This window comes from Salmonella sp. 741265050_HSA, assembly GCF_046569445.1.
In the GTDB taxonomy this organism is placed as follows: Bacteria; Pseudomonadota; Gammaproteobacteria; order Enterobacterales; family Enterobacteriaceae; genus Salmonella; species Salmonella enterica.
In genome coordinates this window covers 115,210-163,575 of sequence record NZ_JBKFSV010000007.1, presented here as the reverse complement: position 1 = coordinate 163,575, position 48,366 = coordinate 115,210, and the positions used below count along the sequence as shown (strand labels likewise).

Genomic DNA, 48,366 nt, shown 5'->3' with positions numbered 1-48,366 from the left:
TCTGGCCCCGAAGGGGCGAGGCCCAGGGATGGGCTGAGTAGCGGCGCAGCCAGTTGGACAGACCGGGCGCGCAGCGAACGGGCTGCCCCGAAGGGGCGAGCAAAGCGAGCCCCCCTCACCGCCATATTTGATACAAAATCAATCGCTTACAACGTAAAATTGGTTTTTTCCTGCATAAAGAAGCTCGTGTAAACGGCTTTTTTTGCATCTAAATTCCGCGATTTTTCGGTGTTTTTCTCGGCTTAACTTTTTAAAATCACCAGAAGGCAGTTTCGCCGTTCAGACATGATCTGGACCAGCACCAAAAAAGTGTGTCATCTGTGTCATCGTTCCATATCTTCACGTACCCTGCTCCATGATTATCTGGGAGCAATGTACCTTTTTCGCTGTACAAGACTGATTTACCTTTTTCATATTCTTTCCCTTCTTGCACGTTCCATGTACTTACCGCCCGTTTTTTTCATCTGAGGATAATGATTTTCCCGTTTCTTACTATACCGCCATCATTCAACATCAATGAGTAACTGTAATGGAGGCCTCTTTTATGTCAGACAAATTTATCCGCTTTGCTGAAGTTGAACGTCGAACAGGATTCTGCCGTGCCTGGATTTACCATCTGATTGCGCAAGGAGAATTCCCTCGCCCTATAAAAACGGGCAACGTGCCGTATCTTTTATTGAAAGAAAGGTTGATGCCTGGATTGAGGGTAAAATCAATAACACAAACTCGCACAAGTAATACTATCACTGAAATCGCATTGTTATTGAATTACAAAAACATCACGGATATCTCTTGATATCATCTTTCACAACGTGACGTGCAGAAGAAGGGGGATGAATTAATTTATGCCCTGTACGACTACAAATTAAGAAGCAAATAGGCTATTGAGTAAGGGGGACGTATTCCCCCTTCCCCAACTAACCGCTACGCAACGATGGAGAAATTGAACTTCCCAGAATCATATGCGGTTAGCTCGAATGAGAACCAATGTGAAAAACAGATGTAGTAAAAAGGGAGCGATATCCACCCCCTTTTTATTTTTTCATGCGTAGTCAGTTAGTTGGTTCATTAATTTACGAGTTTGTAGATTAATTAACACAAACGAAACTGCTGCAATCAAGCCAGTACCGGCAAAAACCATGAACCATCCCATTACGGAAAATTGATTTGCCATTAAGAGTCCGCCTAAAGCTGGGCCAAGTAAACCACCAATTCGTCCTAGTGAATTTGGCAGACCGATTGCAACCGTTCTTAAATCATGGGGATAATGTTGAGCAATAAATGCATTAACGAGTGAATGAGCAGCAAACAAGAAAAAACCGACAAGAGTAATCAATATATACAGTACTACAATGGTAGATTTAACACCCATCAGTATCAGACAACTAGAGCCAATAAAATAAATGCTCGGCATTAAAACAATAAATCCCTTTTTATCTGCTACGGAGCCCCAAAAAATAGCGCCAACAACTGTTCCTGTACATAAAAATATGGTAAAAGCGATGCTAGAACCAATAGCATACCCTGCATTTGTCATTACACCTGGCAGCCATACAATTACACCATTAATAAACAGCAACCCCATGATAGCAATAACACATGCTAATATTGAAACAAGTGCATATTTTTTACTAAATAGATCTTTGTAGTAGACTTTATTTGATTCTTTCTTCACAGTAAAGTCATTAACAGATTCTTCAATATTTATGCTGGAAGCGTAGTTTGCGTCTATTCTAGACAACACTCTCTTTAAGCCTTCTACATCTTTATTTTTTAACATAAAAAGAGCACTTTCAGGCATGGTTTTTATTATATATGGCAATAATAAAACGGGTATAAACCCTAACCAAAATACTGGTCTCCACTGCCCAAATTGAGTTGTAACATATATAGCAACAAAAGAAGCAATAATCGCACCAAATTGATTGCCACATAGTGCTGTAGCAACTGATTTGCTTTTACTTGTTTTTGGTGAATATTCAGATAACAGAGAAAGTACTAATGGGATCACACCTCCGAATCCAAATCCTGCAATAAATCTTAATATGGCAAATATATTTATCGTTGGAGCAAAAGCCTGACTAAATGTGCCGATACAGAAAATCATAACTGTTGTAATCAATACACGTTTAATGCCAAACCTTCTTGAAATGACACTACAAACTAGAGCACCAAACAACGAACCAAATTCTGACAAGCTGCCTACATATCCAAGTTGATCCCAGTTTAAATCAGCCCATTCTTTAAAAAGCATAGGAATTATTGAACCATATGCAGGTGCAGCATATCCAGTAAAAGTTATTAGAAACACGCCCAAAATAACCAGGTTCGTATCAAATCTACTGAATTTTCTTGAATCTATAAACTTAACAATATCATTATTCATATGATGCCTCGTGGTAAGATATTAACACCTTACTCTTTGTAAGAGTTATTTTTATCCATCCCTAGGTATGGAGATTATTATGAGTACAGTAATTTTGAGTGATTATAATATTTCTCAATACTTAACAAACACTCCTGTCAATTCAAAAATAATTCAAATAAACTACAGTAATGATAATTCCCATTACGCGAAAGAAAATATTCTTGGTCATTTTCAACATTAATAACTCGCTGGAGCATGATTTTTTTTAATATGTTCTCAGCTGCCATCAAATAGTATTTTAAATAATGGAGTGATGTGAAATCGATTTTACGGATACTACGTATCGCTCCGATAAATAGAATGAACAGTGGGATTTTTACTGTACTCAGCTTACTTTTTATATCACGATAATGCGTGGCCTGTCACATTTTTAACACCCCAAAATTGACATTTGCCTATAAACACAAGAGTAATTTAAACTATCGTCAACCATATTTTTAACGTAACGCTGTACAGAACCTTGCATTACGGCTGTAAATAGTTGGAGATTATTTGGCGCAGAGGTGCGCCAACGCTAAATAATCTAACGCTGTCTGGCGTAACAACTGACCATAAGATCATTAACCTCCATTTTAATAAACATGATTTCAGGAAAATTGATTGAGGGAATCATATCTATTGATGAAATATCACTAACCCCTAATCTCGACATCTTGAGCAATAGTATTCCTTGGATTTTATGTGGTGAAAAAAGTGAACACGAGCACTTTTCAAGTGTATGCATTGATGATGAAAAAGCTACTTATTTTATCGTAAAAAAACTAATCGAAACGGGAAAAAAATAGCATTAATAAATCATGACACGAAACTTAGTTATGCAAAAAAACGCCAACTAGGATTCGAGCGCGCATTAAGTGAAGACAATATAAATTCCAATAATATTGTATACGTTAAAGCACATTCATTTCATGATGGTGCAGAGGCTCTAGCTGAAATTTGTTCGAAACCCAGTATGCCCGACGCTATTATTGCAGCATCAGATATCTTAGCGGTTGGCGCTATGCATCAGGCAAAAAAAATGGGCATTAATATACCTGAGGAACTTTCAATTATCGGATTTGATAATATACCAATTGCAAAAATGTTGTCGCCCCAACTTAGCACCATACATCAACCTACAGAAAAAATAGGTGAGATCGCTTTAAAAATCTTAGATGATAAAATTAACTTTCCAGAAAAACCAAGTCAGGCGGTCATATTAGAATGGCAATTTATGGAAAGAGGAACAAACTAGAACACGACAAAAATCACTTATCACTATATTTCCGCATATATTTATGAAATATACAAATCGTAATATAGTCCTCTAACATCAATACATAAACCACTTGTTAATAATTAATACTCGCACATCCCTCCTAAAGGTAATCATTTAGAAGGGATGTGCCAGTCATGTTTAAATCAATGAAATTTTATTGAAGAGTAAATTGTCAATTAAAATCTAACTGCAGTTTTAATACCGATAACAACAGCATCTTTTGTTTCATTTATCGCACCTGGATTTATCCAGTATTGAATGTCTGGTTGAATATCAAGCCAAGAAACTGGTCTAAATCTATAGTACAAGTCAAAATTTACAGAATGTCCCTGAACTGGCTGATATAGTGGGTTATCATAATCATGAATACCATTAATCTGATTAATCTGGCGTTCAGTTTTGGCAAGGCGATTGCTCATATCAATCCAACTCCCGCCAAATCCAATATAGTCATTAGGCAGGGCATCAAATATTCCACGATAGCGAATGCCAAGTGAAGCGACAATATGGTTTACATCTGACCGTTGATCAGCAATACTCATATTTCCAAAAACACTCATTCCTCTGGTCTTATCTTCATCATGGCTGGTTATTTGCTGATTAAATCCCCCCCAAGCAAACCATGTACGATTATATGATTCAGTATCTTTACCTACTGGAGTGTAAAGAGAATACTGTTTTGCGTTTGTAAAGAGAACTCCAAAGTTATAAGCACCTGGCAAATCATTGATATATGTTTTCAATTCAGCTTCAAAAGGTAACAGAACACCTTTGCTGCCATGAGTTGTAAATGACCATGCTCGGGACGTATCTGCTGCCCGAGGGTTTTGTTCAATAACACCAGTTTTAAGCGTAAGCTCTGGTGTTATTGCATATGCAAAGGTCGTTCCCCAAGTATGAATATTCCATGTATTCCAGGTCAAGGAGTTAGATGACTTGCCTCCGCACAGTGTCAATAACTGGAAATCACAAGGAGTAATCTGGTCGAAGGTTTGTTGATAATTCATTAAGCCTGCGCGCCAAGTCAATTTCTTATCCATAAAAGTTCGACTAAATGTCAAATAACCAAGGCGAGTTATGGATCCAGTCCCCCATCCCTCTTGGGCTAAGTCGTTAAAATGGACCCTTTGGTCCTGAAGTCTCTCTGTAGTGAGATTATCATCATGATTTCGGTTAGTAATTAGTCCCTCAATTTTTGCATCGCTCATCCCTGTAAACTGCTCAAGATCTTGATTGAATATTAAAGCAGTCTGATCAACAAAGGCATAATGTCCGTTTTGATCATAACCTCCGCTCACATTATAGGCACTTTCGGTTTGATAAATAAGTGCATAATTGAATCCGCTATTTGCGAGGGTCGTTCTCATACCGCCCCAATCACCAAATAATCCGGGACTTGGAGGTTCATATCCTAATACAATCGGACTCCATGCTGCTTTATCCGCTGCAGCATTAAATCCAAAGGCCAGAAGTAAAGGCGATAACATAGCCAAACTATATTTCCGTTTATAGGTAACAGTCATTTTTATTACTCTCATTATTTAAGAAGAATTTCAATAAAATAGCAACAAAGCTGAAATACATTCACCTAAATATAAGCACGCCCATAAAGTGAATAACCAGACAAACCCAATAAAATACAAATACAAATACAAATACAAATACAAATACATGTCTATATTATTATATAAAAAGCTAATGGTTAATTATTCCCCATTAGCTTAATTAGCATTAGTTTTCGGCAAATACTATGAATGCAGGTTGTGGCAACGTGAAATCAGAGACAAAATCTAAAACACCAGTGTCAACATTAACATTATAAACTTTAACTTTATTATCTGGGCGATCTGCAGAAACTAAATACTGCCCTGTAGAATCAAAAGCAAAACTACGGGATGCCAATCCTGGATGGATTGACTTAGCCAATTTGACTGCCCCAATACGGGTTAGTTTTGCTTTTTCATCAATGCTATACCACGCAATAGTATCTTCGCCACGATTATTTACATATATAAAACGACCATTTGGATGAAGCCTGATTTCAGCAGGCTCATTATGACCACGATAGCTATTGTCTAAGGTTGAAATTTTATCCAATAATGTCAACCCCCCAGTTTTAGTATCAAATTCCATTGACGCTAATTCAGATGATATTTCAAGATTTAGATATAAATGCTTATTATCAGCAAAAACCAAATGTCGAGGTGCCGATTCATCTGGAAATTTATAACTATTAACCAGATTAAGTTTTTCGGTAACAGAATAAACTAAGACCGTATCCGTGCCTTTATCACAAACAAGGAGATATTTGCCGTTAGGTGAAATAACTGCGCTATGAGCATGGGGGCTAGCCTGAGCATGGCCTCCAGCTTGTTTCGAATGATTAGGGTCTTTACCCTGCCCCTGAAGAATCACTAAATCATTGATTCCAGATATAGACCCATCTTTGTTTAGCCCATACATAATCACAGTGGAATCATCATAAACATACTCTGATCCCCACTTTCCATCTTTAAAAACTACTTTTTCTACATGCTCGAAATCACCATGGTTTGCACTAAATAATCGACCATTATGACTATCAAGACTCAAAAAAGTTGGACGTGGGCCTGGAGCAATTTGCTCATTTAAAAGACTTAAATGACCACTTTCTAAGTTTACAGAAAACGCCATAACACTTGCAGCGGGTTCCACGGGTCCACGCCCATCATTTTTACGCTCGTCTACCGAATATAAAATTGTAGTCTTAGGATCGTACATTAGGTATCCAGCAAGTTTTGGATTTGCCAAATGATTCAGCTGCTCAATTTTTTTTCCATCAGAGCTAAGACGTAAAGAATAGATCCCTCCGGGTTGATGTTCATCACCATACGTTCCCACAAAAAGAGTACGTGGCATCTTATTGGCATTAATTGTCTCTGGCATAGTATTCATCTTCATATCAACCTGTTGCGTACTAGATTCTGCAGCCAGGGTTAGCGCAGACTGCCCTCCGGCCATACAGCACATTAGTAATATCACATTTGCAATGAATGGCTTCTGCGCATAACCCATAATAAACCCTTTTGAGGCCAGTTATGATCAGCCCCAGAATGAAGGTGGATTGTAAAATCAAGCTGTAATCAAACGACGCAACATTTCCTGATGACGGCGAACTTGCTCAAATTCATTCATCATGTACTCACGTCCACGATCCTGGAAGTAGCGTTGTCCTTCATATTCCGAATTGAGATATCCTTCGAACCCCCCCCGGCGTAGTGCATCGATTGCAGACACATAGTCAATCGCAATATCCTGATATTGTCCTGGTTTGTCGGGTATTTCTGACATGTTGTTAAACTTCGCATGAATATGAGTGATATGAGGGCAGATTTCGCGGAGTGTCTCAGCTGAAGTATTAGACAATGTCAGCCCTTCAGCAACTACCGTATAGTCTAGAGGTTTTGGTTGTTTGATAAATCCCTCAGCCAATGCTTTCACCGCATTGAAACATATTTTTAATTCATCATTACATTCACCAGTAGTAATGAACTGTCCGAATGCTGCTCGAACATTTCCAGCTGTTTGGTTCGCTACATTGAATGTTTTAGGATCTGCTTTAACCATTGCAGCTAGTTTAACCGCTGCTTTAGAAGCCTCGGGATTAGCACCTCGTCTTTCAAACCATCCTAACTGAGCTTCAGAGGGGCGCGTACCAAAAATGCCAAAGTCAGGAACAATACCTAAATGCCGAGTATTATTTTTCTCATTGAACTCGATTATCTCACTAACCTGCTGTCCTTCTAAAGACATCGGCTGGTGAATCTCTTTACCGATGCGAATATCAAGAGCTTCAGCCAATGGCAGGGCTTTGACCATAATATCCAGAGGAACAATAGATAGTACTCGAACTATGCTAAATCCCAATGTCTTCGCCAGCTTGATATCACTTCTCAAACGTTCAGCACATTCTTCATGGCTCATGACATGAGATCGGAACTGTAGTACATCCATACTAACATCCATAGCAACAGGATTAAGACCATGAATATCAATAAGCCTATACCAGCGCTGCATGAATGCTTTGTCTGGAACAGGATACTTAATTGACATCTCATCGATTAGTTCAATACCATCAGCGCCATACAAATTATTGGCAACTTCATTAAGTTGCGACTCCAGAGTAGATTCTTTGAAGAACTGAGACTGCTGATAGCTATAGAGCGATACACCACGTTTCATTTTATTCACCTTATTCAACAATCATTTCAAATTTTACAATGTGCGGTGTTTTATCCGATCCTGCACCATTGCCTGGAACTGGTGGATTCTTAACCCACTCTTCATCTGTAGGCAAATATCCATAAGCAGCAAGGACAGATTGTTGGAATAAAATTGTATGTTTTCCTGGTTTTAACCCTCCGGGATGTGACACATGTAAAATACCATCATCGCCATAATCCCAGTGTTCATAAACAGCATGTGATAATTCTTCATAGCTGCGAGGTGCTTTTCCATTGATCTCGAATGACTGCACTGAATTAGGATATTCAACCCCATCTATAGAGAGATAATAGCCATTATGTAAAGAAACAAAACACCCTCTGTAATTGGCATGTCTCACCGCTAAAGTAAACCCTACCACCTCACCATTCACCTTTTCATTTCTCAGGCTACCTGGACGAATAAGATAATTATCAAACATAAAACCTCCAACTATTTAATAAGCTTTATTAACTAATAAATCACAATTCCACGTTATTTATTTTCTTCAAAACCAATAAACCAGACAATACTTGTTACAACGGCAATAGATATTGGAATTGACCATAATATAATCCAAGGCTGAACAATGGCCGCATTTATAGTAATAGAGTAAACATATCCCGAGATAAGAGAGCCAAATGCAGCGCCAAATCCTGAGATTGCAATTATTAACCAACTCTGTGCCTGTACTTTCATTTCATGAGGTGCTAAACGGTCTATATACATTGCACTCACAATTAAGAAAAAATCATTACAAATTCCATGTAAACCTATACCAACAAATGCCATCCAATGATGCCCTTTGGCGGCTAAAATAAAAAGAATAAAGCGAATACCCCACATTGCCATACCAATTAGAAGCGCCCATTTCATTCCAACTTTTTTGATGACAAATGGTACAAAAACAATGAATGCAACTTCAGACAATTGTCCTAGGGCCATTATTGATGCAACACCATTGATACCAAGGGAGCCTAAAAACGGAGAAGCATACGTATTGTAAACACCTAGCGATATAGAGGTTAATAGAGCGCAAATCATCAGAATTGCAAAATTTTTATGCTTGAACAACACTAATGACCTAAATCCTAAAGCGTCTAATAAGTTAAATTTAATGTTTTTTACTTTTGGATTAGTCTTGGGAAGAGTGAATGAATACCCGCCCAGTAATATACCAGAAATACCTGCCACATAGAAAACCCCAATTGTAGACGAATACCCAAGTATTCCTACGATGAAACCGCCGATTGCCCAACCACCAGTTGCAAATAAGCGTAGATAAGGATATAAGTTACCCCGATTTCCTAGATGTTGAAAAGATAGTGAATTAACTAAACCTTGAGTTGGCTGAAAGAATACCATGTAAAGGAAAATAACAATAAGTGCTATACTACCATTTCCAGAAGCTACTAGCCCCGGCAACATAAATTGTATTGCACCACCAATAACATGTAAGAATCCAAGAATTTTCTCAGATGAAATAAAACGATCACTTACAGCGCCAAAGACCAAAGGTGAAATTATTGCGGCTACTGCACATAAAGTGTATGCAAGGCCAATTATACTTCCTAGTTTATAAGTAAATAAAACCAATCCTAATGTTGCAAACCAGGATCCAAAAACAATAAATTGCAACAACATCAGAACACTAAGTCTGGCAAACATAAAGGTAGAGCTTGAACTAAATTTCCCATCAGACATTATTTGATTGTTATCCGATGCACTCTCTACCTTCAAATTATCTTCACCTAAGTAACTGGGCATGTTTAACTCCGCCTTTCGTAGGGGCTGGTACTGAACGAGGTTATTGGTGCTTAATAAATTCTAAATAGCAAAATATCACAATGAAGAACTTTTCCTTTTGTGATCTATGCTTCATTTTTTGAATAATAATAATTCCCCACATTTCACTCCCAAAAGTCTTAAAACAAATATTATCTATATTTATCATACTGTTACATGAAAACCACCATTCATTCATTAACACCTTATTGTGAATAATTGAATCATTGTTCGTTTTTTAAACTTACGTATAAAAGATGACCCATAATCGCAGTCTAGAAATTAATTATTGTAAATCATGTGGTTACTTTAAAAATTATGCATCCCGATAAAATTCACTTAGAAAAATGTGATCAAGATCTCTATATTATTAACTACGATTAAACTCGCCCTAGGTATCCATCACGCCGATACCCTATATCCGCAAAAGCCATTTCCTATTTTTTTCTTTTTCCGGCATAACAGTAATAGTTTTTGGTATGGACGTATTTTATTAAAATGATTATCAATAATTTCATTTTTACGTAAATATCAGATTTATTAGAATTCAATCCGGAGATATATGAAATGGTAAAAAAACTACGAATTGGGATTATTGGTTGCGGACGCATTGCTGTTGTTAAACATTTTCCTGCCTTCGCCAAAGCAAAGGATCGTGTTGACTTAGTTGCTTTTTGCGACATAGAGATTGAACGGGCGATCGAAGCTGCTGAGAAGTATGGCGTTCCCGGTGCTGAAACATATAAAGACTACCGTGACCTGTTGAAGGACAAATCAATTGATGTTGTCTACATTCTTACTCCTAACAATTCCCATAGCCCTCTGACAGTAGATGCTCTTGAGGCAGGTAAGCATGTCCTCTGCGAAAAACCAATGGCGGCAACTACAGCAGATGCGCAGAAAATGCTGGATGCGGCAAAACGCACGGGTAAAAAACTCACAATTGGATACCAAAACCGTTTCCGTAAAGACGTTCAAATCCTGAAACACGCTAGTGACGAAGGTGAATTAGGTGAAGTTTATTTTGCCAAAGCACACGCGGTGCGCCGTAAAGGCGTTCCAACTTGGGGTGTTTTCTTGGATAAAGAAAAACAAGGCGGTGGCCCACTGATCGATATTGGGACACATGCTCTGGATATCGCACTTTGGACAATGGATAACTACAAACCAAAACAGGTATCTGGGTCAGTCTTTCATAAAATGAAAGACAACTATGAAGGCAACCTATTTGGACCATGGAACACTGAAACAATTGATGTAGAAGACTCTGCATTCGGTTTCATTAAGATGGAAAATGGAGCCACTATTTTCCTTGAAGCATCTTGGGCACTGAATATTTTGAAACCACGTGAAGGTCAAGTGACATTATGTGGTACTAAGTCTGGTGCTGAACTGGTTGGTGATGGGGCTGCAGCGCCAACATCTGCAGTAAATGGTACTGGTAGTGTCGCATTCAACACCGCCCGCTTCGGAGAGCTAGTAGATATCGAGCCGTTTGTTCTTGGCGGTCCTGGCCCTGCTGATCTCGGACATGATCCTTTCCGCGTGGCCGATGCTGAATTGGCAGCTTGGATCGATGCAATTGAAAATGATAAAGAACCAGTGGTTACTGCCCAGCAAGCCTTCATCGTTACTCAGGTCCTTGAAGCCATCTACAAATCGGCTGCAACCGGACAAACAATACAACTGTAATAGCGACATTTTATATAAGTGGCTCCTATAATTCGGTGCCACTTCGTTTCCACAATCAGCCATAAAAATATTGCCGTCCGGTTAATGAGGAGGTCATATGAATACTCTCAAAGGTCCCGGTATTTTTCTTTCGCAATTTATAGATAATACAGCCCCATTCAACACTCTTGAAGGACTGGCAACTTGGGCATCCAGCCTGGGTTTTAAAGCATTACAAATACCTTGTAATCATAAGCACATCTTCGATATTGAGCAGGCAGCTGGAAGCCAGCAATATTGCGATGATGTCAAAGGCATGCTTGCTGAACACAATCTACAGATCAGTGAGTTATCGACGCATCTGGAAGGACAGTTGGTGGCGGTTCATCCAGCTTACAATCATCCTTTTAGTGGTTTTGCGCCTCAAAGTGTTGCGAACGATCCAATAGCCAGGAAGGAATGGGCTATTGGCATTTTGAAAAAAGCAGCACAAGCATCAGCACGTCTTGGACTTGATGCACATGCTACCTTTTCTGGCTCTCTAGCATGGCCATACTTATATCCTTGGCCACCTCATAATTCCGAGCTTTTTGATGAAAGCTTTAAAGAACTGGCGAAACGTTGGCTACCAATACTAAATACATTCGATGAATATGGTGTTGATGTTTGCTATGAGATTCATCCAAGTGAAGATCTACACGATGGTGCAACATTTGAACGTTTCCTTGATGAAGTCAATTACCATCCGCGTTGCAGCATCCTTTTCGACCCGAGTCATCTGCATCTGCAACAGATAGATTATCTTGCTTATATAGATATTTATCACGAGCGGATCAAAGCATTTCACGTTAAGGATGCTGAATTTAATATAAATGGTCGCAGTGGTGTATACGGCGGTTATCAACCTTGGATACAGCGGGCCGGACGTTTCCGTTCACCTGGTGATGGTCAGATTGATTTCAAATCAATCTTTAGCAAACTCACCCAATATGACTTCCGTGGATGGGCTGTACTTGAATGGGAATGTTGTCTAAAAAATAGTGAAGATGGTGCTCGTGAGGGTAGCCGTTTTATTGAAGATCATATTATCAGTGTATCTAACCGATCCTTTGATGATTTTGCAGAAACTGAAAGCAATATATCTGAAATAAGAAAAATCTTAGGAATGTTCTGACACCAGAATCGGAGGTAGGCTCTCTACCTCCCTTCCCTATTTGATAGAAGAAATAAACGTTACCCGGTAATTTTAGGCTGAGGCAAAGATGAAAAAAAATTTTTATGATGCGATTGTTATCGGCTCAGGAGTAGCGGGCAGTATCGCGGCAAAAGAATTAACAGAAAAGGGAATGAATGTAGTTTTGCTTGAAGCAGGACCATTTTTGGGTGAAAAAGATTTTCCCATCACCCCGGGCAATAACGAGAAGATAAAAAAAATAGATGCACTTGCCCGCTTTAAAATTGCATTGACCGGTCAACCACTACAGGCTCGAGCAACCTACATGAGCAATGAGTACCGCCACCTGTTTGTAAACGATTGGAAAAATCCGTATACAACACCAAAGGGCCAATACTTCTTATGGATACGCGGGCGCCAACTCGGTGGAAGACTCCATACGTATGGCCGTGTATTGCAACGGATGTCTAATTATGACTTCAAAGCAGCCAGTTATGACGGCTATGGGCAAGATTGGCCGATTAGTTATGAGGAACTGGCACCATGGTACGATCACATAGAAGAATTCCTTGGTGTATATGGCACAAGAGAAAATATACCGAATCTTCCTGATGGTAAGTTCATTCAAGCTCCAATTTTGACAAAACCAGAAAAGACCTTTAAAAATAAGATTGAATCTCTATGGCCTGAGCGCAAAGTCATCAGTTGGCGCTTCTCTGCCCCAAATCTTAAGCGAATTCCTGTCGGTGTACAGGCTGCGATAGATACGGGTCGTCTTGAGTTGCGAACTGATGCTGTAGCAAAACAAATTGATGTAGACCCTGTCAGCGGTAAAGCAGTTGGTGTAACTTTTATTGACAGATTGACAAAGCAGGAGCATAGCGTCCGTGGCGGCATGGTTATGCTATGTGCTTCTGCAATTGAATCTGTTCGCTTATTACTCAATTCACGTTCTACACGTCACCCTGAAGGTATTGGTAATTCAACGGGATTATTAGGTCGTTATTTTTTAGAACAAGCACCGAGTCTTATAGCTGGTTCAGTACCTGACAGTATGGGTTGGGAATATGACTCATCACTTCCACAAGACCCATTCTGTAGACCCGCAGGCGGCATTGTTATTCCGCGCTTTCAGAACGTTGGTGTCCAAACAGGTAAGAACTATCTTCGGGGTTTTGCGTACCAAGGTGTTATCGGCCGTGGTTATGTGCCACCTGATAGTCCCGCACAATTTGGGCTTATGGGCTTTGGCGAAATGCTACCTCGAGCTGAAAATCGGATAACCTTGGATGCTCGTAAAAAAGATGCATGGGGTATCCCTGCTCCACGAATTGATTGTTCATTCGGAAATAATGATCTTATTGTAATGAAAGAACAACTCAATACAATTAAAGAAATGGTCTCAGCATGTAATTACAAAATTGATTTCGCAGGTACTGCTCTTGGACTTGAAGATGCCCGCAACGTAATGCCTGATGAATCATTTTTAATGAAAATGATCTTCCGACTTTCTTTTAAGAAAAGTGTTGGCCTTGGAGCTGCAATCCATGAAAGTGGTGGAGCAAGAATGGGAGAAACCCCGAATAACTCAGTTCTGAATAATTACAATCAGTGTTGGGATGCAAGTAATGTCTTCGTAACTGACGGAGCATGCTTTGTTACTAGCGGCACTGTTGGTCCAACATTAACCATGATGGCGATTACCGCTCGCGCCTGCCATTACGCTGCAAACCAATATATGCAAGGGCAACTCTAAACGTACAAGTTCAAGTGCTGCATGTTATTGATTGCAATGAATCAGCATTAAACTAGCAAAATCAGTTCTATTTTCTTTTATAAAGGTGTATCTGATGTCGAAATTTATCCTTGTTGGTGACGTCGGCGGTACAAACGCTAGACTTGCCCTGTGTGATATGGCTGATGGAGCTATCTCACATATCCATACCTATTCCGCAAATGATTACGCCACTCTTGAAGATGTCATAACACATTACCTAGAAGGTCAGCGGGTTACAGTACATGAAGCTTGTATTGCTATCGCATGTCCTATAACCAATGACTGGGTCGATATGACCAATCATAGCTGGGCATTTTCAATCAATTCAATGAAACTTAATCTTGGTTTGAATAATCTTGAAGTCATAAATGATTTCAAAGCCGTTTCGATGTCGATTCCTATGTTGCACGACACAGACCTATTGAAATTCGGTGGGGGACACGTTGAAAAAGATAAGCCTATTGTTGTATATGGGGCTGGCACAGGGTTAGGAGTTTGCCATCTAATACAAACTACACAGCAGGTTATCAGTCTGCCCGGCGAAGGTGGTCATGTAGATTTTGCACCCAACAGCGCAGAAGAAGACCTTATCCTTTCAGCCCTAAGATCAGAACATGGTCGTATTTCTTATGAGAGAGTTCTATCCGGACCTGGCCTTGTTAATCTGTATAGAGGCATTGTCAAAGTAGATGGAAGAATTCCGGAAAAACTAAAGCCAAAAGATATAACGGATCGAGCATTAAACAATGAATGTACCGACTGTCGTCGTGCACTATCGCTATTCTGTATATTATTAGGCCGCTTTGGCGGGAACCTTGCACTGACAATGGGAACATTTGGTGGAGTTTATATTGCTGGGGGAATCGTCCCGCGTTTCCTTGATTTTTTCCGTTCATCCGGATTCAGAAGTGCCTTCGAAGATAAAGGACGATTCAATAATTATCTTAAAGACATTCCTGTTTTTTTAATAACACATCCTCAACCTGGATTATTAGGTGCAGGAGCTCACATGCGACAATTGCTAGGATATTCACTTAACTAACCCTGTAAATACTGGGGGGCCGGAGATAAAGATTATGATTATAGGTCCATATATAAATAGCATAGCAATTATCGTTGGCGCAATAGGCGGAAGCCTATTATCGCCCTGGATCCCCCGACGCCTTCACGAAGGTATGCCACTAATGTTTGGCATTTGCTCAATGGCAATGTCAGTAATATTAATAATGGATACTATTAATATGCCTGTAATTGTTCTAGCCGGTATCCTTGGAGCCCTTACTGGTGAATTAGTATCACTTGAAAAAAAGATAAATAACATTGCAACAAAGGCAAAAAACTGTATAGAGTCCATCTTACCAAAACCACGTGGCGACATTACTAATGAGGAATTTTTAAACATCTTTGTAGCCTTAATTATATTATTCGGAGCCAGTGGTACTGGTATTGTTGGCGCAATGAACGAAGGAATGAATGGAAATAGTTCCGTGCTTATTACCAAAGCGTTCATGGATTTTTTTTGCGCCATTCTTTTTGCTACACGGCTTGGCTTTTCTATTATAATCCTTTTTATACCTCAGTTAGTTATTCAACTAATTCTTGCCTATAGTGCCGTATTACTTCTTCCGTTAACGACAACGTCCATGCGAGCTGATTTTTATGCCGTTGGCGGAATGGTGATGATGGCCACTGGTCTAAGGATATGTGGCATTAAAATGTTCCCTGTAGCAAACATGCTTCCAGCACTGCTATGGGCAATGCCTCTCTCCTGGATTTGGAACTATATTTCGAACTAAATAGAGTTGGTAATGCATCTTACGATTTCATCCAATCAGGAAGTTTATTTATCCCCTGATTTTTTTGGGCCAGTAGAGCAGCAATCCCACCTAGAATTTCTGGCAAATCAGCAAAGTGAGCTGATTTTAAGTCCACTGTGGGTGAAGTTGTTCCGAGGTTCTGCTCTTCTATCGTCGAGATAACACTGTCAAAGAAAATAGCTCCCGCCTTGGATAAATCACCACCAATGGAAATCACATCTGGTGCCAATATTTTAACAATATTTGCCAAAGCCTTGCCGAGATGCCTGCCAGCATCAAATAACACTCGTTGACATGCTACATCACCTTCCGCAGCAGCAAGAATTATTTCGGTCAGAGAGTTCTTATAGATCTCTGATTTTGAGAGAGTCATTATAATAGCGCGTTCTGAAATGAAAGTAGTGAGGCATCCTCGACATCCGCAAAAACAAACCGCTCCAGAATTATCGATAATCAGATGACCGAACTCAGCGGCCATTCCATTCCCCCCTTTGTAAATATGATTATTTATAATGATACCTCCACCTATCTGGCGGGAGCAGGATATATAGATAAAGTTTTCAACGCCCTTTCCACTCCCCCATGACCATTCTGCTAATGCTGAATGATTAGCATCATTGCCAATGATAATGGGTAATTGCAATTCACGCTCAAAAAAAGATTTTATCTTAATATCGCACCATCCAGGTAACCGGCCTGCAGACCATGAAATAATAGTTTCACCGTTGATATCCAATGGTGCAACGATACTAATCGCGACCCCGGAAATATCACCAATACTTAGCTCATGATTTTTTAAAAGATCATTTATGATTTGAACTACAGCATGAGGATTATTTTCTTCAGGTGAATTCTGGTCCACAAAGCACTCATAATCAAATCGCTGTTCTGATTCGAATGAAAACAATGAGCAGCTAATTTTATCAACCGCTACTAATATAGAAATATACCGTCCTGTCTTAGATATTAGTGAAACAATACCTTCACGACCATTAACCCAATGAATATCGACATTGCCGAGTTCGCGAAGTTTTTTTACAACATAGTTAACCATAGCTGGCGACAAACCAGTTTTACGCGATATAGAAGCCTGAGAGTGTGGGCCTTCATTGAGTAATAACTCTCGAACTAAGGAAACACTTTTTCGTTTTTTGATAGAATTATTTTCCACTATAACGCCCTCATACCTATAAATCTAATACCACATGGTCTGGATTTTATGGCTATAAAGTCACTTACGCAACAACCATAAGAAATCTTATTCGCTGAAGGTTCTAACTACAATAGATGGTAACCTCACATTTTGAAGTAGAAAAACACAAAGAACCTCGACTAGACGACTACAAAATGCTATTTTTAACTAAAAATTACTATGTGGCCTGAAGTTATGCATCTTCGCGGTTTAGATCTCAATCTTTTGATTATCCTTGATGTGCTTTTAGCTGAACGTAATGTCACACGTACTGGTGAACGTGTTCATTTGAGCCAGTCAGCAACATCAGGTGCCTTATCAAGGCTAAGAGAATTCTTTGATGATCAACTACTTGTCCAGGTTGGACAGCGTATGGAGCTAACTCCTTTTGCTGAAATGCTTGCAGAGGAGGTCCATGATATTATCAGTAAATGTGAAGCAATTGTCGATAAAAATCAAAAATTTGATCCTGAAACATCAACGAGAACTTTTCGGCTTAATATTTCAGATGCATCCGCCACTGTAGTTATGAATAATGCAATAACTCTTATTCAAAAGCAAGCTCCGCATGTTCGGTTGGATATATCTTCTATTATTGATGGACCGATCAGTGAATATTTAAATATAGGCGTTATTGACCTAATTGTAACTCCAACTAACTTAGTATCGTCTCAACATCCTGCCGAATACCTTTTTGACGACCAATATGTTTGCGTAGTCTGGTCTGGTAATCCGCTATGCCAATCAGGCATAAATTTGGATAATTATCTGTCCAGTGGTCATATTGTTGCAAGATTTAGTAAAATGATCGGGTGGGCTCTTGATGAGGTTTTTATCAGCCAGTCAGGATATCAACGTAGAATAGATATTATTGTTCCCTCTTTCAGTATGCTGATGACGCAACTGATCGGTACAAATTTAATTGCCACTGTTCATGAACGTTTTGCTCGCTATTACTCTAAATACCTTCCGGTAGAGATCTTCCCATGTCCTATTATTTCAGAGCCTTTCGATATGAAGTTGCAGTGGCATCGGCATCATGACGGTGATCTTGGTATTCAATGGCTACGTCAGATTCTACATAAATCAGTATTGAATCTCGAACCACTTAGTTGAGCCAATCAGTAAAACCTTATCCCCCCACGATATAAATAAAAAAGACTGCCTTTCCGCAGTCTTTTTTATTTATATGCCTAAGTTGAAAGCTAATGATTACAATTAAAAACAATTTTCGCTAACACTACTAGATCTTTTATCAACAAGACTTTTATGAAAATTTGTCAGCACCATCGATAATGCAGCAATAACCCCTGGAACAGCAAATACCAGGAACCAAATAGTAATAGTTACATTAGCAGTTAAAAGCATGCCGCCAACAATAGTGTAAATAGACCCGTTTTAGTTCCAGGCATTTTTTGAGATCCCGACCAAATGATTGTGTTGCCGATATTCCTCCGGCGTCATATTGTTCAGTGATTCATGAGGGCGTTCACAGTTATATTCTGACACCCATCTTTCCGTAATTTCCCGCACTTCATTCAGCGTTCTGAACAGATAAAAATCGAGTATTTCTGTACGGTATGTTCGGTTAAAGCGCTCAATAAAAGCGTTCTGCGTCGGCTTACCCGGCTGAATAAATTCCAGTTTTACTGCATGTTGCTCTGCCCATTCAGCCAGTGCAAGTGAGATAAATTCCGGACCATTATCCATGCGTAGCATGACCGGATAGCCGCGATTTGCCGCGATCCTGTCGAGTACACGGACCACGCGCAAAGCTGGCAGATTCAGATCGATTTCAATCGACAATGCCTCACGGTTAAAGTCATCAACGATATTGAACGTGCAAAAACGACGGCCATAGACCAGAGCATCATGCATAAAATCGACAGACCAGCTCTGGTTCAGCGCTTCCGGTGTGGCCAGTGGCGAGGGATTACGCACCGGCAACCGTTGTTTGCCTTTACGGCGAAAATTCAGCTTCAGCAGACAATAAATACGATGGATCCTTTTGTGATTCCACGGGTATCCCTGCCGCCGCAGAACCTGGAAAAGTTTTGGAAAACCGTACCGTGGGTATCGCTCTGCCACTGCCTGCAACGCGACAATAACGGGTTCGTCACACGTGGTATCCGGACGGTAATGGTAAACCGTTCTGCTCAGGTTCAGACTCCGGCAGGCCTGACGGATACTGAGTCCAAATGTCGTTATCAGATGAGTGACCAGCTCACGCTTAAAGGCTGGTTTTAAAGCTTTTTTCGATAACGTCTTTCAGCGCCCGGTTCTCAAGGCTCAGGTCGGCAAACATCTGTTTGAGACGCCGATTCTCGTCCTCAAGATCCTTGATCTTTTTAATATCAGAAGCCTCCATGCCGCCGTATCTGGACTTTCAGTTGTACCAGGTGGCTTCAGATACCGGCCTCCCGGCAGACATCTTTAACGGTTCGTCCGGCTTCAACCGATTTAATTACGGCAATGATCTGATGCTCAGTAAAACGGGCTTTACGCACAGCGATCTCCTTTGTTGGCAGATTGATTATGCCGGAGGATCTCTAAATGTGAATGGCACGATTATGCGGGATACTTACAGCATGAGCGGGAACGTCAGGTTCTGGTACAGTATTATTCTGTGGAAGGTATAGCTGTAGCAGACCGCTTACCCGGCAGAACAAGAGCATCCATGAGACAAGCGGCATACTCAATGGGCCTAAAATTTCCAGCACGGCTTCCGCACATTCGTGGAACGTCTTCTGTCGGCGGGCTTTTTTTCGCATTAACCCCCCGTCGATTACCGGATGATGGCGCAATTTACAAGCGCCTTATCCGCCTACCGCGAGCACAACGCCATCAGGCTAACTATTAGCCGGCATAAAAAAACCGGGCGCTAAGGCCCGGTTTGTACGGCAGTGAAACGAAGATTAATGCGCGGCTTCCGGCTTGTGCTTTTGCGCACTCTGGAAGCCATACGTCAACGCATTTTTCTCTTTATCCAGCGCGACGGTGACCTGTCCGCCATCAACCAGCGATCCAAACAGCAACTCATTGGCCAGCGGTTTTTTCAGGTTGTCCTGAATCACACGCGCCATTGGTCGTGCGCCCATCGCCCGGTCATAGCCCTTTTCCGCCAGCCAGTCGCGCGCTTCCTGACTGACTTCAAGGGAGACGCCTTTCTGATCCAACTGAGCCTGCAACTCGACGATAAACTTATCGACAACCTGATGAATCACCTCGCCAGACAGATGATCGAACCAAATAATGTTGTCGAGACGGTTACGGAACTCCGGCGTAAACACTTTCTTGATCTCGCCCATCGCATCGGTACTGTTGTCCTGATGAATAAGACCAATAGATTTACGTTCGGTTTCTCGCACGCCGGCGTTGGTGGTCATCACCAGCACCACGTTGCGGAAATCCGCCTTACGGCCGTTGTTATCGGTCAGCGTACCGTTATCCATCACCTGCAGCAGCAGGTTAAAGACATCCGGGTGCGCTTTTTCGATCTCATCCAGCAACAGCACCGCATGAGGATGCTTAATCACCGCATCCGTCAGCAGCCCGCCCTGGTCGAAACCGACGTATCCCGGAGGTGCGCCGATCAAACGGCTCACCGTATGACGCTCCATATATTCAGACATATCGAAGCGCAACAGCTCAATACCCAGCGCTTTTGAAAGCTGTACCGTAACTTCAGTTTTCCCTACGCCAGTTGGCCCGGCGAACAAGAATGAGCCGACAGGTTTATGCTCATGGCCCAGACCCGCACGACTCATCTTAATAGCTTCGGTCAGCGCCTCAATCGCGTTATCCTGGCCGAAGACCAGCATTTTCAGACGATCGCCCAGGTTCTTCAGCGTATCGCGATCGCTCTGCGAGACGCTCTTTTCAGGAATTCGCGCAATTCGCGCCACTACGGACTCAATATCCGCCACGTTGACCGTTTTCTTACGTTTGCTCACCGGCATCAGACGCGCCCGAGCGCCCGCTTCGTCAATCACGTCAATGGCTTTATCCGGCAGATGGCGGTCATTGATATATTTTACCGCCAGCTCGACCGCCGCACGCACCGCTTTCGCGGTATAACGCACGTCGTGGTGCGCTTCGTACTTAGGTTTCAAGCCGTTGATAATTTGCACCGTCTCTTCCACCGAAGGCTCGGTAATATCAATTTTCTGGAAACGGCGCGCTAATGCCCGGTCTTTCTCAAAAATATTGCTGAATTCCTGATAGGTCGTTGAGCCGATCACCCGGATCTTACCGCTGGAAAGCAGCGGTTTAATCAGATTTGCCGCATCCACCTGTCCGCCCGACGCCGCGCCAGCGCCGATAATGGTATGGATTTCATCGATAAACAGGATGCTGTTGGTATCCTGCTCAAGCTGTTTCAGCAACGCCTTAAACCGTTTTTCAAAATCGCCGCGGTATTTGGTGCCCGCCAGCAGCGAACCGATATCCAGCGAGTAAATGGTGCAATCGGCCATCACTTCCGGCACATCGCCCTGCACGATACGCCAGGCCAGCCCTTCGGCAATCGCCGTTTTGCCGACGCCGGATTCCCCCACCAGCAGCGGGTTATTTTTACGGCGACGACACAAGACCTGGATCGCGCGTTCCAATTCTTTTTCACGACCAATCAGCGGATCGATGCCGCCCACGCGAGCAAGTTGGTTAAGATTCGTCGTGAAGTTTTCCATACGTTCCTCCCCACCAGCTTGTTCGTCGCCAGTTGGCTGATTGCCGAGATCGGAAGATTGGCTCGGTTCGTCTTTTCGCGTCCCGTGAGAAATAAAGTTCACGATATCCAGACGGCTCACTTCATGCTTACGCAGCAGATAAGCCGCCTGTGATTCCTGTTCGCTAAAGATAGCCACCAGCACATTCGCGCCAGTCACTTCACTACGCCCGGAAGACTGAACGTGGAAGACGGCACGTTGCAGGACACGCTGGAAACTTAACGTCGGCTGCGTATCACGCTCTTCTTCACTGGCAGGCAGTACGGGTGTGGTTTGTTCAATGAAGGCTTCGAGTTCCTGACGGAGCGCCACCAGATCCACGGAGCATGCTTCCAGCGCTTCGCGAGCCGATGGGTTGCTGAGCAGCGCCAGCAACAGATGCTCGACGGTCATAAACTCATGACGGTGCTCGCGCGCTCTGGCGAAAGCCATGTTTAAACTGAGTTCCAGTTCTTGATTGAGCATAGGCACCTCCCCCAATTTTTATACCTGCATTCAGGCTTTTTCCAGCGTACACAGCAACGGATGCTCGTTCTCCCTTGCATACTTGTTCACCATCGCCACTTTGGTTTCCGCCACCTCGGCGGTGAACACGCCGCAGATGGCTTTGCCTTGATAGTGAACTGCAAGCATCAATTGCGTTGCACGTTCTACATCATAAGAAAAGAATTTTTGTAACACGTCAATAACAAACTCCATCGGAGTGTAGTCATCATTGACTAATATCACTTTATACATAGATGGCGGTTTTAGCGCGTCGCGCACGCTATCTTCCACCAACTGGTCAAAATCCAGCCAATCGTTCGTCTTACCCATCGTCAGTCGTCATTATCGGTTACGGTTGTCGGCAGGAAAATCTGCCGCTGACCAAAGTCTATGCACATAATCAATCTACCTCAATTGATAGATAACTAACATCTATCAGTACCATCCGCGACATCTGTCACATTCCCGGCAATAGCGTTAACTGCTTCAAATTTTTGATTCATTTTTACCCGATCCCCCCTGCCTGATGCTTGACGCCTCGCCTGATTTCTCTAAATTGTAATGTCGAGAGTTGGTGAGGTTTTGAACAGCCCCCACTCCGTCACCGGTTCATTCCATCTTACTTATATAAGATTTACGAAGGATGTCGAAGCATGGAAACGGGTACTGTAAAGTGGTTCAACAATGCCAAAGGGTTTGGTTTCATCTGCCCTGAAGGCGGCGGCGAGGATATTTTCGCCCATTATTCCACCATTCAAATGGATGGTTACAGAACGCTTAAAGCCGGACAGTCTGTCCGGTTTGATGTACACCAGGGGCCAAAAGGCAATCACGCCAGCGTCATCGTGCCCATCGAAGCAGAGGCCGTTGCATAGCTCCTCTGTCTCATTGTGTACATCCAGGAGGCAAAATGCCAGCCCGATCGGCTGGCATTTTTATTTAACGCCAGTGCCTGATAGCGACACTGTTACATCTTATCAGGCCGACAAATGACGTCAGCAAGATTACTCCCTTGCCAGCGCATCCACCGGGTCCAGTCGCGCCGCGTTTCTCGCCGGTAGCCAGCCAAACAGTATCCCAGTAAATGTCGAACATAAAAACGCGCTCGCCAGCGCAGTCAGTGAAAAACCGATCTCCCAGCCGGGCAGGAAAAGCTGTAGCATAAATGCGATGAACATCGACAAGCTAATCCCCAGCGCTCCTCCAACCAGACAAACCAGCACCGCTTCAATAAGAAACTGCTGTAGCACATCGCTGGCGCGCGCGCCTACCGCCATACGGATGCCGATTTCACGCGTTCGCTCGGTGACGGAAACCAGCATAATATTCATAACGCCGATGCCGCCGACAACCAGCGAAATGACAGCCACCAGCGTCAGAAATAACTGAAGAGTATAGGTGGTTTTTTCAGCCGTTTTCAGGACGCTGTCCATATTCCAGGTGAAGAAGTCTTTTTTACCGTGGCGTAAGGTGAGCAGGCGAGTAAGCTGCTGTTCAGCCTGATCGCTATCAACGCCATCTTTCACACGAACGGTGATCGAGTTAAGCCATGACTGACCCATTATGCGATCTGACATCGTGCTATAGGGCAACCAAACTTGCAACAGATTGCTATTGCCGTACATGGACGGTTTCTCTTCCGCCACGCCAATAACAATAACCGGCATATTACCCACCAGCACCACTTCCCCTACGACATTCGCTTTATTTGGAAATAGCTGGCGTCGCGTGTTGGCATCCAGCACCACCACCTGCGCGCGATCCTGTTGCTGTACAGCATTGAAGGTGTTCCCCTCCCTAAAGGACATGCCGTAAACGTTAAAATAATCGCCACTGACGCCATTAGCATTTACGGCAATATCAATATTGCCATAGCGAAGACGTAAGCTCTTTGAAACGCTGGGCGTCGCAGAGTTAACCCACGGCTGTTTCTGAATAGCGACCAGATCGTCATATTTCAGCGCCTGTCGATACTGCGGGTTGTCGTCGCCGAAATCTTTGCCTGGATGAATATCAATCGTGTTAGTGCCCATAGCGCGGATATCCGCCAGTACCATCTGTTTTGCGGCGTCGCCGACCACCACAATCGACACCACCGACGCAATACCGATAATAATTCCCAGCATGGTCAGTAAAGTACGCATTTTGTTAGCGGCCATCGCTAACCACGCCATCGACAGCGCTTCGCGAAAGCTGCTGGCAAATTGCCGCCAGCCGGGAGCCGTATTAACTACGGCAGCGTCAACGCCCTGTTCGCGTTTCTTTTCCTGCGCGAGCGGATTATGGACAATCTTGCCATCGTGAATTTCAATAATCCGCTCCGCCTGGGCGGCAATCAGCGGATCGTGCGTCACAATGATCACCGTATGTCCGCGATCGCGCAGTTGGCGCAAAATCGCCATCACCTCTTCGCCGGAATGGCTATCCAGCGCGCCGGTCGGTTCATCCGCCAGAATCACCTGTCCGCCGTTCATCAGCGCGCGGGCAATACTGACACGCTGCTGCTGTCCGCCAGAAAGCTGTGAAGGTGGGTAATCGACGCGATCGCTTAATCCCAGCCGCAAAAGCAACTCTCTGGCGCGCGCCTGGCGTTTTTTGCGTTCAATGCCGGCGTAGACGGCGGGGATTTCAACATTTTGCGCTGCCGTTAAATGCGACAACAGATGGTAGCGCTGAAAGATAAAGCCAAAATGCTCACGCCGCAGCTGCGCCAGCGCGTCCGGGTCCAGCGTCGAGACGTCCCGCCCCGCCACCCGATAAGTGCCGCTGGTCGGTTTATCCAGGCACCCGAGGATATTCATCAGCGTTGATTTTCCAGAACCGGAAACGCCGACGATCGCCACCATCTCCCCGGCGTGGATTTGCAGGGAGATATCTTTTAACACCGCCACCTGCTCTTCTCCGGAGGGGTAGCTGCGACTCACATTGCGCAGTTCAAGCAATGCCGTCATGGCGTCGCTCCTGGCCTGCTCTCGCCGATGATCACCTCATCGCCCGCTTCCAGACCTTTAACCACTTCCACGTCTGTATCGTTACGCTCGCCAATGACCACTTCGCGCTCACGTTTTTCGCCGTTACGCAACAGCGCCACTTTATAACGATTGCCGCCCACCGGTTCGCCAAGCGCGGCGAGAGGAATAATCAACACATTTTTGACATCCATGAGTTGAATATAAACCTGTGCGGTCATATCAAGACGCAAGATTCTTTTGGGATTCGGCACTTCAAACCGGGCGTAATAAAAAATAGCGTCGTTGATCTTTTCCGGCGTCGGCAGAATATCTTTTAAAACGCCTTCATAGCGCGTTTGCGGATCGCCTGCAATGGTGAACCATGCTTTCTGCCCCGCCCGAAGATGGATCACGTCCGCTTCCGAGACCTGCGCTTTTACCAGCATGGTGCTCATATCCGCCAGCGTCAGAATATTGGGCGCCTGCTGAGCTGCAATCACCGTTTGTCCTTGCAGGGTAGTGATTTGCGTCACTTCCCCCGCCATGGGGGCAACAATACGGGTATATTCCAGGTTGGTTTTCGCGGTGTCCAACGAGGCCCGATTACGTTTGATCTGGGCATCTATGGTGCCAATACGCGCCTGTTTAACCGCCATCTCCGTCGCCGCGGTATCCAGATCCTGTTGCGATACCGCCTGAGTCTTAGCTAACTGCTGCTGGCGCGCCAGCGTAACCCGCGCCAGCTTTAACTCAGCGGCTGCCTGCTGACGCTCCGCGTTCAGCTCCATCAGGGTGGCCTCGACCTCTTTTATCTGGTTCTCCGCCTGATCTGGGTCAATCACGCCGAGTAGCTGATCTTTTTTAACGTTATCGCCAATGGAGACCAGCAGCGTTTTCAACTGGCCGCTCACCTGCGCGCCGACATCCACTTTACGCAACGCGTCCAGTTTTCCAGTCGCCAGTACACTCTGTTCAAGATCGCCTGGCCGCACGATTAATGTCTGATAAGTTGGCAGCGGCGCATTTATCATTCGCCAGCTAACCATCCCCCCCACTAAAAGAATTAAAATAATGACCAGATAACGCTTTTTAAATTTCTTTCCCTTAGCACGCATAGAAACCCTGACGGCAAAATTTTAACCAGAAAGTAAACCGTATCTAAACAAACCTGACACAATAAAGATAGCGCCGGCTGTATTGACGATTGGTTAATGTTTCCTGTGGTTCAATCTCGACAATCTTATGTCGCGGATTACGATCATGACACAGCTTACAGATAATACCTGGTACACTTCAGATTACATCTCTCCTTTACAATTATTTATTCGTCTGACGCGCGGGCAATTACAGCCAGGAAAATTCTGGCGTAAAGCCAGCTTTCGTCGCAAGTTTTTAATCCGCTCATTAGTCATGCCGCGTGCGACCAGCCAATTACTGACCAATCTCACCCAATGGCCGGAGTTAAATACGTTACTTGCTCGTCAGCCGCGTTTGCCTATTCGGCTACATCGTCCTTATATGGCTGTAAATATTAAACGCGATTTCGCTTTAGATGCGCTGTGTTTTCATTATCAACAGATGCGCCAACTTTTATCGCGGGAACAACAAGTTAGCTATTTAAGTCAGTATGGCCTGAATCTTGCTAAATTTGAAACTAAAACCGGCGAGTTGTTTCAACTTGATTTAGTCAGTCTGGTCTCACTGGATAAAGAAGGTGAAAGCACTATTGTTGTTCGCGACGCACAGTTACGTATTCTGGCAGAGATCACATTTACTCTGTGTCGCTTTAACCAACAACGCACACTATTTATCGGCGGATTACAGGGCGCGGCAAACGACGTCCCTCACGAAATTATCCAGCAGGCGACCAAAGCCTGCCATGGTCTTTTTCCCAAACGCATCGTGATGGAGGCTCTCTGTCAGTTTGCGCAAGTCTTTCAGGCGGAGCAGATTATAGCCGTGAGTAACGATGCGCACGTTTACCGTAGCTGGCGATACATGGATAAAAAGACGCAAATGCATGCCGACTATGACGCGTTTTGGGAATCGTTAGGCGGTGAAAGAATTAAAGGGAATTACTATGCGCTACCGCTGGCGATCGCCCGAAAAAGCGAAGCGGAGATCGCCAGTAAGAAACGGGCCGAGTATCGCCGCCGCTATGCTTTACTCGATAGCGTCGTCGAACAGGTTCCGGCCACATTCAAACGCTAATCCGCCCGGCCCCGCGCCAGCCAAACCACGCGCGAGAACATCTTTCTGAACAGCGGCGGCACGGCGTCAATTCCCCGCCGCCCGGCTTCCATCGCGACTTCAATCGCCAAATCCGGCTTTGACGAGCGGTGGATAGCTTTAGTGATAATTTTCCGGGTATTCATCGGTACATTAGGCGGAAGCTGCGCAACCCGGTGAAAAACATCGGCAAAGCCCTGACGATACATAAAATGTTCCATATCCAGCGCAGGCAGCGCCGTGAGATGTTCGCGTTCTTCTTCCCGATCGTTATTAAGCAGACTGCGGACCGTCGCGGCATATTTTTTCCCCGCTTCGTCGCCATCCACCAGGACATGCCACTCGATTCCCATACGGCGGGCGAACTTCACCAGCGGTTTCAGACCGGACTGAGCAAACTCAATGACTTTAATGCCCTCCGCATCAAAATGATGTCCACACTGACGCGCCAGCTCATTAATAACCCAGGTTTCCGTCTCGCCTTCCACCAGTAGCCAGCAACGCGCAAACAGCGACGACGCGCGATTAAAGCGGATATGAAAGGCGATGCGCCGTCCATCTTCCGCGCTTAACCCGCCCGGGCCCAAACGCCAGGCGGCGACGCGGGAAGATTCGCGCACCAACCGTACGACATGCTCCACCGGCGTTAGCGAGAGCAATTCGCCTGAGTTAGTCGTCGCTATCCGCTGTAGCGGTAACAGATTGAGCAATTGCCAGGCGACTGAAAGCATAATGGGATGCAAACGGGTTTCCGGATCTTCCACCAGCAGTAATGGTCGCGCGTCTTTATGTAACCGCAGCGTCCCTTTCGCCTGTAACAGCGTGGAGAAAAGCCCCAGCAGGATCACCCGATGCGACCGGCTGCCCGGTTTGTCGATCATCCGATTAATAATATCCAGATAGCGCCAGCTACGTTGCTCATTTTGCGAACGCCGGCGCATGAGTCGGTGACGCGCCTGTCCTGCGCCCTGCTCCGAAAAATAGTGCTCAAGCAGTTGCACCATCGCGGACAGTCCCTGGCGAATCTGCCCGTCGGTTAAATTTTGCGGCCGGGTCGCCAACTCACGCGCCAGAAAATCCAGCTGTCTGGCCGTGACTTCAACATCCGGCACATTAGGCACTGTACCGTTGCGAATACGTCGCATAAAGCGCGCATCGCGCAAACGTAGCACTGGCATCAGACGAACCAGGTGGCGCACCTGATCGTTAATATTTTCCACCGGCAATGGCTGCCCATCGCTATTGAGAAAACTGCGCAGCGTCATCACGCTGCCATCGGCGCCGCATTCGCCCTCTAGCCGATAAAAAATACGGTGAAAATCATCCTCGCAAGGCGACCAGCATGCTTCCAGCGCTCGATAACGACGTACCCGATGCCGCCCTGGCTGCGTTTCGCGAAAAGTCAGAATAATATGCAGGTGATGCTCGCGTCCTTTTATGTCGCCAGGCGGAAACCAGAAATCCTCACGGACAAAATGGTAGAGATCGAGTTCCGGCGACAATAACAGAGTCAGCGCATCCAGCAGGCTGGATTTGCCCCAGGCGTTTTCCCCAATCAGCACGTTGTTTTGTTCCAGCATCAACGACAGTCGGTTGATACCGCGAAATCCCACTATTTCAACGCGTTCGAGAATCATGCTTCCTCCAGAAAAGCGTCACCACTCCATTAAACTCACCGCAGTATAACGGCAAATGCTTCCACCTGGCGTGATATTCTCCCCTTTGCCTGAGGCAACTGTCTGATAAATGTACGGCTGACGGTGTCGCTTTACTGATAGTCTGGAATTCGGTAGTGTCATGTACACTATTCAAACAATAAAAAAGGGCCCGGCTGTTCATGTTTTCAGGACTTTTAATCATTCTGGTTCCACTGATTGTGGGCTATCTCATTCCACTGCGACATAAAGCCGCATTACAACTTATTAACCGGCTACTGAGCTGGATCGTGTATCTTATTCTCTTTTTTATGGGAATAAGCCTGGCGTTTTTGGATAACCTCGCCAGTAATCTGGTGGCGATTTTTCATTATTCCGCCGTCAGTATTACGATTATTTTATTGTGTAATATCGCTGCCTTATTGTGGCTGGAACGTATCCTCCCGTGGCGTCACCATCATCAGCAGGAAAAACTGCCTTCGCGTATTGCCATGGCGCTGGAGTCGCTGCAACTGTGCGGCGTAGTGGTATTGGGGTTTGTCATCGGCCTGAGCGGACTCTCTGTTTTACAGCACGCCACCGAAGCCAGTGAATATACGCTGATCTTTTTATTGTTCCTGGTGGGGATTCAGTTACGAAATAGCGGCATGACCTTAAAGCAAATTGTGCTTAACCGCCGGGGAATGATGGTCGCGGTCGTTGTCGTGGCAAGCTCATTACTGGGCGGCGTGATTAATGCGTTTATCCTGGACTTACCGCTAAAAACCGCCCTGGCGATGGCGTCAGGTTTCGGCTGGTACTCTCTTTCCGGTATTTTGCTGACGGAGTCGTTTGGACCGGTTATCGGCAGCGCGGCATTTTTTAACGATCTGGCCCGCGAACTTTTGGCCATTATGCTTATTCCCGGTCTGATTCGCCGCAGCCGTTCAACGGCGTTGGGCCTGTGCGGAGCGACCTCAATGGACTTTACGTTGCCGGTATTACAGCGCTCCGGCGGCGTAGAGATTGTTCCGGCGGCTATTGTACATGGCTTTATCCTCAGCCTGCTGGTCCCCCTCTTAATGGCGTTCTTCTCGGCCTGATACCTCTTTGGCGGTAGGCATCTGCCGCCAAAATTGCGCTAAATCAATCTCCTTGCACATTATGGCAGAAATCCCTTTTATCCCTTTGTTCACAGGCATAACCTTAAACATGTATATTAAATATAACTTTAAAGGGTGTGACCATGTTTTGTGTGCAATGTGAACAAACCATCCGTACACCAGCCGGAAACGGCTGCTCCTACGCGCAGGGAATGTGCGGTAAAACAGCTGAAACGTCCGATCTGCAAGATCTGCTGATTGCGGCTTTGCAAGGTTTGTCTGCCTGGGCAGTGAAGGCCCGTGAATATGGCATCATTAATCACGACGTTGATAACTTTGCGCCGCGCGCGTTTTTCTCCACGCTGACCAATGTTAACTTCGACTCTCCGCGTATCGTCGGCTACGCCCGTGAAGCGATTGCCTTGCGTGAAGCGTTGAAAGCGCAGTGCCTGAGCGTGGATGCCAATGCGCATTGCGACAATCCGATGGCCGATCTGCAACTGGTCAGCGACGATCTGGGCGAACTGCAACGTCAGGCGGCGGAATTTACCCCGAATAAAGACAAAGCCGCCATTGGCGAGAACATCCTCGGCCTGCGTCTGCTGTGCCTGTACGGTCTGAAAGGCGCGGCGGCGTATATGGAACACGCGCACGTTCTCGGTCAATACGACAACGACATTTACGCGCAGTACCACAAAATCATGGCCTGGCTCGGCACCTGGCCTGCTGATATGAACGCGCTGCTGGAGTGCGCAATGGAAATCGGCCAGATGAACTTCAAAGTGATGAGCATCCTGGATGCCGGTGAAACCACCAAATACGGTCACCCAACGCCGACTCAGGTCAACGTCAAAGCGACTGAAGGCAAGTGCATTCTGATCTCCGGTCACGATCTGAAAGATCTCTACAACCTGCTGGAGCAGACCGAAGGCACCGGCGTTAACGTCTACACTCACGGTGAAATGCTGCCCGCACATGGCTATCCGGAACTGCGTAAATTCAAGCATCTGGTCGGTAACTACGGCAGCGGCTGGCAGAATCAGCAGGTCGAGTTCGCCCGCTTCCCTGGCCCAATCGTGATGACTTCTAACTGCATTATCGACCCAACCGTGGGCAGCTATGACGACCGTATCTGGACCCGTAGCATCGTCGGCTGGCCGGGCGTTAGCCATCTTGAAGGCGATGACTTCGGGCCGGTCATTGCCCAGGCGCAGCAAATGGCGGGCTTCCCGTATAGCGAAATTCCGCATCTCATCACCGTCGGTTTTGGTCGTCAGACCCTGCTCGGCGCGGCTGATACCCTGATTGACCTGGTCAGTCGTGAAAAACTGCGTCACATCTTCCTGGTCGGCGGCTGTGACGGCGCGCGCGGCGAGCGTAACTACTTTACCGATTTCGCCACCAGCGTACCGGATGACTGCCTGATCCTGACCCTGGCGTGCGGTAAATACCGTTTCAACAAACTGGAGTTCGGCGACATCGAAGGGCTGCCGCGTCTGGTCGATGCCGGTCAGTGTAACGATGCTTACTCCGCGATTATCCTGGCGGTGACGCTGGCGGAAAAACTGGGCTGCGGCGTCAACGATCTGCCGCTATCGCTGGTGCTCTCCTGGTTTGAGCAGAAAGCGATCGTGATTCTGCTGACGCTGCTGTCATTAGGCGTGAAAAATATTGTCACCGGGCCGACCGCGCCGGGCTTCTTCACGCCGGATTTGCTGGCTATCCTCAACGAGAAGTTCGGTCTGCGTTCCGTGACCACCGTTGAAGAAGACATGAAGCAATTGCTGAGCGCGTAAGGAGGTCAATAATGACGATGCCAACCTCACAATGTCCCTGGCGAATGCAGGTGCATCACATCCGTCAGGAGACGCCGGATGTATGGACAATTGCGCTATTATGCCATGACTACTACCCTTACCGCGCCGGGCAGTATGCGCTGGTGAGCGTGCGTAACTCAGCGGAAACGCTGCGCGCCTACACCCTTTCGTCTACGCCGGGCGTCAGTGAATATATCACGCTGACCGTTCGTCGGATTGAAGATGGTACGGGTTCACAGTGGTTGACCCATGACATCAAGCGCGGCGATTACATCTGGCTGTCTGATGCAATGGGCGATTTTACCTGTGACGATAAAACAGAAGATAAATTTCTGCTGCTCGCCGCCGGTTGTGGCGTAACGCCAATCATGTCGATGCGTCGCTGGCTGGCGAAATACCGCCCGCAGGCCGATGTGCAGGTCATCTTTAACGTCCGTTCGCCGGATGATGTGATTTTTGCCGACGAGTGGCGACAGTATCCGGTTACGCTAGTGGCGGAAAATCATGCCACGGAAGGTTTTGTCGCGGGCCGTCTGACCACGGAATTATTACAGCGCGTACCGGATTTGGTATCGCGCACCATCATGACCTGCGGCCCGGCGCCCTATATGGATTTCGTCGAACAGGGCGTGAAAGCGCTTGGCGTAACGCGCTTCTTTAAAGAGAAGTTCTTCACGCCGGTGGCGGAAACGGCAACCAGCGGCCTGAAATTCACCAAACTACAGCCAGCGCAGGAATTTTATGCCCCGATCGGTACGACGCTGCTGGAGGCGCTGGAGAGTAATAAAGTACCGGTTGCCGCTGCCTGTCGGGCAGGTGTTTGCGGCTGCTGTAAAACCAAAGTCGTTTCCGGCGACTATACGGTGAGCAGCACCATGACGCTGAGCGAGGCGGAGATTGCCGAAGGTTACGTACTGGCCTGCTCCTGCCATCCACAGGGCGATCTTGTTCTCGCATAATCGGTAAACGTTCCATCGTAGGCCCGGTAAGCGTTAGCGCCACCGGGCGATTTACCACTCGCTTCATCCTTTCGCCCCTCTCTTCGCCAAAGAAAAACGTCATCGTCATCTTCAACTAAACTTGTAACCGTTATCACATTGAAGGAGATGGAGAACCATGAAACAAACCGTTGCTGCTTTCATCGCCAAAACGCTGGAACAGGCTGGCGTAAAACGAATCTGGGGCGTCACTGGCGATTCCCTGAACGGCCTGAGCGATAGTCTTAATCGTATGGGAACCATTGAATGGATGCCAACCCGCCACGAAGAGGTCGCCGCTTTCGCTGCCGGCGCACAAGCGCAGCTTACCGGCGAGCTGGCAGTGTGCGCCGGTTCATGCGGACCGGGCAACCTGCACCTGATCAATGGCCTGTTTGATTGCCACCGTAACCACGTCCCTGTTCTGGCGATTGCCGCCCATATTCCGTCCAGTGAAATCGGCAGCGGTTATTTCCAGGAGACCCACCCGCAGGAGTTGTTCCGTGAATGCAGCCACTATTGCGAGTTGGTTTCCAGCCCGGAGCAGATCCCGCAGGTACTCGCCATCGCTATGCGCAAAGCGGTGTTAAATCGCGGCGTCTCCGTGGTCGTACTTCCGGGTGACGTGGCGCTGAAACCCGCACCTGAAAACGCCGTCACTCATTGGTACCATGCCCCGCACCCCGTCGTCACGCCGGCGGAGGAAGAGCTAAAAAAACTGGCGCAACTGCTGCGCTACTCCAGCAATATCGCATTGATGTGCGGTAGCGGCTGCGCGGGCGCGCATGAGGAGTTGGTCGCGTTGGCGGCAAAACTAAAAGCGCCAATCGTTCATGCCCTGCGCGGCAAAGAGCACGTTGAGTACGATAACCCTTATGATGTGGGAATGACCGGCCTGATTGGCTTCTCTTCTGGCTTCCACACCATGATGAACGCCGATACGCTGATCCTGCTCGGCACCCAGTTCCCCTACCGCGCCTTTTATCCGAGCGATGCCAAAATCATTCAGATTGACATCAACCCGGGCAGTATTGGCGCGCACAGCAAAGTCGACATGGCGCTGGTGGGCGATATTAAAGCCACGCTTCGCGCCCTGCTGCCGCTGGTGGAAGAAAAAAGCAATCGTAAATTCCTCGATAAAGCTCTGGAGCACTATCGGGACGCCCGTAAGGGACTTGATGACTTAGCCAAACTCAGCGACAAAGCCATCCATCCGCAATATCTGGCGCAACAAATTAGTCATTTCGCCGCTGACGACGCTATTTTTACCTGCGATGTCGGCACGCCGACCGTCTGGGCGGCCCGCTATCTAAAAATGAACGGCAAGCGCCGCCTGCTGGGCTCGTTTAACCACGGGTCAATGGCCAACGCCATGCCGCAGGCGCTCGGCGCTCAGGCCACCGCGCCGGGTCGTCAGGTTATCGCGATGTGCGGTGATGGCGGCTTCAGTATGCTGATGGGCGATTTTCTCTCGGTGGTACAGATGAATCTGCCGGTAAAAATCGTCGTCTTTAATAACAGCGTGCTGGGCTTTGTGGCGATGGAAATGAAAGCCGGCGGCTACCTTACCGACGGTACCGAACTGCACGACACCAATTTCGCGCGTATCGCCGAAGCCTGCGGCATTACCGGTATTCGCGTGGAAAAAGCCGCAGACGTGGACGGAGCGCTACAGCGCGCGTTTTCCATTGACGGCCCGGTACTGGTTGACGTGGTCGTGGCAAAAGAAGAGCTGGCGATCCCGCCGCAGATCAAACTGGAACAAGCGAAAGGATTTAGCCTGTACATGCTGCGCGCCATTATTAGCGGCCGCGGCGATGAAGTGATCGAACTGGCGAAAACGAACTGGCTAAGGTAAAACAATGCACATCACCTTTTAAAATCCAGGGATGTGCCATGATTGATTTACGCAGTGATACCGTTACCCGACCGGGCCGCGCCATGCTCGAGGCGATGATGACCGCCCCGGTCGGGGACGACGTATACGGCGATGACCCTACCGTTAATGCCCTTCAGCGCTACGCCGCCGACCTTTCCGATAAAGAAGCGGCGCTTTTTTTACCCACCGGCACCCAGGCCAATCTGGTCGCGCTGCTTAGCCATTGTGAACGCGGCGAAGAGTATATCGTTGGTCAGGGCGCGCATAATTATCTCTATGAAGCTGGCGGCGCTGCGGTGCTCGGCAGCATTCAGCCGCAGCCCATCGACGCCGCCGCGGACGGTACGCTGCCGCTGGAGAACGTGGCGGCGAAGATTAAAGCGGATGACATCCACTTCGCGCGCACGCGCTTGCTCAGTCTGGAAAATACGCATAACGGGAAAGTGCTGCCGCGCGCGTATCTGAAAGACGCCTGGACATTTACCCGCGAACGTGGACTGGCGCTGCACGTTGACGGCGCCCGAATTTTTAACGCGGTGGTTGCCTACGGCTGTGAGTTAAAAGAGATTACGCAGTATTGCGACTCTTTTACCATCTGCCTGTCAAAAGGTCTCGGAACGCCGGTCGGTTCGCTGCTGGTCGGCAACCGCGATTACATTAAACGCGCGACGCGCTGGCGTAAAATGGTCGGCGGCGGAATGCGTCAGGCCGGGATTCTGGCAGCGGCCGGACTGTATGCGCTGAAGCATAACGTGGCGCGTCTGCAAGAGGACCATGATAACGCCGCCTGGCTGGCGCAGCAGCTTCGGGAAGCGGGCGCGGAGGTCATGCGCCACGAAACGAATATGCTGTTTGTTCGCGTTGGCGAAGCACAGGCCGCCGCGCTTGGCGACTATTTGCGGGAACGGAATATCTTGATTAACGCCGCGCCGATTGTGCGTCTGGTGACGCATCTGGATGTCTCTCGCGAACAGCTTGCCGACGTCGTCGCCCACTGGCGCGCCTTTTTAGCCCGCTAAGGAGAGCAACGTGGCGCAACGCATTCTGGTTCTCGGCGCCAGCGGCTATATCGGCCAGCACCTGGTCTTTGCGCTAAGTCAGCAAGGGCATCAGGTGCGGGCGGCGGCGCGGCGCGTGGAACGTCTGGAAAAACAGCGCCTCGCCAACGTCAGTTGTCATAAGGTCGATCTGCACTGGCCGGAAAATTTACCCGCGCTGCTTCACGACATTGATACCGTTTACTATCTGGTACACGGCATGGGCGAAGGCGGCGATTTTATCGCCCATGAGCGTCAGGCGGCGCTCAACGTGCGCGACGCGCTGCGCCAGACGCCGGTTAAGCAACTTATTTTCCTCAGTTCATTGCAGGCGCCGGCACATGAGCAATCCGATCACCTGCGCGCCCGCCAGCTTACGGCTGACACGCTGCGCGACGCAGGCGTACCGGTGACGGAATTACGCGCCGGGATCATCGTCGGTGCAGGCTCCGCCGCCTTCGAAGTCATGCGCGACATGGTTTACAACCTGCCAATACTCACGCCGCCACGCTGGGTGCGTTCGCGCACCACGCCCATCGCCCTGGAAAATTTACTCTACTACCTGGTCGGCTTGCTGGACCACCCTGCGCACGAGCATCGTATTCTGGAAGCTGCCGGGCCGCAGGTATTAAGCTATCAGCAACAGTTTGAACGTTTTATGGCCGTCAGCGGTAAACGGCGTCCGCTGATCCCGGTGCCTTTTCCGACCCGCTGGATTTCGGTCTGGTTTTTAAACGTCATTACCTCTGTGCCGCCGACTACCGCAAAAGCCTTAATCCAGGGGTTGAGGCACGATTTGCTGGCCGATGACGCCGCGTTAAAAAAGTTGATCCCCCAAACGCTTATCACCTTTGATGACGCCGTTCGCCGCACGCTGAAAGAAGAAGAAAAACTGGTGAACTCCAGCGACTGGGGCTACGACGCGCTGGCCTTCGCCCGCTGGCGTCCCGAATACGGCTATTTTCCAAAGCAGGCGGGCTTTACCGCGCAGACCCCGGCCAGCCTATCGGCGCTCTGGCAGGTCGTAAATCGGCTGGGTGGCAAAGAGGGCTATTTTTTCGGCAATATTTTGTGGCAGACGCGCGCCGCGATGGACCGTCTGGTGGGGCATAAACTGGCGAAAGGCCGCCCGTCGCATACTTTGCTCAAGACTGGCGATACGGTAGATAGCTGGAAAGTGATCATTGTCGAGCCAGAAAAACAGCTCACGCTCTTGTTTGGCATGAAAGCGCCGGGTCTGGGGCGGCTTAGCTTCACGCTGCACGATAAAGGTCGCTACCGCGAAATTGACGTGCGCGCCTGGTGGCATCCACACGGAATGCCGGGCCTGATTTACTGGCTACTGATGATCCCAGCGCACCTGTTTATTTTCCGGGGAATGGCAAGGCGTATTGCCCGACTTGCAGAACAAATCACAGAAAAATGAGAAAAAGTTGCTGTATTCTTTCGTGTTTCCCATTGCATACCGATGTAATTCACGGAAGAATGCGCACGACGGTTTATTAAACACAGTGGATTGATATGAAGGTACTGGTTACCGGCGCCACCAGCGGCTTAGGTCGAAACGCGGTTGAATTTTTGCGCAATAAAGGCATCAGCGTCAGAGCGACGGGTCGCAATGAAGCGATGGGCAAGCTGCTTGAAAAAATGGGCGCGGAATTCGTCCATGCGGATTTAACCGAACTGGTCTCCTCGCAGGCTAAAGTGATGCTCGCCGGGATCGACACGTTGTGGCACTGCTCCAGCTTTACCTCGCCCTGGGGAACCCAACAAGCTTTCGATCTGGCGAATGTTCGCGCCACCCGCCGCCTGGGAGAATGGGCGGTCGCCTGGGGCGTGCGCAATTTTATTCATATCTCCTCTCCCTCACTCTATTTTGATTACCACCATCACCGTGATATCAAAGAAGATTTCCGTCCGCATCGGTTTGCCAATGAGTTCGCCCGCAGTAAAGCCGCCGGCGAAGAGGTGATTAATCTGCTGGCGCAGGCTAATCCGCAAACACGTTTTACGGTGTTGCGTCCGCAAAGCCTGTTTGGCCCGCACGATAAAGTATTTATCCCACGTCTGGCGCATATGATGCACCATTACGGTAGCGTCTTATTACCGCACGGGGGCAGCGCGCTGGTCGATATGACCTACTATGAAAATGCGATCCACGCCATGTGGCTGGCCAGCCAGCCGGGCTGCGATCATCTGCCTTCTGGCCGCGCTTATAACATCACTAACGGCGAAAACCGCACCTTACGCAGCATCGTACAAAAGTTAATTGATGAACTGACTATCGACTGCCGCATTCGCTCTGTGCCTTACCCGATGCTGGATATGATCGCCCGCAGTATGGAGCGCTTCGGCAAAAAATCCGCCAAAGAGCCCCCGCTAACGCATTACGGCGTGTCAAAACTGAATTTTGATTTTACGCTCGATACGACTCGCGCGCAGGACGAGCTGGGCTACCAGCCCATCGTCACGCTGGACGAAGGCATTGAGCGCACCGCCGCCTGGCTGCGCGATCACGGAAATTTACCGCGTTAATCCTGGCCGTACTTCTCCAGTAATGCTTCGGCAATCGCCTGCGTTTCGGCATCTGCGATACCGTTCCATTGCGCCGGACGGAAGTGCATCTGGAACGCCATAATCACCCGCTGCTGCTCGCGCGCCGTCATATCGGCTTTGACTTCATAGCCATAGCGCGAGAGTAACGCAAGCACCGTTGCGGTATCGACTGGCGTATACGGCGCGCGTCCAGCCAGATAAAACGCCACACGCTGGGCGTCAGGCCAGGCACCAATCCCCTGCGCCGCCAGCTCGCGCCACGGGAAGCGCGGGCCGGGATCGTCTTTACGCTGCGGCGCGATATCCGCATGGGCCACCACATTCTGCGGTTTGATGTCATAGCGCGCGATAATGTCCTTCGCTAACGGAATCAATGCCTGAATTTGCGCGGATTCAAACGGCGCGAAAGATTTCACCCCGCCGGACATTCGCCAGCCGCGATTTTCCAGCTCAATGCCAATAGACGTATCATTGAGACGCGTGGCACCTCGCCAGAAACTGACGCCCGCATGCCAGGCCTGATCCTGTTCCGGCACCAGTTGCCAGATGCGCGGTTTACCGCCATATAATGGCGGGGTTGCGGGAATCAGGTAATGCGAACTGACGTTGCGGCCCGTTAACGTCGCCAGCGAAACGTCAAAGTTTTCCGCCGTATAGTGAATCACCAGAACTTTAATGCGCGGATAGGCCGCCTGCGCCCGATGTCGGGTATCAAGCTGATATCCCTCTTTATCGATAATTCCTTTTTCGCTCGCGCAGCCTGTTAACAGCAACGCGAGCCCCACCAGCCACAGTAGCGCTCTCATCGGCGCGTTTTCACCGCCGTTCCGCTGACGCTGACCATCAGCATACTGCCATCCTTGCCGACAGTTTCGTAATCAATATCGATGCCTACCACCGCATCGGCGCCCAACGCTTTAGCCTGCTCGCCAAGTTCCTGAAAAGCGATTTCACGCGCTTTACGCAGCTCTTTCTCATACGCGCCGGAACGTCCGCCGACGATATCCCGAATGCCGGCGAAAAAATCGCGGAAGATATTAGCGCCTAAAATGGCTTCGCCCGTCACCACACCGCAATACTCCACGATGCTTTGTCCTTCCAGCGTTGGGGTTGTTGAAAACTGCATAGTGAATCTCCCGGGTTAGCTAAGCACACGATCTCAAACGCATTATCAAGCTGATACGCTATCATTGAAAGGATATAATTGATTATCGTAGATCGGTTTTTGCTCGATCGCCTATAAGGAAATCATCATGCGCTATTCTAAACTCTCTTTGCTCATCCCGTGCGCGCTTCTGCTTAGCGCCTGTACGACCGTCACTCCCGCCTACAAAGATAATGGCCCGCGTATCGGCGCGTGTGTGGAAGGCGGCCCGGACAGCGTGGCTCAACAATTTTACGACTACCGTATTCAACACCACAGCAATGATATCGCCGCGCTTCGCCCCTACTTGAGTGATAACCTGGCGAAATTGTTGACCGACGCCAGCCGCGATACGGAACACCGCCAGTTGATGAGCGGCGATCTGTTCTCCAGCCGCGCTACGCTGCCGGATAGCGCCAACGTCGCCAGCGCATCAACCATTCCGAACCGAGATGCGCGCAACATTCCTCTGCGGGTGGCGTTAAAACAGGGCGATCAAAGCTGGCAGGATGAAGTGCTTATGATTCACGAAGGCTCATGCTGGGTGATTGACGACGTTCGCTATCTGGGCGGAGATGTCCATGCCCCTGCCGGTACGCTGCGCCAGTCGATAGAAAACCGTTAACAGACAGTATTCCCCGCTTTTGCACTCATAACCCCGTAAATTGTCTGGCATTCTGCACGGGATGCCGACAATTCTTCTTACCTACTATTCCTCCTGCTATTTTGTGCTATGTTTAGGGAAGAATGTGGGATATATTTAACTTTTAACGCATAAATATTGCATAACTATTCTGCGAAAGGTACTATCTGCGGCTTCAATAGCTATCAGACTGCCAGTATACGAGTGTCAATGAGTATTCAATTAAACGGCATTAATTGCTTTTACGGCGCGCATCAGGCGCTGTTCGATATCACGCTGGATTGCCCCGAAGGCGAAACGCTGGTGTTGCTTGGCCCAAGCGGGGCGGGTAAAAGTTCGCTGCTGCGTGTACTCAATCTGCTTGAGATGCCGCGCTCCGGCACTTTGACTATCGCCGGGAACCATTTTGACTTTACGAAAACGCCGTCCGATAAGGCGATTCGTGAGCTACGTCAAAATGTCGGAATGGTCTTTCAGCAATATAATCTTTGGCCGCATCTCACCGTTGTGCAGAATCTGATTGAAGCGCCCTGCCGCGTACTGGGTCTGACAAAAGATCAGGCGCTGGCGCGCGCAGAAAAGCTGCTGGAGCGTTTACGTCTGAAGCCATATAGCGATCGTTATCCGTTGCACCTTTCCGGCGGTCAGCAGCAGCGCGTCGCGATTGCCCGCGCGCTGATGATGGAGCCGCAGGTACTGCTGTTTGATGAACCGACCGCCGCGCTGGACCCGGAAATTACCGCTCAAATCGTCAGCATTATTCATGAGCTGGCGGAAACGAACATTACTCAGGTGATCGTTACGCATGAAGTCGAAGTGGCGCGTAAGACCGCCAGTCGTGTGATTTATATGGAAAATGGTCACATCGTCGAGCACGGTGATGCGGGTTGCTTTGCCCACCCTCAGACCGAAGCGTTCAAAAACTATCTCTCTCACTAAGATTCGGGACAATGACAATGAAAAAAGTTCTGATTGCCGCGCTAATTGCAGGCTTTAGCCTTTCCGCTACAGCAGCCCAGACCATTCGTTTTGCGACCGAAGCGTCCTATCCGCCGTTCGAATCGATGGATGCTAATAACAAGATTGTCGGCTTTGACGTCGACCTGGCCAACGCGCTATGTAAAGAGATCGACGCCTCCTGTACCTTTACCAATCAGGCGTTCGACAGCCTGATCCCCAGCCTGAAATTCCGCCGCTTCGACGCTGTAATGGCAGGAATGGATATCACGCCGGAACGTGAAAAGCAGGTGCTGTTTACCACGCCATATTACGACAACTCTGCGCTGTTCGTGGGTCAGCAGGGCAAATACACCAGCGTCGATCAACTGAAAGGCAAGAAAGTCGGCGTACAGAACGGTACGACGCACCAGAAATTCATCATGGATAAGCATCCGGAAATCACCACCGTACCGTATGACAGCTATCAGAACGCGAAGCTGGATCTACAAAATGGCCGTATCGACGCTGTTTTCGGCGACACGGCGGTCGTGACCGAATGGCTGAAAGCCAATCCTAAGCTGACGCCGGTCGGCGATAAAGTCACCGATAAAGATTATTTCGGCACCGGCCTGGGTATCGCGGTACGTCAGGGCAACACCGAGCTGCAGCAGAAATTCAATACTGCGCTGGAAAAAGTGAAGAAAGATGGGACTTACGAGACCATCTATAACAAATGGTTCCAGAAGTAATCTTTGATGAACGAATTTTTTCCTTTAGCAAGCGCCGCCGGGATGACCGTCGGCCTTGCCGTCTGCGCGCTGATCATTGGCCTCGCGTTAGCCATGTTCTTTGCCGTCTGGGAGTCCGTAAAATGGCGCCCGATTGCCTGGATAGGCTCCGCGCTGGTCACTATTTTGCGCGGCCTGCCGGAAATTCTGGTGGTGCTGTTTATCTATTTCGGCTCCTCGCAACTCCTGCTTACGCTGTCTGACGGGTTTACCCTCCATCTCGGCTTTGCGCAGATCCCGGTGCAAATGGAGATTGAGAACTTTGACGTCAGCCCGTTCCTGTGCGGCGTGATTGCGTTGTCCCTGCTGTATGCGGCCTATGCGTCGCAGACGCTACGCGGCGCGCTGAAAGCCGTTCCGTCTGGTCAGTGGGAGTCGGGTCAGGCACTGGGATTATCAAAGACGGCGATTTTTTTCCGTCTGGTGATGCCGCAGATGTGGCGTCACGCCCTGCCAGGGCTGGGTAATCAGTGGCTGGTGTTGCTAAAAGATACGGCTCTGGTCAGCCTTATCAGCGTTAACGATCTGATGTTGCAGACCAAAAGCATTGCCACACGCACCCAGGAACCGTTTAACTGGTACATTATTGCGGCGGCTATTTACCTGGTCATTACGCTGATCAGTCAGTACATTCTCAAACGCATAGACCTGCGCGCGACACGTTTTGAGCGGAGGCCGGACTAATGCTTGAGTATTTACCTGAACTGCTAAAAGGGCTACACACCAGCCTGACGCTGACCGTGGCTTCTATTGCCGTCGCTTTGGTGCTGGCGTTAGTTTTTACCATCATCCTGACGCTAAAAACGCCGTTCGTGGTGTGGCTGGTGCGCGGCTATATCACGTTGTTTACCGGTACGCCGTTGTTGGTGCAAATTTTCCTGATCTACTACGGACCCGGTCAATTCCCGACCCTACAAGAGTATCCACTACTCTGGCACCTACTGTCTGAACCGTGGCTGTGCGCACTGATCGCGTTGTCGCTAAACAGCGCCGCTTACACGACGCAGCTATTTTATGGCGCGATTCGCGCGATTCCGGAAGGTCAGTGGCAGTCCTGCGGCGCGCTGGGGATGAGTAAGAAAGATACGCTGGCGATTTTGTTGCCCTATGCGTTTAAACGCGCCCTCTCCTCCTATTCTAATGAGGTGGTACTGGTCTTCAAAAGTACCTCACTGGCTTATACCATCACCTTGATGGAAGTCATGGGGTACAGTCAGTTGCTCTATGGTCGTACCTACGATGTGGTGGTATTTGGCGCGGCAGGGGTAATTTACCTGGTCGTCAACGGTCTATTGACGCTGATGATGCGTTTGATTGAGCGTAAAGCCCTGGCGTTTGAGCGGCGCAATTAACCAGGCAGGATAAGGCATTCTCGCCGCCGTTCGACAATGGTCTGATGGCGCTGCGCTTATCAAGCCTACGATGCATAATATTGAATAAATCCGACGGACAAGTGGTTAACTTGTCCGTCTTTTTTTATCCATTTCAAAATATTTAATCATTTTTATTGCATATTAATTCAATCAATGGCATTGTAAATCTATGCCGCAGACACGGCGCATAATCATAAGATTACGGGAGTGACATCATGAAAAAGTTAGTTCTGGCCGCATTACTCGCCTCTTTCGCCACTGGCAGCATCGCCGCTGAAAAAATCAATTTCGGGGTTTCCGCCACCTATCCCCCGTTTGAATCCCTGGATGCGAGTAATAAAATTGTGGGCTTCGATATCGATCTGGCAACCGCATTATGCAAGCAAATGCAGGCAGAATGTACTTTTACTAATCATGCTTTCGATAGTCTTATCCCGGCGCTGAAATTCAGAAAATATGATGCCGTCATTTCCGGAATGGACATTACCCCGGAGCGCAGTAAACAGGTCGCCTTTAGCAATCCCTATTATGCGAACTCTGCGCTGGTGATTGCCAAAAAAGACACCTATAAAACCTTTACCGATCTAAAAGGTAAGCGTATCGGTATGGAAAATGGCACCACGCATCAAAAATATCTCCAGGATAAACATCCGGAGGTCAAAACCGTGGCCTACGACAGCTATCAGAATGCGATTATCGACCTGAAAAATGGCCGTATTGATGGTGTCTTTGGCGATACCGCAGTGGTCAATGAGTGGCTGAAAACGAATCCGCAACTGGGTCCGGCAACAGAGAAAGTGACCGATCCGCAATACTTCGGTACCGGACTTGGCATCGCGGTGCGCCCGGACAATAAGGCGTTGCTGGAAAAACTGAATAATGCGCTGGCCGCCATTAAAGCGGACGGCACTTATCAGAAAATCAGCGACCAGTGGTTCCCGCAGTAAGACATATGTGATTAGCCCACCGTGTTGCGAAATGGCAGTATAAATACCTTATTCAGCCCACGGGCCGCCATCGGAAACTATCCTGGCCTGATAAGCGCAGCGCCATTGGGCATTCTACAGTTTGTCATCAGTCTCAAGCGCCTGCATCAACAGGCATTCGGACTAATACTTGCCGGGTGACGCTAACGCGTACCCGGCTTACAACATTGTTATGTTTTTAGATAACATCCAGACCCAGACGGCGATACTGCTCCGCCGGAGCATCATTTTCTTTCATCAAACGGATAAGTAAGTTGATCATCCTTGCTTCGATGGCCTCATCATGAATAGGATGTTGCTGCTGCGGATCATCTCTGAGATCAAACAAGAGATGACCAAAGCTATTCACTCCTTTATATTTTTCCCTGGCCGGAATACGTAATACCTGAAGCCCTTTAGTAAAGTTAAACGGAGGTGCCAGAGATAATTTTCCCAGTTCATCCACATCATAACGCGCATTCATCTTGATCGGCATTAACGTGTAGTTCGCAATGTCATGCTCACGCCCCGGCTGCGCGGCCCGCATATAAACATAGCGTCTGTCGGTAACATTAACATGTCCGCTAAACACGCCAAACAGCGCGCCTTCCCTGACGGGTTCATCACTGGCAATGACTTTCGCCAGCGGTTGGCCCTGCATATCTGCGGGAATAGGTTGCTGAAAATAATCCAGTAGCGTTGGCGCCCAGTCAATCATCTGCACCAGCGACTGCCGCCGCGCTCCGCATACCGCGCTGCGCGGGTCCCAGATAAACAGCGGGTTATTCGCCACCTCGTTATAATAGGGCATTTGATTTTTAGCCCACCAACCGTGCTCCCCCAGCAAGAAGCCGTGATCGGTACCGACAATCAGCATCGTATCGCGCCAGAGATCGTGTTCATCCATCAGATCAAGGATACGTCCAAGATTGCGGTCGCACATGGAAACCAGGGCCCGATAACGACAGCGAATATGCGCTATCGCCTCCTCGCTTTCACTGACTTTGCCGCGCGGCCAGTCATAATGCGGGCCTTGCCACTCATCGTCATAGAGCGATAAATATTCCTCGGTGGTATAAAACGGCTCATGCGGATCGAACGTCTCAACCTGCAATAACCAGTTATCTTCGGCATGATTTTTATGGATAAAATCGCACCCTGCGTCAAAAACTTTCGTCTGGGGAAAATCGGCTTCCTGCTGGATGTATTCGCGGTTCGCCCAGTCATGACGCCATAGCCCGGAAACGCCGCCTCCGGTTTGTTTTTGTGGAACGCGCAGTACTTCCGGAATGGGCGGCTCGCCAACGCTTGCCTTCCAGTGATCGCCCTCCTGACCGCGTACTACGTCCCAGGAGCTATAGCGGTTATGGTAGTTACCGCCGCCGTCTTCCCAGTAATGCAAATGATCGCTGATAAGATGGGTGTAGATCCCCGCTTTTTTCAATAATTCCGGCATGGAATCATCAAAGGGTTCCAGCGGCCCCCACTCACGATGCAGGAAATTATAGCGCCCGGTGTGCAGTTCCCGACGGGCTGGCATACAGGGCATACTGCCGACATAACTATTGTCAAAGGTGGCGGCATGTGCCGCCAGGCGTTGAAAGTTAGGCGCTTTCGTTAGCAAATCGCCATAGGGCGGCAAATAGTTTTTATTCAGACTGTCAAACAGCAGAATAATCGCTTTCATGACTCACCCTCATTTGTTGAGCAGGTGCGGAAAATTTTTCTCTACCACATCGTAAATCTGTTTACCTATTGATTCGCCATCCATGATATTTTCAATGGGAATGAGATATTGTCCGTGTTTAGGATCGAGGCTAACGACATCAAGCAATTTTTTCGAAATCGCATATATATCTGCCCAGTCGGTAAATCCACCGACCTCTCCCGCTGCCGTATGCTCCATATCAAAAGAGAAGTCATATTTTGCTAACGCTTTTTTAACCACAGTCTGTAACATTACGCTACTGCCTACACCATAACCGCATACGAATAAAATATTTACAGAATCTTTCATAATAAAATCCTTTATATAAACCGAATCAATTAAATGGAATAAGGACCAAGATGGAACGTTGAAGCAATAAATTTCAGTAATTCACAAATCGCAGGCCACAGAGTCGCCCAGTCAAATATTCCCGTCCAGCCCACACCTTCTTTTGCCAGCCCGGTTAAAGGAATGGCCCATACCGTACCGAAAGTCTGAATAATCCCTAACAGGAAAGTACAAATAATAACGGAACGATATCCCCCCATTCGGTTGGCTAATACGCCGATGGGACCGCCGGAAAAGAAGAGCGGAACAAAACCAGGCAATACCATAATAGGGCTATGGATGAGCAGCAGAATGCCCATGGAAAAAATCGTGCCGAAGGTACAAAAGACGAATCCCAGCGTGGCCGCGTTCGGCGAAAAAGGTAATAAAGCAGCAACATCCACAGCCGGTATAGCATTAGGAATAAAGCGATCCTGCCATCCTTTAAACGAACCGTTAATTTCACCAACCATCATCCGCACGCCCTGCAGCAAGATGACCATATACATAGAGAATTGCAGGCCCAGATTGATGATATAGATATACCAGGGTTTGCCTTTCGCCATTAACTGTACGTTATCGATCCCTGTCGCCAATAAAAAACCGCCAACGAAGAGCGTCATCACAATGGCGATTGCCGTCACGTTGTGGTTAAAAATGGCTAACCAACCGGGAAGTTTCAGGTTTTCGGCGTCATGCTTTTCCGGATCGCCGAATTTATGCGCGAATTTCGAGAAAAACCACAGTCCCAACATCTGGTTATGCGCAATGGTAAAACCGGCGTTATTGGTCACTTTGGCAATGGGTTTAACAATAAGCGTGGTTGAAAACGCCCAAAATACCCCGGTCAATACCCCGGCAATCACAATGGATTGTACCCAACCGAACCCCAGCCAGAAGACGATTAACCACAGTACTGCCTGTGAATGAGAGACCCCGGTATTACCGGTAAGAAATATACCTTTTGCGCCGGTATAACGGCCAAATAAAACTAATAACAGGTTAGTAAAAAACGCCAGTACAAAAACGTATCCTACATAGCCGAAATTATCGCCCAGCGCTATTTGCGTCGCGGCTTTCATGGCGTATGAATCCATTAAGTATCCATGCACGCCATAAGCCTTGCTGACTGCCTCTGCAACCGGTTTAAAAGTGGCTGAAAATTGAAAGCCGCCAAATAACACCATCATCAAACCGACCATCGCGCTGATCATACCGGTGATAATTTTTATAGGCGTCTTTTTATCCAGCGCATAGCCAACACCGACTAATATCCCAATTAATATTGCCGGTTCAGTTAAAAACGTTTGAATAACATCTATAAATTTGGCAAACATCGTCTGAACGCCCTCCATAAGCGTGCCTATTCGTTGTCATGATTGACCCCTTTACTGACGTTACGTATTGCTTCGCTGATGCTATTGAAAGTTACCCGATAAACCACCTTGTCTAATTTTGCCTTACACGCACTGTAATAATCAAAATTAGTCATTAAAAGATTTAAAGTGATTATTTGTGATTTGATTTGCAAAAATAGGGTAATATATAACCACGATCGATCGGAGTTTTTTATCGATCGATCATGGTTATTATTATTTATGGATAATTAGATAGTTAATATAGATATTTTGTATGTCTGGCTTTTGGCGCTACAGCCTGCAAAGCAGTGTTAACACTTCATAATGCGCGGTATGCGGGAACATATCGAAAAGCTGAACACGTTGAATACGGTAGTTCGG

Annotated in this window: 42 protein-coding genes and 1 pseudogene (1 of these 43 only partly in view); 23 read left to right on the top strand and 20 right to left on the bottom strand. The window is 47.4% G+C overall.

Features of this window, described 5'->3' with window-relative positions; translation table 11 throughout:
• The first annotated feature begins 544 nt into the window (after positions 1-544).
• A complete protein-coding gene (locus ACLD4F_RS14400; RefSeq protein WP_023211245.1) occupies positions 545-796 on the top strand; it encodes a helix-turn-helix transcriptional regulator in 252 nt (83 codons plus the stop codon).
• 246 nt (positions 797-1,042) lie between these two features.
• On the opposite strand, the gene ACLD4F_RS14395 is transcribed toward ACLD4F_RS14400, so the two are convergent.
• Positions 1,043-2,386: an MFS transporter gene (locus ACLD4F_RS14395; protein ID WP_023138319.1), complete on the bottom strand. Its 1,344-nt coding sequence runs from the start codon at positions 2,384-2,386 to the stop codon at positions 1,043-1,045.
• Positions 2,387-3,209: 823 nt separating this feature from the next.
• Here ACLD4F_RS14395 and ACLD4F_RS14390 point away from each other — a divergent pair.
• Positions 3,210-3,662, top strand: a complete 453-nt coding sequence (locus tag ACLD4F_RS14390; protein WP_411010906.1) for a LacI family DNA-binding transcriptional regulator — start codon at positions 3,210-3,212, stop codon at positions 3,660-3,662.
• Between the two features lie 200 nt (positions 3,663-3,862).
• Here ACLD4F_RS14390 and ACLD4F_RS14385 read toward each other — a convergent pair whose 3' ends face one another.
• The 5 genes from ACLD4F_RS14385 to ACLD4F_RS14365 form a co-directional block, all read right to left on the bottom strand.
• Entirely contained in the window at positions 3,863-5,209 is a 1,347-nt protein-coding gene (locus ACLD4F_RS14385; RefSeq protein ID WP_023181900.1) for a carbohydrate porin, read from the bottom strand.
• A 208-nt stretch (positions 5,210-5,417) separates the two neighbouring features.
• Positions 5,418-6,740 carry a lactonase family protein gene (locus tag ACLD4F_RS14380; protein ID WP_411010905.1) on the bottom strand — a complete coding sequence of 441 codons (1,323 nt, stop codon included), beginning with the start codon at positions 6,738-6,740 and terminating at the stop codon, positions 5,418-5,420.
• Positions 6,741-6,797: 57 nt separating this feature from the next.
• Positions 6,798-7,907, bottom strand: coding sequence for a xylose isomerase (locus ACLD4F_RS14375; RefSeq protein ID WP_411010904.1), 1,110 nt, complete (start codon positions 7,905-7,907; stop codon positions 6,798-6,800).
• A gap of 10 nt (positions 7,908-7,917) precedes the next feature.
• Positions 7,918-8,370, bottom strand: a complete 453-nt coding sequence (locus tag ACLD4F_RS14370; protein WP_001519496.1) for a DUF6379 domain-containing protein — start codon at positions 8,368-8,370, stop codon at positions 7,918-7,920.
• Between the two features lie 53 nt (positions 8,371-8,423).
• Positions 8,424-9,695 carry an MFS transporter gene (locus ACLD4F_RS14365; RefSeq protein ID WP_411010903.1) on the bottom strand — a complete coding sequence of 424 codons (1,272 nt, stop codon included), beginning with the start codon at positions 9,693-9,695 and terminating at the stop codon, positions 8,424-8,426.
• Between the two features lie 585 nt (positions 9,696-10,280).
• Between ACLD4F_RS14365 and ACLD4F_RS14360 the strand changes: the two genes are divergently transcribed.
• The 5 genes from ACLD4F_RS14360 (at position 10,281) to ACLD4F_RS14340 (ending at position 16,131) form a co-directional block, all read left to right on the top strand.
• Entirely contained in the window at positions 10,281-11,405 is a 1,125-nt protein-coding gene (locus tag ACLD4F_RS14360) for a Gfo/Idh/MocA family protein (RefSeq protein ID WP_076735488.1), read from the top strand.
• A 97-nt stretch (positions 11,406-11,502) separates the two neighbouring features.
• Positions 11,503-12,558: a sugar phosphate isomerase/epimerase family protein gene (locus ACLD4F_RS14355; RefSeq protein WP_197396650.1), complete on the top strand. Its 1,056-nt coding sequence runs from the start codon at positions 11,503-11,505 to the stop codon at positions 12,556-12,558.
• An 88-nt stretch (positions 12,559-12,646) separates the two neighbouring features.
• Positions 12,647-14,314, top strand: coding sequence for a GMC oxidoreductase (locus tag ACLD4F_RS14350; protein WP_197396651.1), 1,668 nt, complete (start codon positions 12,647-12,649; stop codon positions 14,312-14,314).
• Positions 14,315-14,408: 94 nt separating this feature from the next.
• On the top strand, positions 14,409-15,377 hold the full coding sequence (gene glk / locus ACLD4F_RS14345) for a glucokinase (protein WP_000032766.1): 969 nt from the start codon (positions 14,409-14,411) through the stop codon (positions 15,375-15,377).
• A gap of 34 nt (positions 15,378-15,411) precedes the next feature.
• Positions 15,412-16,131, top strand: a complete 720-nt coding sequence (locus ACLD4F_RS14340) for a DUF554 domain-containing protein (RefSeq protein ID WP_023138322.1) — start codon at positions 15,412-15,414, stop codon at positions 16,129-16,131.
• A gap of 19 nt (positions 16,132-16,150) precedes the next feature.
• Here the strand turns inward: ACLD4F_RS14340 and ACLD4F_RS14335 are convergent, their stop codons facing one another.
• Positions 16,151-17,323, bottom strand: coding sequence for an ROK family transcriptional regulator (locus ACLD4F_RS14335; protein ID WP_001517992.1), 1,173 nt, complete (start codon positions 17,321-17,323; stop codon positions 16,151-16,153).
• A gap of 201 nt (positions 17,324-17,524) precedes the next feature.
• Between ACLD4F_RS14335 and ACLD4F_RS14330 the strand changes: the two genes are divergently transcribed.
• Positions 17,525-18,460, top strand: coding sequence for a LysR family transcriptional regulator (locus tag ACLD4F_RS14330; RefSeq protein ID WP_223201861.1), 936 nt, complete (start codon positions 17,525-17,527; stop codon positions 18,458-18,460).
• 282 nt (positions 18,461-18,742) lie between these two features.
• Here ACLD4F_RS14330 and ACLD4F_RS14325 read toward each other — a convergent pair.
• The 4 genes and pseudogenes from ACLD4F_RS14325 to ACLD4F_RS14310 all read right to left on the bottom strand — a co-directional run bounded on the left by ACLD4F_RS14325 (position 18,743) and on the right by ACLD4F_RS14310 (position 23,060).
• Positions 18,743-19,851, bottom strand: a pseudogene (locus ACLD4F_RS14325) (IS3 family transposase).
• 408 nt (positions 19,852-20,259) lie between these two features.
• Positions 20,260-22,536 (bottom strand): ATP-dependent Clp protease ATP-binding subunit ClpA, encoded by a 2,277-nt coding sequence (gene clpA, locus ACLD4F_RS14320; RefSeq protein WP_000934064.1) that lies wholly within the window; start codon positions 22,534-22,536, stop codon positions 20,260-20,262.
• Between the two features lie 30 nt (positions 22,537-22,566).
• A complete protein-coding gene (gene clpS / locus ACLD4F_RS14315; protein ID WP_000520789.1) occupies positions 22,567-22,887 on the bottom strand; it encodes an ATP-dependent Clp protease adapter ClpS in 321 nt (106 codons plus the stop codon).
• 95 nt (positions 22,888-22,982) lie between these two features.
• A complete protein-coding gene (locus tag ACLD4F_RS14310) occupies positions 22,983-23,060 on the bottom strand; it encodes a hypothetical protein (RefSeq protein WP_212742690.1) in 78 nt (25 codons plus the stop codon).
• Positions 23,061-23,210: 150 nt separating this feature from the next.
• Between ACLD4F_RS14310 and cspD the strand changes: the two genes are divergently transcribed.
• Positions 23,211-23,432, top strand: a complete 222-nt coding sequence (cspD, locus tag ACLD4F_RS14305; RefSeq protein WP_000447499.1) for a cold shock-like protein CspD — start codon at positions 23,211-23,213, stop codon at positions 23,430-23,432.
• Positions 23,433-23,561: 129 nt separating this feature from the next.
• On the opposite strand, the gene macB is transcribed toward cspD, so the two are convergent.
• Together macB and macA are read right to left on the bottom strand one after the other, a co-directional pair.
• Positions 23,562-25,508, bottom strand: coding sequence for a macrolide ABC transporter ATP-binding protein/permease MacB (gene macB / locus ACLD4F_RS14300; RefSeq protein WP_079841906.1), 1,947 nt, complete (start codon positions 25,506-25,508; stop codon positions 23,562-23,564).
• Positions 25,505-26,623, bottom strand: a complete 1,119-nt coding sequence (gene macA / locus ACLD4F_RS14295; protein WP_001523024.1) for a macrolide transporter subunit MacA — start codon at positions 26,621-26,623, stop codon at positions 25,505-25,507. The genes macB and macA overlap by 4 nt, the downstream gene beginning before the upstream one ends.
• 145 nt (positions 26,624-26,768) lie before the next feature.
• Between macA and ACLD4F_RS14290 the strand changes: the two genes are divergently transcribed.
• Positions 26,769-27,719, top strand: coding sequence for a VirK/YbjX family protein (locus tag ACLD4F_RS14290; protein WP_061376483.1), 951 nt, complete (start codon positions 26,769-26,771; stop codon positions 27,717-27,719).
• Here the strand turns inward: ACLD4F_RS14290 and ACLD4F_RS14285 are convergent.
• The gene (locus ACLD4F_RS14285; protein WP_000599770.1) at positions 27,716-29,374 is read right to left on the bottom strand and encodes an ATP-dependent endonuclease; all 1,659 of its coding nucleotides are present in this window, start codon (positions 29,372-29,374) and stop codon (positions 27,716-27,718) included. The two genes, ACLD4F_RS14290 and ACLD4F_RS14285, sit on opposite strands and share 4 nt — an antisense overlap.
• A gap of 200 nt (positions 29,375-29,574) precedes the next feature.
• Between ACLD4F_RS14285 and ACLD4F_RS14280 the strand changes: the two genes are divergently transcribed.
• From ACLD4F_RS14280 to ACLD4F_RS14250, 7 genes are all read left to right on the top strand, one after another.
• Positions 29,575-30,474, top strand: coding sequence for a lysine exporter LysO family protein (locus tag ACLD4F_RS14280; RefSeq protein ID WP_001648559.1), 900 nt, complete (start codon positions 29,575-29,577; stop codon positions 30,472-30,474).
• Between the two features lie 143 nt (positions 30,475-30,617).
• On the top strand, positions 30,618-32,270 hold the full coding sequence (hcp, locus tag ACLD4F_RS14275) for a hydroxylamine reductase (RefSeq protein WP_000458785.1): 1,653 nt from the start codon (positions 30,618-30,620) through the stop codon (positions 32,268-32,270).
• A gap of 11 nt (positions 32,271-32,281) precedes the next feature.
• Positions 32,282-33,250 (top strand): NADH oxidoreductase, encoded by a 969-nt coding sequence (gene hcr, locus ACLD4F_RS14270; protein WP_411010902.1) that lies wholly within the window; start codon positions 32,282-32,284, stop codon positions 33,248-33,250.
• 157 nt (positions 33,251-33,407) lie between these two features.
• On the top strand, positions 33,408-35,126 hold the full coding sequence (poxB, locus tag ACLD4F_RS14265) for a ubiquinone-dependent pyruvate dehydrogenase (RefSeq protein WP_411010901.1): 1,719 nt from the start codon (positions 33,408-33,410) through the stop codon (positions 35,124-35,126).
• 38 nt (positions 35,127-35,164) lie between these two features.
• Complete coding sequence (gene ltaE, locus ACLD4F_RS14260; protein ID WP_411010900.1) at positions 35,165-36,166, top strand: low-specificity L-threonine aldolase; 1,002 nt, start codon at positions 35,165-35,167, stop codon at positions 36,164-36,166.
• Between the two features lie 10 nt (positions 36,167-36,176).
• Positions 36,177-37,610, top strand: a complete 1,434-nt coding sequence (locus tag ACLD4F_RS14255; RefSeq protein WP_411010899.1) for a DUF2867 domain-containing protein — start codon at positions 36,177-36,179, stop codon at positions 37,608-37,610.
• A 95-nt stretch (positions 37,611-37,705) separates the two neighbouring features.
• Positions 37,706-38,719 (top strand): NAD-dependent epimerase/dehydratase family protein, encoded by a 1,014-nt coding sequence (locus tag ACLD4F_RS14250; protein ID WP_000866904.1) that lies wholly within the window; start codon positions 37,706-37,708, stop codon positions 38,717-38,719.
• Here the strand turns inward: ACLD4F_RS14250 and ACLD4F_RS14245 are convergent.
• Entirely contained in the window at positions 38,716-39,546 is an 831-nt protein-coding gene (locus tag ACLD4F_RS14245) for an N-acetylmuramoyl-L-alanine amidase (protein ID WP_001202293.1), read from the bottom strand. The two genes, ACLD4F_RS14250 and ACLD4F_RS14245, sit on opposite strands and share 4 nt — an antisense overlap.
• Positions 39,543-39,866, bottom strand: coding sequence for a heavy metal-binding domain-containing protein (locus ACLD4F_RS14240; protein WP_001160725.1), 324 nt, complete (start codon positions 39,864-39,866; stop codon positions 39,543-39,545). Before ACLD4F_RS14240 ends, ACLD4F_RS14245 begins: the two co-directional genes overlap by 4 nt.
• 127 nt (positions 39,867-39,993) lie before the next feature.
• Between ACLD4F_RS14240 and ACLD4F_RS14235 the strand changes: the two genes are divergently transcribed.
• From ACLD4F_RS14235 to artJ, 6 genes are all read left to right on the top strand, one after another.
• A complete protein-coding gene (locus ACLD4F_RS14235) occupies positions 39,994-40,509 on the top strand; it encodes a lipoprotein (RefSeq protein ID WP_001270724.1) in 516 nt (171 codons plus the stop codon).
• Positions 40,510-40,737: 228 nt separating this feature from the next.
• Complete coding sequence (gene artP, locus ACLD4F_RS14230; protein ID WP_000027186.1) at positions 40,738-41,466, top strand: arginine ABC transporter ATP-binding protein ArtP; 729 nt, start codon at positions 40,738-40,740, stop codon at positions 41,464-41,466.
• Between the two features lie 17 nt (positions 41,467-41,483).
• Positions 41,484-42,215, top strand: a complete 732-nt coding sequence (gene artI / locus ACLD4F_RS14225; protein WP_411010898.1) for an arginine ABC transporter substrate-binding protein ArtI — start codon at positions 41,484-41,486, stop codon at positions 42,213-42,215.
• 6 nt (positions 42,216-42,221) lie between these two features.
• Positions 42,222-42,938 (top strand): arginine ABC transporter permease ArtQ, encoded by a 717-nt coding sequence (gene artQ / locus ACLD4F_RS14220; protein WP_001001675.1) that lies wholly within the window; start codon positions 42,222-42,224, stop codon positions 42,936-42,938.
• Entirely contained in the window at positions 42,938-43,606 is a 669-nt protein-coding gene (gene artM, locus ACLD4F_RS14215; protein ID WP_000895396.1) for an arginine ABC transporter permease ArtM, read from the top strand. The genes artQ and artM overlap by 1 nt, the downstream gene beginning before the upstream one ends.
• Before the next feature lie 236 nt (positions 43,607-43,842).
• Positions 43,843-44,574 carry an arginine ABC transporter substrate-binding protein ArtJ gene (gene artJ, locus ACLD4F_RS14210; protein WP_000737538.1) on the top strand — a complete coding sequence of 244 codons (732 nt, stop codon included), beginning with the start codon at positions 43,843-43,845 and terminating at the stop codon, positions 44,572-44,574.
• A 217-nt stretch (positions 44,575-44,791) separates the two neighbouring features.
• Here the strand turns inward: artJ and ACLD4F_RS14205 are convergent, their stop codons facing one another.
• The 4 genes from ACLD4F_RS14205 to rlmC all read right to left on the bottom strand — a co-directional run.
• A complete protein-coding gene (locus ACLD4F_RS14205; protein WP_079944580.1) occupies positions 44,792-46,279 on the bottom strand; it encodes a sulfatase in 1,488 nt (495 codons plus the stop codon).
• Between the two features lie 9 nt (positions 46,280-46,288).
• Positions 46,289-46,609 (bottom strand): PTS sugar transporter subunit IIB, encoded by a 321-nt coding sequence (locus tag ACLD4F_RS14200; protein ID WP_000655399.1) that lies wholly within the window; start codon positions 46,607-46,609, stop codon positions 46,289-46,291.
• 29 nt (positions 46,610-46,638) lie between these two features.
• Entirely contained in the window at positions 46,639-47,982 is a 1,344-nt protein-coding gene (locus ACLD4F_RS14195; RefSeq protein WP_000399323.1) for a PTS sugar transporter subunit IIC, read from the bottom strand.
• Positions 47,983-48,276: 294 nt separating this feature from the next.
• Positions 48,277-48,366, bottom strand: the final stretch of a protein-coding gene (gene rlmC / locus ACLD4F_RS14190; RefSeq protein WP_001623325.1) for a 23S rRNA (uracil(747)-C(5))-methyltransferase RlmC. It continues 1,038 nt past the right edge of the window; 90 of the gene's 1,128 nt are visible here — the last part of the coding sequence; its start codon lies beyond the right edge, outside the window; its stop codon occupies positions 48,277-48,279.

Bases quoted from the DNA above. Each gene is read 5' to 3' on its own strand.
- ACLD4F_RS14205 (WP_079944580.1), bottom strand. From the start codon at position 46,279: ATGAAAGCGATTATTCTGCTGTTTGACAGTCTGAATAAAAACTATTTG.
- macA (WP_001523024.1), bottom strand. From the start codon at position 26,623: ATGCGTGCTAAGGGAAAGAAATTTAAAAAGCGTTATCTGGTCATTATT.
- ltaE (WP_411010900.1), top strand. From the start codon at position 35,165: ATGATTGATTTACGCAGTGATACCGTTACCCGACCGGGCCGCGCCATG.
- poxB (WP_411010901.1), top strand. From the start codon at position 33,408: ATGAAACAAACCGTTGCTGCTTTCATCGCCAAAACGCTGGAACAGGCT.
- artP (WP_000027186.1), top strand. From the start codon at position 40,738: ATGAGTATTCAATTAAACGGCATTAATTGCTTTTACGGCGCGCATCAG.
- ACLD4F_RS14330 (WP_223201861.1), top strand. From the start codon at position 17,525: ATGTGGCCTGAAGTTATGCATCTTCGCGGTTTAGATCTCAATCTTTTG.
- clpA (WP_000934064.1), bottom strand. From the start codon at position 22,536: ATGCTCAATCAAGAACTGGAACTCAGTTTAAACATGGCTTTCGCCAGA.
- ACLD4F_RS14370 (WP_001519496.1), bottom strand. From the start codon at position 8,370: ATGTTTGATAATTATCTTATTCGTCCAGGTAGCCTGAGAAATGAAAAG.
- ACLD4F_RS14285 (WP_000599770.1), bottom strand. From the start codon at position 29,374: ATGATTCTCGAACGCGTTGAAATAGTGGGATTTCGCGGTATCAACCGA.
- ACLD4F_RS14400 (WP_023211245.1), top strand. From the start codon at position 545: ATGTCAGACAAATTTATCCGCTTTGCTGAAGTTGAACGTCGAACAGGA.
- cspD (WP_000447499.1), top strand. From the start codon at position 23,211: ATGGAAACGGGTACTGTAAAGTGGTTCAACAATGCCAAAGGGTTTGGT.
- ACLD4F_RS14240 (WP_001160725.1), bottom strand. From the start codon at position 39,866: ATGCAGTTTTCAACAACCCCAACGCTGGAAGGACAAAGCATCGTGGAG.
- hcr (WP_411010902.1), top strand. From the start codon at position 32,282: ATGACGATGCCAACCTCACAATGTCCCTGGCGAATGCAGGTGCATCAC.
- hcp (WP_000458785.1), top strand. From the start codon at position 30,618: ATGTTTTGTGTGCAATGTGAACAAACCATCCGTACACCAGCCGGAAAC.
- artI (WP_411010898.1), top strand. From the start codon at position 41,484: ATGAAAAAAGTTCTGATTGCCGCGCTAATTGCAGGCTTTAGCCTTTCC.
- artJ (WP_000737538.1), top strand. From the start codon at position 43,843: ATGAAAAAGTTAGTTCTGGCCGCATTACTCGCCTCTTTCGCCACTGGC.
- artQ (WP_001001675.1), top strand. From the start codon at position 42,222: ATGAACGAATTTTTTCCTTTAGCAAGCGCCGCCGGGATGACCGTCGGC.
- ACLD4F_RS14195 (WP_000399323.1), bottom strand. From the start codon at position 47,982: ATGGAGGGCGTTCAGACGATGTTTGCCAAATTTATAGATGTTATTCAA.
- ACLD4F_RS14385 (WP_023181900.1), bottom strand. From the start codon at position 5,209: ATGACTGTTACCTATAAACGGAAATATAGTTTGGCTATGTTATCGCCT.
- ACLD4F_RS14395 (WP_023138319.1), bottom strand. From the start codon at position 2,386: ATGAATAATGATATTGTTAAGTTTATAGATTCAAGAAAATTCAGTAGA.
- clpS (WP_000520789.1), bottom strand. From the start codon at position 22,887: ATGGGTAAGACGAACGATTGGCTGGATTTTGACCAGTTGGTGGAAGAT.
- ACLD4F_RS14365 (WP_411010903.1), bottom strand. From the start codon at position 9,695: ATGCCCAGTTACTTAGGTGAAGATAATTTGAAGGTAGAGAGTGCATCG.
- ACLD4F_RS14280 (WP_001648559.1), top strand. From the start codon at position 29,575: ATGTTTTCAGGACTTTTAATCATTCTGGTTCCACTGATTGTGGGCTAT.
- ACLD4F_RS14245 (WP_001202293.1), bottom strand. From the start codon at position 39,546: ATGAGAGCGCTACTGTGGCTGGTGGGGCTCGCGTTGCTGTTAACAGGC.
- ACLD4F_RS14250 (WP_000866904.1), top strand. From the start codon at position 37,706: ATGAAGGTACTGGTTACCGGCGCCACCAGCGGCTTAGGTCGAAACGCG.
- ACLD4F_RS14310 (WP_212742690.1), bottom strand. From the start codon at position 23,060: ATGAATCAAAAATTTGAAGCAGTTAACGCTATTGCCGGGAATGTGACA.
- ACLD4F_RS14355 (WP_197396650.1), top strand. From the start codon at position 11,503: ATGAATACTCTCAAAGGTCCCGGTATTTTTCTTTCGCAATTTATAGAT.
- ACLD4F_RS14375 (WP_411010904.1), bottom strand. From the start codon at position 7,907: ATGAAACGTGGTGTATCGCTCTATAGCTATCAGCAGTCTCAGTTCTTC.
- ACLD4F_RS14200 (WP_000655399.1), bottom strand. From the start codon at position 46,609: ATGAAAGATTCTGTAAATATTTTATTCGTATGCGGTTATGGTGTAGGC.
- ACLD4F_RS14235 (WP_001270724.1), top strand. From the start codon at position 39,994: ATGCGCTATTCTAAACTCTCTTTGCTCATCCCGTGCGCGCTTCTGCTT.
- ACLD4F_RS14290 (WP_061376483.1), top strand. From the start codon at position 26,769: ATGACACAGCTTACAGATAATACCTGGTACACTTCAGATTACATCTCT.
- artM (WP_000895396.1), top strand. From the start codon at position 42,938: ATGCTTGAGTATTTACCTGAACTGCTAAAAGGGCTACACACCAGCCTG.
- ACLD4F_RS14340 (WP_023138322.1), top strand. From the start codon at position 15,412: ATGATTATAGGTCCATATATAAATAGCATAGCAATTATCGTTGGCGCA.
- ACLD4F_RS14360 (WP_076735488.1), top strand. From the start codon at position 10,281: ATGGTAAAAAAACTACGAATTGGGATTATTGGTTGCGGACGCATTGCT.
- ACLD4F_RS14350 (WP_197396651.1), top strand. From the start codon at position 12,647: ATGAAAAAAAATTTTTATGATGCGATTGTTATCGGCTCAGGAGTAGCG.
- glk (WP_000032766.1), top strand. From the start codon at position 14,409: ATGTCGAAATTTATCCTTGTTGGTGACGTCGGCGGTACAAACGCTAGA.
- ACLD4F_RS14380 (WP_411010905.1), bottom strand. From the start codon at position 6,740: ATGGGTTATGCGCAGAAGCCATTCATTGCAAATGTGATATTACTAATG.
- macB (WP_079841906.1), bottom strand. From the start codon at position 25,508: ATGACGGCATTGCTTGAACTGCGCAATGTGAGTCGCAGCTACCCCTCC.